Annotated in this window: 59 protein-coding genes, 1 tRNA gene and 1 pseudogene (2 of these 61 running past the window's edge); 16 read left to right on the top strand and 45 right to left on the bottom strand. The window is 69.8% G+C overall.

Going from position 1 to position 55,800, the window contains the following annotated elements:
* The 3 genes in view from argS to COA17_RS03655 are tightly spaced (at most 44 nt apart) and all read right to left on the bottom strand, a layout consistent with a single transcriptional unit that may run on beyond the window.
* Nucleotides 1-500: the 5' portion of an arginine--tRNA ligase gene (gene argS / locus COA17_RS03665; RefSeq protein ID WP_096610198.1), read on the bottom strand. It extends 1,228 nt beyond the left edge of the window; the window shows 500 of its 1,728 coding nt (coding positions 1-500); the start codon lies at nt 498-500; the stop codon falls past the left edge of the window.
* A gap of 44 nt (nt 501-544) precedes the next feature.
* Complete coding sequence (locus tag COA17_RS03660; protein ID WP_245857390.1) at nt 545-1,699, bottom strand: DUF1501 domain-containing protein; 1,155 nt, start codon at nt 1,697-1,699, stop codon at nt 545-547.
* A 4-nt stretch (nt 1,700-1,703) separates the two neighbouring features.
* Complete coding sequence (locus COA17_RS03655; protein WP_096610194.1) at nt 1,704-3,134, bottom strand: DUF1800 domain-containing protein; 1,431 nt, start codon at nt 3,132-3,134, stop codon at nt 1,704-1,706.
* 179 nt (nt 3,135-3,313) lie between these two features.
* Between COA17_RS03655 and COA17_RS03650 the strand changes: the two genes are divergently transcribed.
* On the top strand, nt 3,314-3,598 hold the full coding sequence (locus COA17_RS03650; protein WP_066489635.1) for a hypothetical protein: 285 nt from the start codon (nt 3,314-3,316) through the stop codon (nt 3,596-3,598).
* Between the two features lie 64 nt (nt 3,599-3,662).
* Here the strand turns inward: COA17_RS03650 and COA17_RS03645 are convergent, their stop codons facing one another.
* From COA17_RS03645 to COA17_RS03545, 21 genes are all read right to left on the bottom strand, one after another.
* A complete protein-coding gene (locus COA17_RS03645) occupies nt 3,663-4,826 on the bottom strand; it encodes a deoxyguanosinetriphosphate triphosphohydrolase (protein ID WP_096610192.1) in 1,164 nt (387 codons plus the stop codon).
* 4 nt (nt 4,827-4,830) lie between these two features.
* Nucleotides 4,831-6,975 carry an SPOR domain-containing protein gene (locus COA17_RS03640; RefSeq protein WP_096610190.1) on the bottom strand — a complete coding sequence of 715 codons (2,145 nt, stop codon included), beginning with the start codon at nt 6,973-6,975 and terminating at the stop codon, nt 4,831-4,833.
* A 292-nt stretch (nt 6,976-7,267) separates the two neighbouring features.
* Nucleotides 7,268-8,791 carry a cell division protein FtsZ gene (ftsZ, locus tag COA17_RS03635; RefSeq protein ID WP_066489625.1) on the bottom strand — a complete coding sequence of 508 codons (1,524 nt, stop codon included), beginning with the start codon at nt 8,789-8,791 and terminating at the stop codon, nt 7,268-7,270.
* A gap of 117 nt (nt 8,792-8,908) precedes the next feature.
* The gene (gene ftsA, locus COA17_RS03630) at nt 8,909-10,168 is read right to left on the bottom strand and encodes a cell division protein FtsA (protein WP_096610188.1); all 1,260 of its coding nucleotides are present in this window, start codon (nt 10,166-10,168) and stop codon (nt 8,909-8,911) included.
* A gap of 16 nt (nt 10,169-10,184) precedes the next feature.
* Nucleotides 10,185-11,174 (bottom strand): cell division protein FtsQ/DivIB, encoded by a 990-nt coding sequence (locus tag COA17_RS03625; protein WP_096610186.1) that lies wholly within the window; start codon nt 11,172-11,174, stop codon nt 10,185-10,187.
* Nucleotides 11,171-12,106: a D-alanine--D-alanine ligase gene (locus COA17_RS03620; protein ID WP_281253276.1), complete on the bottom strand. Its 936-nt coding sequence runs from the start codon at nt 12,104-12,106 to the stop codon at nt 11,171-11,173. The genes COA17_RS03625 and COA17_RS03620 overlap by 4 nt, the downstream gene beginning before the upstream one ends.
* 94 nt (nt 12,107-12,200) lie before the next feature.
* Nucleotides 12,201-13,115 (bottom strand): UDP-N-acetylmuramate dehydrogenase, encoded by a 915-nt coding sequence (murB, locus tag COA17_RS03615; protein WP_425442662.1) that lies wholly within the window; start codon nt 13,113-13,115, stop codon nt 12,201-12,203.
* The gene (locus COA17_RS19525) at nt 13,094-13,294 is read right to left on the bottom strand and encodes a hypothetical protein (protein ID WP_066492161.1); all 201 of its coding nucleotides are present in this window, start codon (nt 13,292-13,294) and stop codon (nt 13,094-13,096) included. The genes murB and COA17_RS19525 overlap by 22 nt, the downstream gene beginning before the upstream one ends.
* Entirely contained in the window at nt 13,294-14,727 is a 1,434-nt protein-coding gene (gene murC / locus COA17_RS03605) for a UDP-N-acetylmuramate--L-alanine ligase (RefSeq protein WP_066492159.1), read from the bottom strand. The genes COA17_RS19525 and murC overlap by 1 nt, the downstream gene beginning before the upstream one ends.
* Entirely contained in the window at nt 14,724-15,869 is a 1,146-nt protein-coding gene (gene murG, locus COA17_RS03600) for an undecaprenyldiphospho-muramoylpentapeptide beta-N-acetylglucosaminyltransferase (protein WP_066492158.1), read from the bottom strand. The genes murC and murG overlap by 4 nt, the downstream gene beginning before the upstream one ends.
* Nucleotides 15,866-17,092: an FtsW/RodA/SpoVE family cell cycle protein gene (locus COA17_RS03595; protein WP_096610184.1), complete on the bottom strand. Its 1,227-nt coding sequence runs from the start codon at nt 17,090-17,092 to the stop codon at nt 15,866-15,868. Before COA17_RS03595 ends, murG begins: the two co-directional genes overlap by 4 nt.
* Nucleotides 17,089-18,390 (bottom strand): UDP-N-acetylmuramoyl-L-alanine--D-glutamate ligase, encoded by a 1,302-nt coding sequence (gene murD / locus COA17_RS03590; RefSeq protein WP_096610182.1) that lies wholly within the window; start codon nt 18,388-18,390, stop codon nt 17,089-17,091. The genes COA17_RS03595 and murD overlap by 4 nt, the downstream gene beginning before the upstream one ends.
* Nucleotides 18,387-19,457 carry a phospho-N-acetylmuramoyl-pentapeptide-transferase gene (gene mraY / locus COA17_RS03585; RefSeq protein ID WP_066492154.1) on the bottom strand — a complete coding sequence of 357 codons (1,071 nt, stop codon included), beginning with the start codon at nt 19,455-19,457 and terminating at the stop codon, nt 18,387-18,389. The genes murD and mraY overlap by 4 nt, the downstream gene beginning before the upstream one ends.
* Entirely contained in the window at nt 19,458-20,831 is a 1,374-nt protein-coding gene (locus tag COA17_RS03580) for a UDP-N-acetylmuramoyl-tripeptide--D-alanyl-D-alanine ligase (RefSeq protein WP_066492153.1), read from the bottom strand.
* Nucleotides 20,828-22,249, bottom strand: coding sequence for a UDP-N-acetylmuramoyl-L-alanyl-D-glutamate--2,6-diaminopimelate ligase (locus COA17_RS03575; RefSeq protein WP_096610180.1), 1,422 nt, complete (start codon nt 22,247-22,249; stop codon nt 20,828-20,830). The genes COA17_RS03580 and COA17_RS03575 overlap by 4 nt, the downstream gene beginning before the upstream one ends.
* Entirely contained in the window at nt 22,246-23,955 is a 1,710-nt protein-coding gene (locus COA17_RS03570; protein ID WP_066492149.1) for a peptidoglycan D,D-transpeptidase FtsI family protein, read from the bottom strand. The genes COA17_RS03575 and COA17_RS03570 overlap by 4 nt, the downstream gene beginning before the upstream one ends.
* Nucleotides 23,952-24,626, bottom strand: a complete 675-nt coding sequence (locus tag COA17_RS03565; RefSeq protein ID WP_096610178.1) for a hypothetical protein — start codon at nt 24,624-24,626, stop codon at nt 23,952-23,954. Before COA17_RS03565 ends, COA17_RS03570 begins: the two co-directional genes overlap by 4 nt.
* A gap of 2 nt (nt 24,627-24,628) precedes the next feature.
* A complete protein-coding gene (rsmH, locus tag COA17_RS03560; protein WP_096610176.1) occupies nt 24,629-25,579 on the bottom strand; it encodes a 16S rRNA (cytosine(1402)-N(4))-methyltransferase RsmH in 951 nt (316 codons plus the stop codon).
* Nucleotides 25,576-26,079 carry a division/cell wall cluster transcriptional repressor MraZ gene (locus COA17_RS03555; RefSeq protein ID WP_066490392.1) on the bottom strand — a complete coding sequence of 168 codons (504 nt, stop codon included), beginning with the start codon at nt 26,077-26,079 and terminating at the stop codon, nt 25,576-25,578. The genes rsmH and COA17_RS03555 overlap by 4 nt, the downstream gene beginning before the upstream one ends.
* Nucleotides 26,080-26,478: 399 nt before the next feature.
* Entirely contained in the window at nt 26,479-26,832 is a 354-nt protein-coding gene (locus COA17_RS03550) for a hypothetical protein (protein WP_245857388.1), read from the bottom strand.
* A gap of 16 nt (nt 26,833-26,848) precedes the next feature.
* A complete protein-coding gene (locus COA17_RS03545; RefSeq protein WP_066491981.1) occupies nt 26,849-27,829 on the bottom strand; it encodes a cysteine synthase A in 981 nt (326 codons plus the stop codon).
* 169 nt (nt 27,830-27,998) lie between these two features.
* On the opposite strand from COA17_RS03545, the gene COA17_RS03540 reads away from it, so the two are divergent.
* The 3 genes from COA17_RS03540 (at nt 27,999) to aat (ending at nt 29,976) form a co-directional block, all read left to right on the top strand.
* A complete protein-coding gene (locus COA17_RS03540) occupies nt 27,999-28,385 on the top strand; it encodes a hypothetical protein (protein ID WP_066491984.1) in 387 nt (128 codons plus the stop codon).
* A gap of 137 nt (nt 28,386-28,522) precedes the next feature.
* Nucleotides 28,523-29,230 carry a ParA family protein gene (locus COA17_RS03535; RefSeq protein ID WP_066490554.1) on the top strand — a complete coding sequence of 236 codons (708 nt, stop codon included), beginning with the start codon at nt 28,523-28,525 and terminating at the stop codon, nt 29,228-29,230.
* 71 nt (nt 29,231-29,301) lie between these two features.
* Nucleotides 29,302-29,976 carry a leucyl/phenylalanyl-tRNA--protein transferase gene (aat, locus tag COA17_RS03530; RefSeq protein WP_217990986.1) on the top strand — a complete coding sequence of 225 codons (675 nt, stop codon included), beginning with the start codon at nt 29,302-29,304 and terminating at the stop codon, nt 29,974-29,976.
* Between the two features lie 35 nt (nt 29,977-30,011).
* Here aat and COA17_RS19835 read toward each other — a convergent pair.
* The 4 genes and pseudogenes from COA17_RS19835 to COA17_RS03510 form a co-directional block, all read right to left on the bottom strand.
* Nucleotides 30,012-30,179, bottom strand: a pseudogene (locus COA17_RS19835) (DUF2155 domain-containing protein); the annotation flags it as partial.
* 284 nt (nt 30,180-30,463) lie between these two features.
* Entirely contained in the window at nt 30,464-30,859 is a 396-nt protein-coding gene (locus COA17_RS03520) for an NADH:ubiquinone oxidoreductase subunit NDUFA12 (RefSeq protein WP_066490561.1), read from the bottom strand.
* 72 nt (nt 30,860-30,931) lie between these two features.
* Complete coding sequence (locus COA17_RS03515; protein WP_231738960.1) at nt 30,932-31,429, bottom strand: cold-shock protein; 498 nt, start codon at nt 31,427-31,429, stop codon at nt 30,932-30,934.
* Between the two features lie 147 nt (nt 31,430-31,576).
* Nucleotides 31,577-32,107, bottom strand: coding sequence for a regulatory protein RecX (locus tag COA17_RS03510; protein ID WP_245857386.1), 531 nt, complete (start codon nt 32,105-32,107; stop codon nt 31,577-31,579).
* A gap of 102 nt (nt 32,108-32,209) precedes the next feature.
* On the opposite strand from COA17_RS03510, the gene COA17_RS03505 reads away from it, so the two are divergent.
* From COA17_RS03505 to nusG, 6 genes are all read left to right on the top strand, one after another.
* Nucleotides 32,210-33,967: a fatty acyl-AMP ligase gene (locus COA17_RS03505; RefSeq protein WP_066490558.1), complete on the top strand. Its 1,758-nt coding sequence runs from the start codon at nt 32,210-32,212 to the stop codon at nt 33,965-33,967.
* A 130-nt stretch (nt 33,968-34,097) separates the two neighbouring features.
* Nucleotides 34,098-36,428, top strand: coding sequence for a putative bifunctional diguanylate cyclase/phosphodiesterase (locus COA17_RS03500; RefSeq protein WP_245857384.1), 2,331 nt, complete (start codon nt 34,098-34,100; stop codon nt 36,426-36,428).
* A gap of 68 nt (nt 36,429-36,496) precedes the next feature.
* Nucleotides 36,497-36,572, top strand: a tRNA-Trp gene (locus COA17_RS03495).
* Nucleotides 36,573-36,734: 162 nt separating this feature from the next.
* Nucleotides 36,735-36,980: a hypothetical protein gene (locus tag COA17_RS03490; protein WP_245857382.1), complete on the top strand. Its 246-nt coding sequence runs from the start codon at nt 36,735-36,737 to the stop codon at nt 36,978-36,980.
* A 230-nt stretch (nt 36,981-37,210) separates the two neighbouring features.
* Complete coding sequence (secE, locus tag COA17_RS03485; protein ID WP_066484356.1) at nt 37,211-37,408, top strand: preprotein translocase subunit SecE; 198 nt, start codon at nt 37,211-37,213, stop codon at nt 37,406-37,408.
* A 19-nt stretch (nt 37,409-37,427) separates the two neighbouring features.
* Complete coding sequence (gene nusG, locus COA17_RS03480; RefSeq protein WP_066484352.1) at nt 37,428-37,964, top strand: transcription termination/antitermination protein NusG; 537 nt, start codon at nt 37,428-37,430, stop codon at nt 37,962-37,964.
* Between the two features lie 87 nt (nt 37,965-38,051).
* On the opposite strand, the gene COA17_RS03475 is transcribed toward nusG, so the two are convergent.
* Nucleotides 38,052-39,134, bottom strand: a complete 1,083-nt coding sequence (locus COA17_RS03475) for a fatty acid desaturase family protein (RefSeq protein WP_096610773.1) — start codon at nt 39,132-39,134, stop codon at nt 38,052-38,054.
* A 119-nt stretch (nt 39,135-39,253) separates the two neighbouring features.
* Between COA17_RS03475 and COA17_RS03470 the strand changes: the two genes are divergently transcribed.
* Nucleotides 39,254-40,405, top strand: a complete 1,152-nt coding sequence (locus tag COA17_RS03470) for an N-acetyltransferase (RefSeq protein ID WP_096610170.1) — start codon at nt 39,254-39,256, stop codon at nt 40,403-40,405.
* A 113-nt stretch (nt 40,406-40,518) separates the two neighbouring features.
* Here the strand turns inward: COA17_RS03470 and COA17_RS03465 are convergent, their stop codons facing one another.
* The 7 genes from COA17_RS03465 to COA17_RS03435 form a co-directional block, all read right to left on the bottom strand.
* Nucleotides 40,519-40,800, bottom strand: a complete 282-nt coding sequence (locus COA17_RS03465) for a hypothetical protein (RefSeq protein ID WP_096610168.1) — start codon at nt 40,798-40,800, stop codon at nt 40,519-40,521.
* Between the two features lie 155 nt (nt 40,801-40,955).
* Nucleotides 40,956-41,771: a transporter gene (locus COA17_RS03460; RefSeq protein ID WP_096610167.1), complete on the bottom strand. Its 816-nt coding sequence runs from the start codon at nt 41,769-41,771 to the stop codon at nt 40,956-40,958.
* Complete coding sequence (gene xth, locus COA17_RS03455; RefSeq protein ID WP_096610165.1) at nt 41,768-42,538, bottom strand: exodeoxyribonuclease III; 771 nt, start codon at nt 42,536-42,538, stop codon at nt 41,768-41,770. Before xth ends, COA17_RS03460 begins: the two co-directional genes overlap by 4 nt.
* 42 nt (nt 42,539-42,580) lie before the next feature.
* Entirely contained in the window at nt 42,581-42,925 is a 345-nt protein-coding gene (gene erpA / locus COA17_RS03450) for an iron-sulfur cluster insertion protein ErpA (RefSeq protein ID WP_096610163.1), read from the bottom strand.
* A 93-nt stretch (nt 42,926-43,018) separates the two neighbouring features.
* Complete coding sequence (locus COA17_RS03445; protein ID WP_245857380.1) at nt 43,019-43,741, bottom strand: M23 family metallopeptidase; 723 nt, start codon at nt 43,739-43,741, stop codon at nt 43,019-43,021.
* Nucleotides 43,742-43,982: 241 nt separating this feature from the next.
* Entirely contained in the window at nt 43,983-44,432 is a 450-nt protein-coding gene (locus COA17_RS03440; protein ID WP_066484338.1) for a peroxiredoxin, read from the bottom strand.
* Nucleotides 44,411-47,059 carry a bifunctional [glutamine synthetase] adenylyltransferase/[glutamine synthetase]-adenylyl-L-tyrosine phosphorylase gene (locus COA17_RS03435; RefSeq protein WP_096610159.1) on the bottom strand — a complete coding sequence of 883 codons (2,649 nt, stop codon included), beginning with the start codon at nt 47,057-47,059 and terminating at the stop codon, nt 44,411-44,413. The genes COA17_RS03440 and COA17_RS03435 overlap by 22 nt, the downstream gene beginning before the upstream one ends.
* Nucleotides 47,060-47,148: 89 nt before the next feature.
* On the opposite strand from COA17_RS03435, the gene COA17_RS20025 reads away from it, so the two are divergent.
* Complete coding sequence (locus tag COA17_RS20025; RefSeq protein ID WP_273337096.1) at nt 47,149-47,280, top strand: hypothetical protein; 132 nt, start codon at nt 47,149-47,151, stop codon at nt 47,278-47,280.
* Between the two features lie 66 nt (nt 47,281-47,346).
* On the opposite strand, the gene COA17_RS03425 is transcribed toward COA17_RS20025, so the two are convergent.
* From COA17_RS03425 to COA17_RS03420, 3 genes are all read right to left on the bottom strand, one after another.
* The gene (locus COA17_RS03425) at nt 47,347-47,988 is read right to left on the bottom strand and encodes a sigma-70 family RNA polymerase sigma factor (RefSeq protein WP_066491867.1); all 642 of its coding nucleotides are present in this window, start codon (nt 47,986-47,988) and stop codon (nt 47,347-47,349) included.
* 105 nt (nt 47,989-48,093) lie between these two features.
* Nucleotides 48,094-48,231, bottom strand: coding sequence for a hypothetical protein (locus COA17_RS19260; protein WP_176484783.1), 138 nt, complete (start codon nt 48,229-48,231; stop codon nt 48,094-48,096).
* A gap of 73 nt (nt 48,232-48,304) precedes the next feature.
* Complete coding sequence (locus COA17_RS03420) at nt 48,305-49,099, bottom strand: response regulator (RefSeq protein WP_066491870.1); 795 nt, start codon at nt 49,097-49,099, stop codon at nt 48,305-48,307.
* A 251-nt stretch (nt 49,100-49,350) separates the two neighbouring features.
* Here COA17_RS03420 and COA17_RS19255 point away from each other — a divergent pair, with 251 nt between their 5' ends.
* The 3 genes from COA17_RS19255 (at nt 49,351) to COA17_RS03410 (ending at nt 51,533) form a co-directional block, all read left to right on the top strand.
* Nucleotides 49,351-49,509 (top strand): NepR family anti-sigma factor, encoded by a 159-nt coding sequence (locus COA17_RS19255; RefSeq protein ID WP_176484782.1) that lies wholly within the window; start codon nt 49,351-49,353, stop codon nt 49,507-49,509.
* 24 nt (nt 49,510-49,533) lie between these two features.
* On the top strand, nt 49,534-51,111 hold the full coding sequence (locus COA17_RS03415) for a sensor histidine kinase (RefSeq protein ID WP_176484813.1): 1,578 nt from the start codon (nt 49,534-49,536) through the stop codon (nt 51,109-51,111).
* Between the two features lie 284 nt (nt 51,112-51,395).
* Complete coding sequence (locus COA17_RS03410) at nt 51,396-51,533, top strand: entericidin A/B family lipoprotein (RefSeq protein ID WP_066491030.1); 138 nt, start codon at nt 51,396-51,398, stop codon at nt 51,531-51,533.
* A gap of 57 nt (nt 51,534-51,590) precedes the next feature.
* Here COA17_RS03410 and tatC read toward each other — a convergent pair whose 3' ends face one another.
* The 6 genes from tatC to COA17_RS03380 are packed head-to-tail and all read right to left on the bottom strand — an operon-like array spanning nt 51,591 to nt 55,085.
* Nucleotides 51,591-52,370 carry a twin-arginine translocase subunit TatC gene (gene tatC / locus COA17_RS03405; protein ID WP_066491032.1) on the bottom strand — a complete coding sequence of 260 codons (780 nt, stop codon included), beginning with the start codon at nt 52,368-52,370 and terminating at the stop codon, nt 51,591-51,593.
* Entirely contained in the window at nt 52,367-52,816 is a 450-nt protein-coding gene (gene tatB / locus COA17_RS19830; RefSeq protein ID WP_066491034.1) for a Sec-independent protein translocase protein TatB, read from the bottom strand. The genes tatC and tatB overlap by 4 nt, the downstream gene beginning before the upstream one ends.
* Before the next feature lie 29 nt (nt 52,817-52,845).
* Entirely contained in the window at nt 52,846-53,094 is a 249-nt protein-coding gene (locus COA17_RS03395) for a twin-arginine translocase TatA/TatE family subunit (RefSeq protein WP_066491038.1), read from the bottom strand.
* Between the two features lie 29 nt (nt 53,095-53,123).
* Nucleotides 53,124-53,696, bottom strand: coding sequence for an SMC-Scp complex subunit ScpB (gene scpB / locus COA17_RS03390; protein ID WP_066491040.1), 573 nt, complete (start codon nt 53,694-53,696; stop codon nt 53,124-53,126).
* Nucleotides 53,693-54,427 (bottom strand): segregation and condensation protein A, encoded by a 735-nt coding sequence (locus COA17_RS03385; RefSeq protein WP_245857379.1) that lies wholly within the window; start codon nt 54,425-54,427, stop codon nt 53,693-53,695. Before COA17_RS03385 ends, scpB begins: the two co-directional genes overlap by 4 nt.
* Nucleotide 54,428: 1 nt before the next feature.
* Entirely contained in the window at nt 54,429-55,085 is a 657-nt protein-coding gene (locus COA17_RS03380; RefSeq protein WP_066491044.1) for an epoxyqueuosine reductase QueH, read from the bottom strand.
* 100 nt (nt 55,086-55,185) lie between these two features.
* Between COA17_RS03380 and dinB the strand changes: the two genes are divergently transcribed.
* Nucleotides 55,186-55,800: the 5' portion of a DNA polymerase IV gene (gene dinB, locus COA17_RS03375; RefSeq protein ID WP_425442670.1), read on the top strand. The gene runs 423 nt beyond the window's last position; only the first 615 of its 1,038 coding nucleotides appear in the window; its start codon is at nt 55,186-55,188; the stop codon falls past the right edge of the window.

The raw sequence follows: 55,800 nt of genomic DNA, 5'->3' as shown, positions 1-55,800 counted from the left end.
TAATATTCGCGGATCACCGTATTGCCCGCGAATTGCAGCAGGCTGGCCAGCGCATCGCCCACCACCGCGCCGCGGCAATGCCCCATGTGCATCGGCCCGGTCGGGTTGGCGGAGACATATTCGATGTTCACGCGCACGCCCGCGCCCGCATCCGACCGGCCGTAATCCGCGCCCGCGGCGTGGATCGCATCGATCTCGCGCCGCCACACGTCGTCGTGCAGCGTCATGTTGATGAAGCCCGGCCCGGCGACCGTCACCGCCGCCACCTCGTCCAGCGTGCGCAGCTCGCCGGCCAGCGCCTCGGCCAGCTGGCGCGGGTTGGTGCCCGCCGGCTTGGCCAGCACCATCGCGGCATTGGTCGCCAGATCGCCATGCGTCGCATCGCGCGGCGGCTCGACCGTCACATTGCGGCGGTCCAGCCCGGCAGGCAGGGTTCCGGCGGCGGTCAGCGCGTCAAGCGCGGCATCGACATGAGCGGTATAGCGGGTGAAGAGCGTCATAGCGGCGGCGCCTTAGCCGATGCGTGCCGCGGGTGCAAAATCCGTCAGGCGCGCACCAGTCCGCTCATCGCCCGCCCCGACAGCGCCTTCGGAAACAGCGTCGCACCGACCCGCGCGGGATCGAGCGCGAACTGTTCCGCCAACGCGCCGGCGATGAAGGCGTCGAGCGCCGCGGTCGGCTTCAGGTCGCGGCCCTCGTACAGCGCGGCGGGCGCCAGCCCCGGCCAGTCGGCGATGATCCGCCCGCCCTTCACCCCGCCGCCCAGCAGCAGCGCGGCGCTCGCCTGCCCGTGATCGGTGCCGCCGGTGCCGTTGACCGCCACCGTCCGCCCGAATTCGGTCGCGACCAGCACGACCGTGCGGTCCCACAGCGGCCCCAGCCCGCTGCGCAGCGACGCGACCAGCGCATCCAGCCCCTTCAGCTGCGCCGCCGATCGCTGCCGCTGGCCGGTGTGCGTGTCCCATCCGCCGGTTTCGATCATCGCGATCCGCGCGCCGTCGGCGGGCGCCAGCAGCTTCGCGGCCAGCGCGCCGGTATCGGCGCCCGCCCGCCCGCCGCCGCCCGACAGGTCGCCCGCCAGCATCCGCGTCTGCATCGCCTCGGACCAGATCGCATGCAGCTGCCGGTCGCCCTCGTACAAAGCGGTGACACGGCGCAGCAGGTCGTCCGAGGCGTCGGGCAGCGACGACGGGGCGTAGGACGCGACCTCCCGGTCGCCGCGCAGCGCCATCGGGATCGTCGCGGATACCGCGATCGCCTGCGCCTCCTGCGCGGGCAGCAGCGCCAGCAGCCGGTTCATCCATCCGCTGCGCTGCTGATAGGCGGCGGTCCCACCGGTCTCCAGCACGTTCTGCCCGTCGAAATGCGACCGGTCGCGATAGGGCGAGGCGATGGCGTGCGCGAACAGCGCCTGCCCCCCGGCGTACAGCCGCGCCACCTCCGGCATCGCGGGGTGCAGCGCGAACATCGCGTCCAGCTTCGTCGCCGTCGCGGCATCCTCCGCCAGCGCGCCGCGCGCCGCGGCGAACGCCGGGTCACCGACCGGCATCAGCATCTGCAACCCATCGGCGGCGCCGCGCTGGATCACGAACACGAAGCGGCGGTCGGTGGCGGCAGCGGCGAAGGCGATACGCGGCGCGAACGCCAGCGCGCCCGCCCCCATCAACAATCCACGCCGGTCGACCAAGAAAGGCGCCATCACATTATCTCCGCAAGGTTTCGGGGGCGACCAGCAACAGCGCCAGCGCCTGTGCCGGGCTGTCGGCACGCGCGATCGCCTGCGCGGTCGCGGCGGACAGCGCGCCGGGGTACAATTGCGCCGCCAGCGCGCGCGCATCGACCGGCGGGGTGCGCGCCGCGATCCGCTGCGCCGCCTCCACGCGGCGCATCACCGCATCGGGCCCGGCCCAGGTCGCCGCCAGATCGTCGAAGCCGTTGGGCTGACCCGGACGCCACATCGGCTGGCCCAGCTGATCGAGCAGCCCCAATGTGCTGCCGGGCGGCACCCGCCGCTGACCGGTGGCGCGTCCGGCGGCGACGGTCCATTCCCACGGGGTCAGGAACTTCACCGGCCCCGGCACCCATGCCTCCGGCGAGGCGACCAGCGCGCAATAGACGGTCGGCAGGTCGCCGCCCGACGACAGGAACGCCGCCGCGACGCGATCGACCATCGCCGCGGGCGGCTGGTCGCCGGCCAGATGCCGGACCAGCTTGGTCGCGACATGCCGCGCGGTCGCGCGATGCACCGCCAGATCGTTCAGGATCGCCTGCCCCTGCGCCAGCCCGTCTTCGGCATAGCGCCGCCCCAGCAGCGTGCGCGCGCCCGGTTCGTGCAGGCCGGGGACGAACAGGAACGTGCCGGGCGGCAGATCGGCATTGCCGCCCCCGCCCAGCCCCGCCACCGTCCAGCCGGTCAGCGCGCGCGCGAATTCGGTCACGTCGCCTTGCGTATAGCCGCTGCCGACGCCCAGCGTGTGCAGTTCCAGTATCTCGCGCGCCAGATTCTCGTTCAGGCCGCGGCGCCGGCCCTGCATCGCGGCGCGTTGCGCGCGCAGGCTTTCGGGGCCGACCGACACCGCCTGGTCGAGGTACAGCAGCATCGCCGGATGCCGCGCCACCGCCGACAGCATGTCGCCGAACCGCCCCAGCACGTGCGGGCGGATCGCCTCGAACTCGAACGCGCCAGCCAGCGGGGTGACGGCCTGCTTGTCGGCCGACACGGCGAAGTGATTGGACCAGAAGAACACCATCCGCTCGACGAACGGCGTGTCGCTGGCCAGCGCCGCCGCCAGCCGTGCGTCGGCGGTCGCGGCATAATGATCCTGCCGCAACGCGCGGCGCTGCGCCTTCAGCTCCGGGTCGTCGCCCGGCTTCGTCGGCGGCACCATGGCGGCGCCGTTCGCGGCGGCAGCGGCTACGGCGGGGGCAGCGGCCCGCACCTCGCGCCGCTGCTTCTGGAAGGCGACCAGATCGGCCGCCGCCTGCAACGCCGTCCGTGTCGCCGCGATCGGCGCGGGGCGCGCATCGAAGCGCGCGAACTGCGCGGTCACCCATGCGTGCGGGTCGTCGGGCGGCCGGTCTTCCGGGGTCGCTCCCATTCCGAAGCGGTGAAGCGCGATCGTCTGCGGCGTCATGGCATTTTCGTCCCTCAGCGGATGCCGCGATACGCCGGGTGTGTCGCAGAATTATGCCGGCCGCGCGTTCGGATGATTGCAAAAGCCGCAATCCAGATCGCGATCGATTCAATTGCACGCCGCAACGCAGCATTTATGTTGCATCGCATCATTCACTGTGACCTGAGGGGGTTATCACGATGCGCACCGTTTCGATCCTCACCGCCGCCGCCGCCGCGCTGATCTCCACGATGGGCATGGCCGCGGAGCCGGCGCAGCAGACCTTTACCCGCGACGGCCATACCTATGTGTACAGCACCAGCGCGCGTGAAGGCGGCCGTACCCTGATCGAGGGTCGCGAAGTCGGCTCCGCCAGCCGCTTCCGCCTGCTGGTCGACGGCAACCGCGTCACCGGCCATGCCAACGGCTATCCGGTGTCGTTCCGGACGCAGACGCCGCTGACTGCGCTCGCGTCGGCCAACTGATCCGCCGGTTCTTCCGGACAGCAAGGACGGGGCGTGCCGCCGGGCGCGCCCCGTTTTTCGTGCCTCAGAACCCTTCGGGCAGGTCGATCGCGCCCACAACCTCGCGATAGCGCGCCACGGCATAGCGGTCGGTCATGCCCGCGATGAAATCCGCAATATGGCGGCTGATGCCCGGCTCCCCCTCCGGCAACCGGGCGCGCCATTCCTCCGGCAGCAGCGACGGATCGCCGCGATAGGCGGCGAACAGCCCCGCGACGACATGATGCGCTGCATCCGCAGCCTCCAGCTGGCGCGGATGATGGTACAGATTGGCGTACATGAACCGCTTCAGCTCGCGCTCCGCCGCCGCCATCGCGGGGGAAAAGGCGATCAGCGGGCGCCCGGCGGCGCGTACTTCTTCCACGCTTTCCACCCCCGCCTCCGCAATGCGGCGCTGCGATTCGGCGATCAGGTCGTTGACCATCGCGCCGATCTGGCTGCGGATCAGTTCCCCCGCCAGCCGTTCACGCGGCAGGTCCGGAAACGTGGTGTCCAGCCGCGCCCAGCCCTCCGCCACCAGAGGCACCGCCTCGATCTGGCCCAGCGTCAGCAACCCCGCGCGCAAGCCGTCGTCGATGTCATGATTGTCATAGGCGATGTCGTCCGCCAGTGCCGCGACCTGCGCCTCCAGCGAGGCATGGCTGGTCAGCTCCAGCGCCGCCTGTGCATCCGCCTCCGCCAGCGCCCAGCTCGGCGCGTAGATCGGGCCGTTGTGCTTCGCCAGACCTTCCAGCGTCTCCCATGTCAGGTTCAGCCCGCGCCAACGCGGATAGGAACGCTCGATCCACATCAGCGTGCGCAGCGTATGGCCGTTATGGTCGAACCCGCCCGCCGCCAGCATCGCCTTTTGCAGCGCATTCTCGCCCGCATGGCCGAACGGCGGGTGGCCGATGTCATGCGCCAGGCACAGCGCCTCGGTCAGATCCTCGTTCAGCCCCAGCGTGCGCGCGATCGTGCGGCCGATCTGCGCCACCTCCAGGCTGTGGGTCAGCCGGACGCGGAAGTGATCGCCGTCCGGGGCTAGGAACACCTGCGTCTTGTGGCGCAGGCGGCGGAAGCTGATCGAATGGATGATCCGGTCGCGGTCGCGCTGGAACGCATCGCGCGGGCCACGGTCGCCCGCTTCCTCCGCATGGCAGCGCCCGCGACTGCGCGCGGGGTGGGATGCCCAGGGGGCAAGATCGGCCATGATGCTATTTCGTGTCCAGCCGCGTCATCTTCTGTCCGGGCGCGCTGGTGAAGCTGAACGCCGACACCCCCTGCTTCGCCAGCGTGTTGACGAAGGCGCGTGCCTCCGCCTCGGTCTTGAACGGGCCGGTGACGACGCGGTTCGTGGCGCGCAACGGCGTCGCATAGGCGCGCCGCCCGGCCAGCGCCGACGCCTTGGCCTGCACCGCCTTCCACGCCTTGGGCAGGTCGCCCTCGTTCGCGCCGCCCGCCACCTGCACCCAGATGCGCTCCGGCTCGGCGCGTGCCGCCTTCTTCTCCGCGGCCAGCTTCTCGGCCGCTTCCTTCTTGGCGGCCAGTTCCTTGGCCTTCTTGTCCGCGGCGGCCTTGGCGGCGGCGGCGGCGCGCTCGGCCTGCCGCTTGGCAATCAGGCGCTCGCGCTTTTCCTCGTCCGCCGCGGCGTTGCGCTCGGCAACGCGCGCGGCCTCCTCCAGCGACGCGGCCGAGCCAGGCGCGGGCGGCGGCGCCACCACCGGGACCGCACCCGGCATCGGCGGCACATCGAGTTCGGACGCCGGGATGGTGATGCCCGCCACGATCCGCGCCAGGATCGAATCCTCGCCCCGCCCAATCGCGGTCGGCCGAGCCGGCGTCGTGCTCGCGACCTGGGCGGGTGCCGCCGCAGGCGCAGGCGTCGGAGCCTGTCCGATCGTGGTGGAGAAGCCCGGCGTGGCGGTCGCCGCCGCGACCGCGGCATTGGCCGCTTGCTCGGGGCGCGGCGCGACACCGGGCGACGACACCGGCGTGCCGGCGGCGGCGGGCGGAGCCGGCGTCGGGACAGCGGCGGCCGGGGGAGTCGCGGTGGCGGTCTGCACCGACGGCGCCGGACGCGTGCCGCCGGTCGAGGGTGCAGCGGTGGCCGGCGCAGCAGAGGCATAGCCTGGCGCCGGCGATGGTGAAACACCGGGAGCGACGCGTGCGCCGGCGACGGTCGATCCGGCCGGCGGGATCGCGGCCGGCGGGCGTTGTGCCCCGGCGATCGACGCGACCTGCGCCGCGGGCGTGGGCGACGCGCTGCTGGTCGCGGCCGGCGCGCGCTGTGCCGGAGCCGGAGTCGGCGTCGCAGGGGCCGGGGCAGCGCCCGGAACGGAACTGGCCGCTGCGGAACGGGCGGCATAAGCGACCGGCGGCACGGACACGGGCGCAGCGGCACCGCGCGAGGCCTGGCGCGCCGCCAGTTGCGCTGCGCGCTGCTGTTGCCGCTGTTCGGCGCGCGACAGCGGCCGCGCGACCGACGGCGCCACCGCGGCGATTTGCTGGCGCGGCGCGGTCGGGTCGATCCCCAACGGCGGCAGCGCGGGGGTCAGCCGCGCGTCGGCCAGCCGCGCGGGCGTCGCCGCGACCTCACCGAAATGCACCGCGAAGGCGCGATCGGTCGCGCTCAGCGTCGGCAGCCGCTGGAAGAACGCCGCCAACCCCTGCGCCATCCCCGCCGGCATCATCCCCGATGCGATGCGATTGGCCCCCGCCACGTCGCCGTTCATCGCCATCACGAACGCGCGCGCGCGCCATGCGCCGCGATCCGACCGCCGCAGCAGCGTGTCGATCTGCGCCAGCGCCTCTTCCTGCCGCCCCGAAATGCCCAGCGACAGCGCATAGCGGCGGCGCACCTCGTCCAGATCGGCGTCGGCCCCGCCCCGCGCCAGCGCCGCGCGATAGTCGCGCTGTGCCCGCTCCTGTTCGCCGACCAGGTCATAGGCAAGGCCGCGATCGCCGGCATATTCGGCCATCGGCGCGCCGTATCGCTGCGCCAGTTCGAAGTAGCGCAGCGCCTCGCCCGGCCGCTCGCCATTCACCAGGATGCGGCCGATCCCCGCATGAACCCGGCCGTTATGCGGGTCGACCGCCTCGGCACGCTTGTAGAAAGCGGCGGCGGCGGTGACGTCGCCCAGCCGGAACGACAGGTCGCCCGCCTCGATCAGCGCGGACAGATCGCGCGGGCTGGCGCCCAGCCGCCGCATCGTGTCGGCCAGCCGGTCCGCATCGGGGTTCAGCGCCTGAACCATCTGCAGCTGCTGCGCGGCCACCGCGGCGGGACAGGCCGCCAGCAGCAGGGCGGCGATGCCGGCGGCAGCGATGCGTCCCGCGCGCGGCGGAGGGACGTCGGACATGCGTATCAAGCTCCCCGCGCGGCCGGCGCGTATGCGGCGGGCCGGGCGGCATAGGAAGGGTCGGTCGGGCGGGAGCCTACACGCCGATCGCGATGAACCGCCAATGGCGATCGTGGGTCAGTGCGGCGAAGCGACCCGGCAGGGCGACGAATGCGTGGCCCGCCCGCCGGCACCGGCGTGAACGGACAACCGCGCGTCGCGCGCCACCACCCACCGGGGCGCCGTCGCCGTGCCGACGCGCACCGGCGCCACGGCGGCGGCGGCGCGCGACCGGGCACCGGCGGCGTGTCGGTTACTGGTTGTTCTGCCGGTGCAGGAAGCGCGGCAGGTCGGACGGATCGCGCGGCTCCTCGTCGCCGCGCCCGGCGTTGCGGGTGGCGTTCTGCATCCGCTCGAACAGGGTCCCCCCCAGCTTCACGCGCGGCTGCGGCGGGGCATCGTCCGCATCGGCACCGGACGACAGGAAGCGGCGGCGGCCGGCATCGCCTTGGTCGACCGGGGCGCCCGGCGCGGCCGGTTCCGGTGCGGGCGCCGGCATCATCGCATCGGCGCCGAGCAGCAATTCGTCTTCCACTGCCTCGCTGGCCGGTGAGATCGCCTGCGGCGACGGGACATGGCCGGCGGCGGGCACGCCCGCCTCCATCGCCTGCGCCGCGGCGCCGCTGGGCTGCTGCGGCGGCACGGCAGCCTCGGGTGCCGGCTGGTAGGCGGCCGGCGCAGGCGCCGTGGCGGGTGCGGCGGCCTGCGGCGCCGCGGCGGGCGGCGTATCGGCCGCGCGGCGCGGCGCGTTGAAGCTGAACGTGCGCGGCGGCTCGGCCGGCGCGGTCGCCGCCGGGACGGCGGTCTGCGCCTGGCTTTCGATGCCGGTGGCGACCACCGACACGCGGATCTTGCCCTCCAGCTCCGGGTTGAACGCCGAACCCCAGATGATGTTGGCGTCGGGATCGACCAGCTCGCGGATATGGTTCGCGGCTTCGTCCACCTCCAGCAGGCGCATGTCGTCACCGCCGGTGATCGACACGATCACGCCCTTGGCCCCCTGCATCGACACGCCGTCCAGCAGCGGATTGGCGATCGCCTTCTGCGCGGCCACCAATGCGCGATCGTCGCCGTCCGCCTCGCCGGTGCCCATCATCGCCTTGCCCATTTCCTGCATCACCGACCGCACGTCGGCGAAATCCAGGTTGATGAGGCCGGGCATGACCATCAGGTCGGTGATGCCGCGCACACCCTGCTGCAGCACCTCGTCCGCCATTTCGAACGCCTGCTTGAACGTGGTGTTCGCATTGGCGACCAGGAACAGATTCTGGTTCGGGATCACGATCAGCGTGTCGACGAACTTCTGCAGCTCCTCGATCCCCGCCTCTGCCGACTTCGACCGGCGACTGCCCTCGAAGCTGAACGGCTTGGTCACGACGCCCACGGTCAGGATGCCCATGTCGCGCGCGGCCTTGGCGATCACGGGCGCGGCGCCGGTGCCGGTGCCGCCGCCCATCCCGGCGGCGATGAAGCACATGTGGCTCCCCTCCAGCAGGCGCGACAGCTCCTCGATCGTCTCCTCGGCGGCGGCGCGGCCGATTTCCGGCCGGCTGCCCGCGCCCAGGCCCTGGGTGATCTTCGCGCCCAGCTGGATCTTCTGTTCCGCGTCGGACTGTTTCAGCGCCTGTGCATCGGTGTTGGCCACCAGGAAGTTCACGCCCTGCACGTCGGCGCGCATCATGTTCGCGATCGCGTTGCCCCCGGCACCGCCGACGCCCACCACGGTGATGCGGGGGGTCAGATCGTCCAGGTCGGGCGTGATGAATTCGATGCTCATCGACAAGTTACTCCGTCCGCCCGCGAATATGTCGCCTGTCGCGGGCCATTCACACCGATGTGCAACAATGGGGCGCGTGGTGAAAGAGAAATTACCGCGAAGCGCCCGATTGTCGCGTCAATAATTGGCCTTGGCGGCCTGAACCAGCTTCCAGAACCCGCGCAAGCCGCGCTGGCGATGCACCATCTGCGGCGTCGGGGTCAGCCCGCGCAGGTCGATCGGATCGCTCGCGGCGAAGAACGCCAGCCCCGCCAGCGTCGCGAAACCGGGGCCGGAATGCGCCTCCGGCAGGCCGGTCAGCCCGCGCGGGCGCCCGATCCGTACCGACCGGCCCAGCGCCTGCTGCGCATAATCGGCGATCCCCTTCAGCTCCGCACCGCCGCCGGTCAGCACCACCTGCCGGCCGACCGGCCCTTCGAAGCGCAATTCCTTCAGCGCGGCCTGCACCTCGCCCATCAGGTGCTCCAGCCGCTGGCGGATGACATGGATCAGCGCCGCCTTGGTGATCTGCAACGCCTCCGAGTCCTCGTCGTCGGTACGCTCGCGGATCGTCACCATCTCGTGATTGTCGCGCGGGCTGGCGTTGGCGCTGCCGTGGAAGCATTTGATCCGCTCGGCCTGCAACCGCGTCGTGCCGAAGGCGGAGGCGATGTCGTCGGTGACGTCGGCGGCGCCGAACGGGATCGATTTCAGCCCGACCAGCATCGCGCCCGCGAACAGCGACACGTTGGTGATCCCGGCGCCCACCTCCACCAGCGCGACGCCCAGGTCGCGCTCCTCCTCGGTCAGGCAGGCGAGGCCCGTGGCGACCGGGCTGGCGATGATCGACTTCACCTCCAGATGCGCCGATCGCACGCACAGGTCCAGGTTGCGCACCGGCGATCCGTCCGCCGCGATGACGTGGATGTGCACGCCCAGCCGGTCGGCATGCAGCCCCAGCGGCTTCTTGACGCCGGTCAGTCCGTCCAGCGTGTAGAGCGCGGGCTGCGCGTGGAGGACCATCCGCCCCTGCGGGTCGATCGCCTGCCGCCCTTCGTGGAGCAGCGCGTCGATATCCGCCTGTTCGATGCGCATCCCACCCAGTTCGGCCTCGATGAACGCTTCGTCGCTGACCAGCCCGCCGGCCGAAAAGCCCGCCCAGACGTTCTCGATGTTCAGGCCGGCGATCCGCTCGGCCTGTTCCACCGCCTCGCGCACCGCCACTTCGGTGGCGTCCATGTCGGCGATATAGCCGCGCTTGACGCCGCGGCTCTCGCGCTGGCCGGTGCCCAGCACCACCAGTTCGCCGCCGTCGCCCTTCTGCGCGATCATCGCCGATACCTTGGACGATCCGATGTCCAGCGCGGTAATCAGCCCGTCGGGTGCCGCCTTCGCCATGTGTCTCTCGTCCCTGTTATGCCTCTTGTCCGCGCGCCGCGTCCCTTGCGCGCGCTTCCGAGGTCTTGTTGCCCGTGCCGTCGTCGCCGGTCGTTCCCGCGCCCCCGCCTGCGCCTTCGTCGGCGCGGCCGTCGTCGGCCAGCGCGCTGGCGCGGTCCTGCCCGGGACGCCGCGCGACCAGCTTGGCCGGATCGCGCATGTCGAAGCGCAGCCAGCCCTTGCCCAGCAGCGATCGCGCGCCGTCCAGCTGCGCGAACTTCACCAGCGCCTGCGCCGCGTTATCCTGCGGCAGCGCCAGCGTCTCGCCGCTGTCGAAGGTCAGGTCCCAGCGGCGGTTGCCGATCCATGTCGCGGCGCGGATGCGCGGTTTCAGCGCGGGCGCGGCGGCCAGCAGCGCCTGATACCCCGCCTCCTGCCGGTCCGCGCCGGGGCCGATCACCAGCGGCAGGTTCGGCATGTGCGCGGCATCCACCGGCGCCAGCAACCGCCCCTCCGCATCGATCAGCGTCAGCTGGCCGTTGTCCTGCCATACCGCCGCCGGCTCCCGCTCGGTGATGTGGATCAGCAGCCGGTCGGGCAGCCGCCGCGCGACATAGGCGTCAGCGATCCAGCCATAGGCCAGCAACCGTTCGCGCACCCGCGCCAGATCGACGCGCAGCATCGCGCGGCTCGGCTGGTCCTCCAGCGCGATCGCATAGACCGTCTCGCGGTCCATCCGCTTCAGCCCGGTGATATCGACCTGCTCGATCCGCAATCCGGCGCGCGCGCCCGCCTCCGCGATGCCGACGCCGATCGCCTGCGGCACCCCCAGCAGCGACGCGACGAACAGCGCGGCGGCGCCCACCCCGCCCAGCACGGTCCACGTCACCACGCGGCGCAGCCCGTCCTCGCTCAGCGGCAGCTTCGCGATCATCCGGTCGCCGAACGACTGTTTCGCGACGCGCCGGCGGTTGGCGACCGGCGCGCGGCGCTGCGGCGGTCCGCCGCGGCGGATCGTGCGGCTCACCGCGGCGGCTCCCGCATCGCCTCGTCGACGATCGCCTGGACCAGCTCGGCATAGCTCATGCCGGTATGGCGCGCCTGTTCGGGCACCAGGCTGAGCGGGGTCATGCCCGGCTGGGTGTTGACCTCCAGCAGGAACAGTCCGTCGACGCCGCGCTCGTCGTCCCAGCGGAAGTCCGACCGGCTGCATCCCCGGCACCCCAGCACGCGATGCGCCTGCACTGCCAGCGACAGGCACGCCTGCGCGACGTCGTCGGGGATGGGCGCGGGAAAGATGTGGTCGGTCATCCCGTCGGTATATTTGGCATCGTAATCGTACCAGCCCGACTTGGGCCGCAGCTCGGTCACACCCAGCGCCCGGTCGCCCAGCACCGCGGTGGTCAGTTCGCGCCCGCGGACATAGGGTTCGGCCAGCAGCGTGTCGAATTCCTGCCACGGCCCGCGCACGTCGCGCCCGATCGGCTGGCCGTAATTGCCGTCCGCGGTAACGATCGCGACGCCGACCGACGATCCTTCGTTGACGGGTTTCAGGACATAGGGGCGCGGCAGCGGATCGGCGGCGAACACCTCCTCGCTGGTGACGATCCGCCCGCCCGGCATCGGGATGCCCGCGGGAACCAGCACCTGCTTGGTCAGCACCTTGTCGATCGCGATCACCGACGTCGCCAGGCCCGAATGGGTGTAGCGCAGCCCCATCAGGTCCAGCAGCCCCTGCACGCTGCCGTCCTCGCCGGGCGTGCCGTGCAGCGCGTTGAACACCAGATCGGGCGCCGCCGCCGCCAGCCGCGCCGCGACGTCGCGCGCCATGTCGATGCGCGTCACGCGATGGCCGAGCGATTCCAGCGCATCCGCGACGCCGGCACCCGACATCAGCGACACCTCGCGCTCCGCCGACCATCCGCCCATCAGCACTGCGATGTAGAGGGAACCGGTCACCAGCGACCTCCGTCACCCCAGCGCAGGCTGGGGTCTCGTCCGGCAAGCGCGGCATCGGCGGAAGATACCAGCCTGCGCTGGCATGACGTCCTCATCATGCCGGCACCCCCACGCGCTGGATTTCCCATTCCAGTTCGATCCCGCTCGCCGCCTTCACCCGTTTCCGCACCGTCTCGCCCAACGCCTCGATCTCGCCGCTGGTCGCGGTGCCGGTGTTGAGCAGGAAGTTGGTGTGCTTCTCGCTCACCTGCGCGCCGCCCAGCGTCATGCCGCGGCACCCGGCGGCATCGACGAGCTGCCACGCCTTGTGCCCGTCGGGGTTCTTGAACGTCGAACCGCCGGTCTTCGACCGCAGCGGCTGCGACGCCTCGCGCGCGGCGGCGATCCGGTCCATCTCGGCCTGGATCGCGTCCGGCGCGCCGGGCGTGCCGCGGAACGTCGCGCCGATCACCACGGCACCCGCGGGAAGGTCCGAATGACGATAGGTATAGCGAAGGTTTGCGACCGGCAGCGTCCGCCGCGCGCCGTCACGCATCACCACCTCGGCCTCGACCAGCACGTCGGCGGTCTCGCGGCCATAGGCGCCGCCGTTCATCCGCACGAACCCGCCGACCGTGCCGGGGATCGAGCGCAGGAATTCCAGCCCCGCCACCCCGGCATCGCGCGCGGTGGAGGATACCAGGATACCGCTCGCCCCGCCGCCACAGCGCAGCGTGCTCGAATCCAGCGCCGCCGCGGTCGCGAAGGGCTTGCCCAGCCGCACCACCACGCCCGGCACCCCGCCGTCGCGCACGATCAGGTTCGATCCCAGCCCCAGCGCCATCACCGGCACCGCCGGGTCCAGATCGCGAAGGAACGCCGACAGGTCATCGGCGTCGGCCGGCTCGAACAGCCATTGCGCCGCCCCGCCCGACTTGAACCACACCAGCGGCGCCAGCGGCGCGTGCGCGGTCAGGCGGCCCCGCACCGCCGGCAGCGTCGCGGCCGTCACCACGGCCCGGCGCCCCACAGGCGAGTCCACGCCTGCCACGCGGCCAGATTCGCCTCGGCGGCGCGCCTGGTCGCTTCCTGCGCGTCGAGCATCGCAGCGCCCGCATCCTTGGCGTGCTGGCCCGCGTCCAGCATCCGGCGCTGCGCGTCGATCATCTGCTGCTGCCATTGCGACACTGCGTCGAACCAGCCGGGCATCACCGGCGCGCCTCGATCGCGGCGGCCAGCCCGGCAGCCCATTTGGTGATGTCGCCCGCGCCCAGGCAGATCACCTGGTCGCCGCTGCGCACCTCACCCGCCAGCGCGTCGGCCAGCGCCTCGGCATCCGCGATCGCCTCGGCATGGCGATGCCCGCGATCGCGCAGGCCCGCGACCAGCGCCTCGGCATCGACGCCCGCCACCGGCGCCTCGCCCGCGGCATAGACCGGCGCGACATAGACCAGGTCGGCGTCGTTGAACGCGCCGCGGAAATCCTCCATCAGATTGCCGAGCCGCGAATAACGGTGCGGCTGCACCACCGCGATCACCCTGCCCCCTTCCTTGACGGCCTGCGCACTCTCCCGCGCCGCCGCCAACACCGCGCGAATCTCCACCGGATGGTGCCCGTAATCGTCGATCACCGTCGCGACGCCGCCGTCCGCGAACGGCACCTCGCCCACCTTGGTGAAGCGCCGCTTGACGCCGGAGAAGCGCTCGAACCCCTTCTGGATGGTCGCGTCGCTGATCCCCAGTTCCAGCGCGACGCCGATCGCGGCCAGCGCGTTCTGGACGTTGTGGCGCCCGGGCATCGGCAGGTCGATCCCCTCGATCGACCGGACGCTGCCGTCGCGATGGCGGATCAGCGCCTCGAACCGGTTGCCGCCTGGATAGGGGGTGACGTTGACCCCGCGCACGTCCGCCGACGCGGCAAAGCCATAGGTGACGATCCGCCGGTCGCGCACGCGCGGGATCAGCGCCTGCACCTCCGGATGGTCCAGGCACAGCAGCGCCGCGCCATAGAAGGGCACGTTCTCGACGAATTCGACATAGGCGCGCTTGGCCGCATCGAAATCGCCGTAATGGTCGAGATGTTCGGGATCGATGTTGGTGACGACCGCGATCGTCCCGTCCAGCCGCAGGAAGCTGCCGTCGCTCTCGTCGGCTTCCACCACCATCCAGTCGCTGGCGCCCAGCCGCGCGTTGCTGCCGTAGCTGTTGATGATCCCGCCGTTGATGACCGTCGGATCGACCCCGCCCGCGTCCAACAGCGCCGCGACCATCGACGTGGTGGTCGTCTTGCCGTGCGTCCCTGCCACCGCGACGGTGGATTTGAGGCGCATCAGCTCGGCCAGCATCTCCGCGCGTCGCACCACGGGGATACGGTTCTTCAGCGCGGCCTCGACTTCCGGGTTGCCGCGCTTGACCGCGGTGGAGGTGACCACCACCGCGACGCCGTCGACATTGGCGGCGTCATGCCCGATCGTCACCGGGATGCCGCGGCTGCGCAGCCCCTCGACCACGTAGCCCTCCGCGACGTCCGATCCCTGCACCTTGTAGCCCAGGTTGTGCATCACCTCGGCGATGCCGGACATGCCGATCCCGCCGATCCCGACGAAGTGGATCGTGCCGATGTCGGTGCCCACCCCCTTCATGCGAACACCTCGCGCGGCTTGCCCGAACCGACCGGTAACGCGATGCGCGGCGCATCCAGGCTTTCGACCAGATCGGCCAGGTCGCTGGCAGCCTCCGGCGTGCCGCAAGCGCGGGCGCGGGCGGCGGCGTTCTGGAGCGCTTCGGGGTCGAGGCCCAATTTCTGCATCTGCTTGGCGAGTTCCGATGGCGTGAAGGCGGATTGCGGGATCGTGCGCGCGCCGCCCGCGCGCGTGATCTCGCGTGCATTGGCGGTCTGGTGATCGTCGGTCGCGCTGGGCAGCGGCACCAGGATCGCCGGGCGCCCCGCCGCGGTCAGCTCCGCGATGGTGGAGGCGCCCGCGCGCGCGATCACCAGATGCGCCCAGCCGAGATGCTCGGGCAGGTCGGGGAGGTAGGTCGCCAGATCGGCCGCGATATCCAGGCTGGCGTACTTCTCGCGCACGGCGTCAATATCCTCGATCCGCGCCTGGTGCGTCACCTGCAGGCGGCGGCGGAACGCCACCGGCAGCATCGCCAGACCATCGGGCACCACCTCGCTCAGAATCGACGCGCCCTGACTGCCGCCGGTCACCAGCACGCGGAAAATGCCTTCCTCGTCCAGCAGCGGATAGGGCTTGGCGCGCAGCGCCAGCACGCTGTCGCGCACCGGATTGCCGATCAGGTGCACCTTGTCGCGAAGCCGCGGCTTGACCCGCTCGGTCTCCTGATAGCTGGTGGCGATCGCGTCCACCTTGCCCGCGACCAGCCGGTTGACGCGCCCCAGCACGGCATTCTGTTCGTGCACGGCGGTGCGGATTCCGCCCGCGAACGCCGCCGATAGCGCCGGAAACGCCGGATAGCCGCCGAAGCCGACCACCGCCGCCGGCTTGAACGTGCGATACAGTTCCGCCGCCATCGCGCGGCCCTGCCACATCTCGCGCGCCGCCCTGGCCCAGCCGACCGGCCCGCCGGTGAAGCGACCGGCGGGGATGACGTGCGTCTGCACGCCCTCGAACAGACCGGGAAAGCGCACCCCGCGCGCGTCGCTGACCAACGCGACACGGTGGCCGCGGCGCATCAGCTCCTCCGCCAGCGCGGCGGCGGGGACCATATGGCCGCCGGTTCCCCCGGCGGCGAGGACGAAATGGCGCGAACGGGTCATTCGGCGTTCCAGCGGGTGATATAGGGACTGCGCATCAGGAACGGGTTGCGCCGGGTGAACGCCAGTAGCAACCCCATCCCGATCGACAGCGCGACCATCGACGATCCGCCATAGCTGATGAACGGCAGCGTCATCCCCTTCGACGGGGCCAGCCCGGTGTTGACCGCCATCGACACCAAAGCCTGCGCACCGAATTGCACCGCCAGCCCCGACGCCGCCAGCAGCTTGAACGGATCCTGTTCGTCCAGCAGCTTGACGAACACGCGCACCACCAGCGCCAGGAACACCAGCGCGACGATCATGCACGCCAGCAGGCCGAATTCCTCGCCGATCACCGAATAGATATAGTCGGTGTGCGCCTCCGGCAGGCCGAACTTCACCGTGCCGCCGCCCGGCCCGGTCCCGAACCAGCCGCCCGCGGTCAGCGTGGCGTGCGCGGCGTTGGTCTGGAAATGGTCGGCCGCGCCCTCCCCCTCGACACCGGGGAACAGGAAGGCGTCGATCCGCGACCGCGCGGTGCCGTAGAACAGATAGGCCGCGACCAGCCCCGCGGGCACCAGCGCGACGAACCCCATGATCGTCTTCGTCGGCGTCCCCGCGATCGTCACCAGCGCCAGCCAGATCAGGCAGAAGATCACCGTCTGCCCGAAATCGGGCTGCAGCATCAGCAGCAGCGCGATCACCCCGGTCAGTCCGGCGGTGATGATCGTCACCGGCAATTCCTGGTCACGCGACTTGAGCGACAGCAGCCACGCCACCGTCACCACGAAGAACGGCTTCAGGAACTCGGACGGCTGGAATTGCGCGAAGCCGAAGCCGATCCAGCGCTTCGCGCCGTTCACGGTCATGCCGATGAACGGCATCAGCACCAGGCAGGCGATACACACCGCCGCGCCCAGCAACGCCATCCGCCGCGCCAGCTGCACCGGCAGCATCGACACGCCGAACAGCACCGGCAACGACACCGCCACCCAGATCGTCTGGCGCCAGAAATAGTGCAGCGGCTCGAACTTCAGATGCTCGCCCGAATAGCGCATCGCGCTGGCGGGGGAGCCGGCCGCGACCGCCAGCAGGCCGATCGCGATCAGGAACAGCGCCAGCAGCAGCAGCACGCGGTCGATGTCCCAGAACCACGTCCCCAGCGGGGAGGGATCGCCGCGCCCGCCGCGGCCCTTCAGCCGCCCGCGATCGATCGCGCCGCCCGCCGGCTTGCCCTCGGTCATGCCATCTGCTCCACCAGCGCGCGAAACACCTGCCCGCGATGCTCGAAATCGGTGAACTGGTCGAACGAGGCCGCCGCTGGCGACAGCAACACGACATCGCCGCGTTCCGCCTCCTGCGCGGCCAGCTTCACCGCGCGGTCCAGCGTTTCCACCTCCGCGACCGGCATGTGCCCGCGCAGCACCGCGGCGAAGCGCGCGCCGGAATCGCCGATCGTATAGGCGCGAACGACATGGTCGAAATAGGGCGCGCACGCGTCCAGGTCGGCCCCCTTCGCCTTGCCGCCAACGATCCAGTGGATGCGCGGGAAGGCCGCCAGCGCGGGCGCGGCGCTTTCCGGGTTGGTCGCCTTGCTGTCGTTGATCCACGCCACGCCGTTCAGCGTCGCGATCCGCTCCATGCGGTGTGGCAGGCCGGTGAAGCTTTCTAGCGCGCGCTCGATTGCGTCGGCGGGGACATTCAGCGCCTCGGCCACCGCGACGGCGGCCTTGGCATTCTGCTCGTTGTGCGGTCCCTGCAACGACGGCCAGCGCGCCTGCTCGCCGGGCAGCGGCACGCCGTCGATGAAGCGCACGTTCAGCCCGGCCGGCGCACCGTCCAGCACCCCAAGTTCTGCCTCCGCTTCGTAATCGACCACCGCCAGATGCGCGGGCGACTGCATCGCGAACAACCGGGCCTTGCTGGCGGCATAGCCTTCGAACCCGTCATAACGGTCGAGATGGTCGGGCGTGACGTTCAGCAGGACCGCCACGTCGCAGTCGAGCGTCTGCGTCAGGTCGATCTGGTAGCTCGACAGTTCCAGCACATAGACACCGCCCTCCGGCAGCGGCTCCTGCGCCAGGATCGGCAGGCCGATGTTGCCGCCCATCCGCGCGGGGATGCCGGCGGTGTCGAGGATATGGTGGACCAGCGCGGTGGTCGTCGACTTGCCGTTGGTGCCGGTGATCCCGACAACCTTGTGCGCGGGCAAGTCGGCGCGTCCTTCCGCGAACAATTCGATATCACCGATGATCGGCACGCCCGCCGCCCGCGCCTTCGCCGCCAGCGGATGGCGGTTGAGCGGCACGCCGGGGGAGACGACCAGCGCATCGACGTCGCCAAGGTCGATCACCTCCAGATCGGTGATCGCCAGCGCCTCGCGCCCCACCTCGTCCAGCAGCACCTCGCACTTGACCACGTCATTGTCCCACGCGGTCACGCGCGCGCCGCCCGCCAGCAGCGCCCGAACGGCCGCGGCGCCGGAGCGTGCCAGCCCCAGCACCGCATAATGTTTCCCGGCGAAGGCGCGCGCGACGATCATCGCAGCTTCAGCGTCGACAACCCGGCCAGCGCCAGCACCAGGCTGATGATCCAGAAGCGGATCACCACGGTCGGCTCGCTCCACCCCAATTGCTCGAAATGGTGGTGGATCGGCGCCATGCGGAAAATGCGCTTGCCGGTGCGCTTGTACCAGAACACCTGGATGATGACGCTCATCGCCTCGACGACGAACAGCCCTCCGATGATCCCCAGCACGATTTCATGGTGCGCGACGACCGCGATCGTGCCCAGCGCGCCGCCCAGCGCCAGCGACCCGGTGTCACCCATGAACACCGCCGCCGGGGGCGCATTGTACCACAGGAAGGCAAGGCCCGCGCCGATCACCGCGCCGCAGAAGATGGTGAGGTCGCCAGCGCGGGGCACGTGCGGGATGCCCAGGTAATCGGCGAACTTCACGTTGCCCGCCAGATACACGATCACCATGAACGCGACGCTGGCGATGATGACCGGCATCGTCGCCAGCCCGTCCAGCCCGTCGGTCAGGTTCACGGCATTGCCGAACGCCACGATCGTGAACGCGGCAAACAGCGGGTAGAAATAGCCCAGGTCGATGAAATAGCGGTTGGTGAACGGGAAGAACACGCCCGACCCGTTTTCCTGCATGATGATCCACGCCGCGACGCCCGCGATCGCGAATTCCAGCAGCAGCCGCACCTTGCCGGAAACGCCAGCGGTGCTCGCCTTGCGCACCTTGTCGTAATCGTCGAGGAAACCGATCGCGCCGAACCCCAGGGTCACAAACATGCACGCCCAGACGAACGGGTTGCGCAGGTCCATCCAGATCAGGATCGACAGCGACAGGCTGGTCAGGATCATCAACCCGCCCATCGTCGGGGTGCCGCGCTTGGCCAGATGGGTCTGCGGCCCGTCGGCGCGGATCGGCTGCCCCTTGCCCTGCCGCACGCGCAGCCAGCCGATGAAGCGCGGCCCGATGATGAGGCCGATGAACAGCGCCGTCGCCACCGACGCCCCCGCCCGGAACGACAGGTAGCGGATGAGGTTCAACGCGCCCGGGAACCCGAGTTGTTCAGCGATCCAATACAGCACTTATGTCTTCCCGCCCGCCAGTCCGGCCACCAGCCGCGCCAGCCCTACCCCGTTGGAACCCTTGACGAGTACCGCGTCGCCGGGCCGGATCACGGCCCGGGCCTTGTCCAGTGCCGCGGCGGCGTCGGGCACATGGACGAATTCGATCCGCCCCTCAAGCGCCCGTGCAAGATCGCGCATCGCTTCGCCGACCAGCACGGCCGTTTCGACGCGCGCGTCGATCACCGGCACCGCCAGATCGGCATGATAGGCCGGGCTCGCCTCGCCCAGCTCGCGCATCTCGCCCAGGATTGCGACATGCCGGCCGGGCATCTGCGCCAGCACCGCCAGCGTCGCGCGCATCGATGCCGGATTAGCGTTATAGCTTTCGTCAATCAGCGTCGCGGCGCCGCCGCCCGCGGGCGTGATCGCGATCTGCGCGCCGCGGCCGGGCAAGCCACCCAGCTCCGCCAGCGCCAGACCCGCGAGCGCCAGGTCGGCGTCGACCGCATCGGCCACCGCCAGCACCGCCAGCGCATTGGATACCCAGTGTGCGCCCGGCTGCGCCACCGTCACGCTCACTTCGCGCGTGCCGACGCGCGCAGTGACGAAGGTGCCGCCGGACGGCGCCGCCGCCATCTCGATCGGGTGGACGTCCGCCCCCTCCCTGATGCCGAACGTCACGATCCGCGCGGCATAGGGCCGCGCCGCCGCGATCAGCCGGTCGCGATGCGGGCTGTCGAACGGGACGATCGCCACCCCGCCCGGCTCCAGCCCCTGGAAAATCTCGCCCTTGGCATCCGCGATCGCGCCTTCGTCGGGGAAGAACTCGGTATGTGCCGGCGCGATCGCGGTGATAAGCGCGACATGCGGGCGGACCAGCGTGGTCAGATGCGCCAGCTCGCCGGCGTGGTTCATCCCCATCTCCAGCACCGCATAGTCGCTGTCAGCGGGCATCCGCGACAGGCTGAGCGGCACGCCGGTATGGTTGTTATAGCTTTTGACCGAACGATGCGCGCGCTTCGCGGGCGATCGGTCCAGCGCGGCGAACAACGCTTCCTTGGTCGATGTCTTGCCGACCGATCCGGTGACGCCGATCACCCGGCCCGCCACCCGCGCCCGCGCGGCCCGCGCCAGATCCTCCAGCGCGGCGAACGTGTCGGCGACGCGCACATGCGGATGGGTCGTGTCCTGCGACACGATCGCCCCTGCCGCACCTTGCGCGAACGCCTGGTCCAGGAAGCGGTGCCCGTCGGTCGTCTCGCCGGTCAGCGCGACGAACAGGTCGTCCGGCCCGACCTCGCGCGAATCGAACGCGACGCCGGTGACCGCGAAATCCTGCGACGCGGTGCCGCCGGTGGCCGCGGCGATCGCGGCGGCGGTCCACAAGGTCATGCCGCGACCTCGCGCGCGACAGCGACATCGTCGAACGGCAGCACCAGGTCGCCGACGATCTGGCCTTGTTCATGCCCCTTGCCGGCGATCAGGACGATATCTCCCGCCTGCGCCTCCCCCACTGCCGCCGCGATCGCGCTGCGGCGGTCACCGATCTCGCGCGCATCGGGCGCGCCTTCCAGCACCATCGCGCGGATCGCCGCCGGATCCTCGGAACGCGGATTGTCGTCGGTCACGATCACGACATCGGCATGGCTCGCGGCGGCAGCGCCCATCGGCGCGCGCTTGCCGGTGTCGCGGTCGCCGCCGGCCCCGAACACCAGGATCAACCGACCCGCGACATGCGGGCGCAGCGCGGCGCACGCGGCCTCCAGCGCATCGGGGGTATGCGCGTAATCGACATAGACGGGCGCACCGTGCGCGCTGATCGCCGCGCGTTCCAGCCGCCCGCGCACCGGCTGCAACCGCGCCAGCGCCGCGATCGTCGCGGCCGTATCCCCGCCGGTCGCGATCACCAGCCCGGCCGCGATCAGCGCATTGGCCGCCTGATAGGCGCCGATCAGCGGCAGCGTGACGCGATGGTCCGCCCCGTCGGCGCGGATCGTCAACCCCTGTCCCAGCAGCGTCGGCTCGCGCGTGATCAGCCGCAGGTCGTCGCCATGTTCCCCCACGGTGAACACGCGGTTGCCGCGTTCGCGCGCGATGTCGATCACCCGTTCCGACTGCGGATCGTCGGCCCACACCACCGCCGCGCCGTCATCCGACAGCACCTGCGCGAACAGGCGCAGCTTGGCGGTGAAATAGGCCGCCATGTCGCCATGATAGTCCAGGTGATCGCGGCTCAGGTTGGTGAACGCCGCCGCGCGCACCGGCAGCCCCTCGGTTCGATACTGGCTCAGCCCGTGGCTCGATGCCTCGAACGCGACATGCGTCACCCCCTCGCGCGCCAGCCCGGCGACGTTCGACAGGAAGGTGACGACGTCGGGCGTGGTCAGCCCGGTGGTGACCCGATCGTCGGCGGTGGTGACGCCCAGCGTCCCGATCGACGCGGCATGGTGCCCCGCCAGCCGCCACAATTGCCGCGTCATCTCCACGCTGGAGGTCTTGCCGTTGGTGCCGGTGACGGCGACCGCAGTTTCAGGGAACGGCGCGAAGAAGCGCGCCGCCAGCCGGGCGAAGCATTCGCGCGGATTGGCATCGGCGATGTGCAGCGCACCGTCGACCCGCGCCTCCGGCCGCGCGACGACCGCGATCGCGCCCGCCTCGATCGCGGCGGGGATGAAATCCTCGCCGTTGACGCGCGCGCCCTCGAACGCGCCGAATATCGTGCCCGGCGCGACCTTGCGATGGTCGATCGCGAAGCCCGTGACGGTCGCCCCGTGGTCGCCCCCGCCGGGCACCAGTTGCGCCAGCTTCATTCCGGATCCGCCATATTCTCGCCCGGCGCATGCCACAGCAGCCCGGACAGTTCGGACACGTCGATGTCGCGCCGGTCGTCAGGGATCACGCCCAGCATCGCGCCGGTACGGCTGATGACCCGGCTGACGACGGGCGCCGCGGTATAGGCGGCAGTGGTCTGGAAGGAGTTTTCCGCCACGCGCTTGGGGGAATCGAGCATCGCGATGACAACATAGCGCGGTGCGTCCATCGGGAAAGCTGCCGCGAACGTCGACACGTTCGCGTTCTTGGCATAGCCGCCGGCGCGCGGCACCTCCGCGGTGCCGGTCTTGCCGCCGACGCGGTAGCCCGGCGCCTCCGCCTTGCGCCCCGTGCCGTCCTCCACGATCAGCCGCAGCAGCTGGCGGATGCGATAGCTGGTTTCCGGCTTGATGACCCGCCGGCCCTGCACCGCATGGCCCGGCTGCACCTTCAGCAGCGTCGCCGGCCGCCAGATGCCGCCGTTGACCAGCGCGGCATAGGCGCTGGCCAGGTGCAGCGGCGTCACCGCGATGCCGTGGCCGTAGGCGGTGGTCATCGTCGTGGTGCGCGCCCAATAGGTCGGCCACAGCGGGCGGCCCTTCTCGCGCAGTTCGATGTCGGGCTTGGTGTCGAACCCCAGCTTGCGGAACATCTGCTGCATCCGCGCAGCGCCGATCTCGTCCGCGATGCGCGCGGTGGCGATGTTGCTGGAATGGACCAGCGTTTCGGGGATGTTCAGCCAGCGGTTCTGCGCGTGGTCGTCCTTGATCTTGAACCGGCCGACCTGCAGCGGCTGGGTCGCGTCGAACCGGCGCGACATGCTGGTGACGATCCCCGAATCGATCGCGATCGCCATGGTGATCGGCTTGAACGCGCTGCCCAGTTCGTACACCGACTGGATGGTGTTGTTGCGCAGTTCCTCGGTCCCGGCCATCCCGACGCGATTGGGGTTGAACAGCGGCATCGACACCATCGACACGATCTCGCCGGTATTGACGTCAAGGACGATCCCCGCCCCGCCCTTCGCCTGATAGGCCCCGACCGCGCGGCCCAGCTCGCTTTCCATCGCCGCCTGCACCCGGCTGTCGATCGACAGTGCGACCGGCGTGCCCGACAGCGAGGGGTTGGTTAGCCGCTCGTCCAGCGCGCGCTCGATCCCGCTCATCCCGCGCCCGCCGCTGATGAAGCCCAGCGCATGGGCCGCCAGCGTGCTTTGCGGATACAGACGCTGCGTCTCGCGCTCGAACACGATCCCCGGCTCGCCGATCGCGTTCACCGCCTCGACCAGCGCGGGGCTGGCGCGGCGGTTCAGATAGGTGAAAGAAACGGGCCGCGTGATCTGCGCGTAGAACCACGACTGGTCGCCCTTGTCCGGCATCAGGTCGGCCAGCTTCTGCGCGATATCGGCCGGGTCGCCGATCAGCTTCTTGGGGTGGACCCCGATCGTCCAGGCGTCGATCGTGCGCGCCAGCGGGGCGCCGTTGCGATCGACGATATCGCCGCGCGGCGCCATCGCCGCTGCCGCCGCGCCGCGATCGCCGCCTTCCATGACGCCCAGGATCGCCAGCCGCCCGACCACGATCAGGATCGCGCCCGCGAACAGCAGCATCAGCACCATCAGGCGTAGATGCTGGGTCGCCAGCACCTGCTGGCGCTGTTCCCCGGTGCGGGCGTGACGGATCGGCCGGGCCACCAGCGCGGTCAACGCAGGCGGCTCCGCTCCGTACGGGCGCCGCTCAGCAGATCGCCGATCGTCGAATCGCTCAGCAGCGACTTGTCGAGCATCGCCACCGCCTTCATCGCGTGCGCCGGCTGCGTCGCCGCGGCGGTCGCCACCGCCGGGGCCAGCCGCGCCGAGCGCGCCGGCGTGGCGGGCGCGACCACCTTCACCATGCCGCCGACCGCGATCGGCGCGCGGCGCGTCGTGGCAAGCGCGGCGGTGCGCACCACCGGCGCGGGCGACGGGGTGATCGGGGTGGCGGCGGTCTGGATCGCGCCGGCATTGGCGATGGCGGGCGTGGCCGGAACGATCAGCTGCGCGGTGCGCACCGCACCCTCGCCGCCCGGCAGCGTCAGGCCCTGATCCGGCGACAGCGATGCCAGCGCGGCCTCGTCCGCGACGAACTGCTGCGCGGTCGGCACCGTCAGCGCCAGCGTGTCGCCGTTCCAGCGTTCCAGCTGCGCCAGGTTCGCGCGCACGTCGAACTCGGTTTCCAGCGCGCGGATGTCGCGCTGCGCCGACACAATCTTGCGGTCGATCTGCTCCAGTTTCTTGCGCTCGGCCGCCACCTGCGAGGACACCAGGTAGAAACCGATCGCCACCATCGCGCAGCTGGCCAGCCAGCCCAGCCCCTTCAACCGATACATCGCCGCCATCGTTACGCCTCCAGAACCCAAGAAGCCGCCCCGGTACGCCGGGCGGTACGAAGTGTGGCGGAGCGGGCGCGCGGGTTGGCGGCCAGCTCCTGCTCGCCCGCGCGCACGGCGCGGGACGTGATCTCGAACGTCGGTGCGCGCGTCGGCGCGGCAACCGGCATATGGCGCGATCCGGCGGGCGCACCGCCCGACCGGTCGCGGAGGAACCGCTTGACGATGCGGTCCTCCAGCGAATGGAACGTCACCACCGCCAGCCGCCCGCCGGGCTTCAGCGCGCGCTCGGCCGCCTCCAGCCCGCGCTCCAGCTGGTCCAGCTCGCCGTTGACGTGGATGCGCACCGCCTGGAACGCGCGGGTTGCCGGATCCTTCTTGTCGTGCGGGCGATGGCCCAGCGCCTTGCGCACCACCGCGGCGAATTGCGCGGTGGTGGCCAGCGGGCGCGCCGCGACGACCGCGCGTGCGATCCGCCGCGACTTCGGCTCCTCGCCATAGCGGTACAGGACGTCGGCGATCGCCTCCTCGTCCGCCTCGTTCAGGAAATCGGCCGCGGACATGCCCGCCTGACTCATCCGCATGTCGAGCGGGCCGTCCGCCTGGAACGAGAAACCGCGCGCCGACTGGTCGAGCTGCATCGACGACACGCCGATATCCATCGTCACCCCGTCGACCGGCGACAGCTCGCGCGCCGCCAGTTCCTCGGCCATCGCCGAGAAGGTCGCAGGGACCAGCACCAGCGCGCCGGCCGCCTCCTCCACCAGCGCGCCGCCGGCGTCGATCGCATCGGGATCGCGATCGAACGCGATCACCTGCGCGCCGCGTGCCAGGATGCCGCGGGTATAGCCGCCGGCGCCGAACGTGGCATCGACGTGACGCTCGCCGGGGGCGGGGGCAAGCGCGTCGATCACCTCGTCCAGCAGGACCGGGATGTGCGGCATGGCGAGATCGCCGCTCATGACAGGGAAATCCCCTTGTCCTCGCAGGTGAACTCCACGAATTCCTTCAGGAACGGGTCGATGCCCGGCGTCTCGATCAGGATCTGCGGCGCCCAGATGGTGATCCAGTTGAACGACCCAAGGAACACCGCGGCCGCGCCGATCCGCGCATAGCGGCGCTCGAACGTCGGCATGATGAAGCGGCCCGATCCGTCGAACGGCAGCGGCTCGGCCCCGCCGGCGCGATCCAGGATGTTATAGTCGACACGCCCGCTCTTCTCGAACTGTGCGGCGTCCAGCGCCTCCAGCTTCGCCTTCCAATAGGGCACGAATCCGGGATCGTAGGCGATCAGGCAGCGATGTTCGGGGTGCGGCGCGATGATGACGGTGCCGCCGTCCTTGCCGTCCTCGCGCGGGGCGTTCTTCGCCAGCATCGCGCGCAGGGTATTGGGAATGGCTACCCGACCCTTGTCATCGACAAGGCCCAGTCCCTTTCCCTGATAGTCCACCCTTTCTGCCACGCCCACCTCGCACGCGGGGCGCAAAACCGACCTGCCCGGCGCACGGCCATCGCCGCCCGCCGACGATCTGCGTCGGTCACCAACAGTGGTTCTGCCCCCAATGTCGTGGTGGAGGATGTATCAGGGTTAATCGGGGATGAGAAGGGATTTTCGGGGAAGATCGGGGATCAACCGCAAAATCCTTTGTCGTCCGGCGGATCCGCGGGGAACGGCCGCGGCGTCCGGCCGATCGAAGGGTGAAGACCGGGCGCCACGGGCAGTTTAGGGGCGCGATTCCCCGCCCCTCCCCGCGCCGTCCCCGCTTCTCCCCGAACCGGCGCGACGCAGCGCGCTGCGGCGACGCGCGAATCCGGGGCGGGGCGCGGGAAACGGGCGATCGTCATGGCCGGATCGTCGCGCTCAGTGCGCGGCGGAGGGGGATGCGGCGGGCACGGGGGTGTTCGCCGCCGCCGGGGCGACGCCCAGTTCGGCAAGCGGCTCGTTGCTGGCCGACGGTGCCGGCTCGGGCACGGCTTCGTTGGCGACGACACCCGCCGGGTCGCTCGCACCGGTGGCGGCCTTTGTCGCGCTGTTGTGATCGACGCTGGAGAAGACCGCGCTGGCAAGCCCGATCAGCAGGACGATCGCGGCCAGCCCGCTCATCCCGACGCGCACGCGCTGTCGCACCTGATCGGCCTGTGCGCGCTCGGCGCTGTCCTTGTCGCGATGCGGAACCTTCATTTCGTCGCGCGACTCTATCTCATCGTCGCGCATGTGTCGATTCCCGCGCTCACGCGGTACGCCGCACCAGCCCCTTCGCGGTTAGCCATGCCGGATCGTAGAGGGTCGAAAGATAGCGGAAACCGGTGTCGCACAGGATCGTCGCGATCCGCTTGCCCGGTCCCAGCTCGCGCGCCAGCCGTACCGCGCCCGCCACGTTGATGCCCGACGACAGCCCCAGGCACAGCCCTTCCTCGCGCAGCAGCCGGTCGACCCAGTCGAGCGCCTCCTGGTCGGGGATACGGAATTGCGTGTCGACCGGCGCGCCCTCCAGATTGGCGGTGATCCGCCCCTGCCCGATCCCTTCGGCGACCGACGACCCTTCGGACCTCAGTTCGCCATGTGCGTAATAATCGTACAGCGCCGCGCCGTGCGGATCGCTCAGCGCGATGCACACGGCCTCGTCCTTCGCCTTCAGCCCCAGGCCGACGCCCGCGAAGGTGCCGCCCGTGCCGACCGCGCAGGTGAAGCCGTCGACCCGCCCGTCCATCTGCGCCCAGATCTCCTCGGCGGTGCCGGTGATATGCGCGCGGCGGTTGGCGATATTGTCGAACTGGTTGGCCCAGATCGCGCCCGGCGTCTCCTCCGCGATCCGGCGCGAGGTGTGGACGAAATGGCAGGGCGAGGAATAGGGCGCGGCCGGTACCGTCACCAGCTCCGCCCCCAGCGCGCGCAGCGTGTCCATCTTCTCCTTGGACTGGGTGTCGGGCATGACGATGATCGTCCGATATCCCTTGGCGTTGGCGACCAGCGCCAGGCCGATCCCGGTATTGCCCGCCGTCCCCTCGACGATCGTGCCGCCGGGGGTCAGCAGCCCGCGCTCCTCGGCATCCTCGACGATCGACAGCGCCGCGCGATCCTTCACGCTGGCGCCGGGGTTCGCGAACTCGCACTTGCCGAAGATGTCGCAGCCGGTCGCCTCGCTCGGCCCCTTCAGCCGGACGAGCGGGGTATTGCCGATCAGGGCCAGCGTATCGGGGGTCGTATGCATGGCGCCTAGATGCTTGCGCAGCCCGCGCGGCGCAAGCGATCGAAAAACTTTCGCGCCCGATGGCCCGCCTTTGAGTCGCGGGACAGCGACCGTTCGCGCCTGCGGAAAAGCCGGTCGTTTGCATCCCGCCCTTGACGTATTTTTCCGCATAAGCGAAGCGATATGGGCTATGAAGACGCTCCCCCTTCTTCCCGTCGCCGCCGCGATCTTCGCGCTCGCAGCATGCAACTCCGAACCGTCCAAGCCGCAGGTGCTGGATTCCAACCCCGATCCGATGGCGTCGACGCTGGCCAATGCCGCGCCGGTCGAGCTGCCGCCCGCGATCAAGGCGGACAAGACGATGCGCTGCAAGGACGGCAGCCTCGTCTACGTCACCTTCTTCCAGGGCGACAAGCAGGTGGTCGTGCGCACCGAAAAGGGCGGCACCCCCACCATGCTGAAGGGCGCGGAAGCCGGCAAGCCGCTGACCGCGGACGGCGGCTGGTCGCTGACCGGTTCGACCAGCGAGGTCACGTTGACGCGCCCGGGCAAGTCGGCGATCGCCTGCCACTCCTGATCGCATATCCCATCGTTCAACGCCCTTCCCGCGCCATCGCGGGAAGGGCTTTTTTATGCGTATCGCACCGGCACCGCGCCCCGCCACGCCCTACCATGCCTTGCCCGCCCGGCACCGCCCCCCTAACATCCGTCAACATGACCACCATCGCGATCTACAGTCTGAAGGGCGGCGTCGGGAAATCGACTCTTGCGGTCAATCTGGCGTGGTGCGCCTCGGCACTGTCGGCCCGGCGGACATTGCTGTGGGATCTCGACCCGCAGGCGGCGTCCAGCTGGATCCTGGGCGACAGCGGGCAGCACGACCGCGCGCAGGCGCTGTTCTCCCGCGATGTCGCCCCCGCCAAGATGATCGAGCGCACGCGCTTCGACCGGCTGGAACTGCTGCCCGCCGACAGCTCGCTGCGCGATCTCAACCACCTGTTCCGCGAACTCGACAAGAAGCGCCGGCTGCGCAAGCTGATCGCCGATCTGGGCGACCATGACGTGGTGATCCTCGATTGCCCGCCGGGCCTGACCGAAACCGCCGATCAGGTCGCGCGCGCCGCCGACCTGATCGTCGTGCCGGTCATCCCCTCCCCGCTGTCGCAGCGCGCCTTCGCCACGGTGGAGGCGCAGTTCGGCGGGCAGGTGCCAATGCTGCCGGTGCATGTGATGGTCGACCGCCGCCGCGCACTGCATGTCGAGGCGATGCAGCGGCATCCCGACTGGCCGGCGATCCCGATGGCCAGCGCGGTGGAAAACGCCACCGCGCGCCGGCTGCCGGTCGGGGTCGCCGCGCCGCGCAGCCCGGTCGCCGCCGCCTTCACGCATCTGTGGCGGAGGATTGAACGACGACCCGCCTGATCCCCGATCCGGCCCCCGCCCCGCTCGATCCGTCGCTGCTGCTGGGCGCCTATTCGGTCGGCGTATTTCCGATGGCGGACAGCCGCGACGCCGCCGACGTCTATTGGGTCGAACCGCGCCGCCGCGCGATCCTGCCGATCGACGGCTTCCACCTCTCCCGTTCGCTGCGCAAGGTGATCGTCGCGGATCGTTTCCGCGTCACCGCCGATCGCGCCTTCGAACGGATCATCGCGCTGTGCGCGCAGGCGGCCGACGACCGGCCGGAAACGTGGATCAACGCCGCGATCGAACAGGCGTTCGTCCGGCTGCATGCGCTGGGCCTGGCCCATTCGGTCGAATGCTGGGACGGCGACGCGCTGGTCGGCGGGCTCTACGGCCTGGCGATGGGCCGCGCCTTCTTCGGCGAAAGCATGGTCAGCCGCGCACCCAATGCATCGAAGGTCGCGATCGCCACGCTGGTCGCGCGGCTGAAGGCGGGCAGTTTCACGCTGCTGGATTGCCAGTTCATGACCGATCACCTCGCCTCGCTGGGCGCGGTGGAGATCGACCGCAGCCGCTACATGGCGTTGCTGGGCGATGCGCTTTCGGCGACCGGTTCGTCCGCAGGCGCCGCTTCCTCCGCCTCCGTCGAAGCCGCATCAGCGGCGGCGGGGGCCGGCGATTTCTTTGCGCTGGAGGGGCTCGCCGGTGCCGGAGCCGCGCCCTCCGGAAAGCTGACAGTACAGCTCTTGGCCCAGACGTCATAGACCGGGTGCAGCACGACGTTCAGCTGCGGGCGTTCCTTGTACAGCCAGCCCGAAAAGACCCGGCGCCACTGCCCGTCGATATTGCGCACCGCCAGCTGGACGAATGCGCCGGTCAGCTGCTCGGCCTCCCACGGCGCGGTCTTCTCGCACGCGCGCAGCCGGATGACGACGTCGCCGACGCGCAGTGCCTGGCCCGGGCGCATCGTCACGTCGCGGCTGACGCCGTTGCGCTTGTTGAGCAGGCCGAGCACCGCCACCCGCTCCGCCATCGGCGTCTTGCCGTAGTCGACGGGGGCGTCCTGCGCATCCAGCTGCACGGTGTCGCCCGCACCGGGCGCATCGGCGCCCGCGGTCGCGGGGACCGCATCGGGCACCGCCTTGCTGACCTGCGGCGCGTCGCGCCGCCGATCCCCCAGCACGTTCACGCCGGTCCAGGCCGCGCCCGCCACCGCCACCACGACCAGCCCGCCGATCGCGAGCCGGCGGATCATGCGTCGGGGTTCCACGCCTCATAATCGCCGGTCGCGGCGGCACGGGTGCCGCCCTTCTCCAGCGCGCCCATCGGGCGATAGGCGAGCGCAGTGCCGGTCATGTTGGGCACCGCCGGCTTCTGCCACGCGCGGGGGGGGGGCAGCACCTCGTCGGGAACGCCGTCCACCTGCCGGTGCAGCCAGCTGTACCATTCCGGCGGAATGCGGCTGACGTCGTTGGCGCCGGCGTAGATCACCCAGCGGCGCGGCTCGCCCGCGGTGTCGCGGCCGCCCTGCCAATAGGTGTTGCCCAGCGAATCCTCGCCGACCTGCTTCATGCCGCGCAGGCCGTACAGGATGGTGCCCCAGGACGCGCCGGTCCACCAGGTGAACGGATTGAGATTGATGCCCATCGTGAGACGCCGCTTACCCGCGCCGGCGCGGCGCTTCAATGGCGAATGGGCCGATCATCGTCGCGCGCGCGATCATTCGTGCAGCGCCACGCCGATCGCCAGCGGCCCCTTGCGCCCCTCCACGATCCGCGCGCGCAGCCGCTGGTCGGGATCGACCTCCGCGATGCCGGCGCGACGCAGCGTCTCCATATGCACGAACACATCGCCGGGGCGGACGTCGGCGGTCAGGAAACCATAGCCCTTCAGGCGGTTGAACCACTTGACCGTCACGTCTTCCCACTCGCCCGCCTGATCGACCAGCGTCGCGGGATCGATGCGTTCGCGGTCGCGCTCGCGCAGCGCCTCCACCGCGACGCTGGTGTCGATCGCGATGATCTCGGTCGCCTGCCAGCCCTTGACGCTGCGGACCGCCCAGCCGTCGACCCGCGCGCCTTCGGGCAGGGTGCGGCGGCCGAACGCCTGCAGCACGCTGAAATGGATCAGCACATCGCCGATCTGCGCATCATCGGCGACGAGGAAGCCGAAGCCGCGCGTCGCGTCGAACCATTTGAGCACGCCGGACACCGCCACGGCGGCTGGTGCCGCTGGCGCGTCGTCCCTTTCGTCCCCGCCCCCCCCGGCGGGTGCGTGTACCTGTTCTCCCACTTACGTCGGTCCCCTGTTGGGAGGAGCGCTAACGGTTGCACTGCACACGGCGCCAGCGCAAGCGCCGATACGTCATTCGGGGTCGGGAATATGTCCCGGCGGGCTCGCCAGGATACGGCGGGCAATGTCCATCCCGTGTCCGGCACGCAGCAGCGCCGCCATCTGCCGCTCGCGGGTGCGCGGATCGGGCACGGCGTCGGCGAACGGGCCGATACGGCGGCGGCGCGCCAGTTTCAGCGCGCTGTCCCACGCCGCGGCGCGCGCCTCCGCCAGTGCCGTCGCGGCGTCCGGCTCCGCCACGCCCGCGGCGCGCAGCGCGTCGGCGACGCGCCGCACGCCATAGCCTGAGCGAGTCAGCGCAGCGCCCTTCATTGCCGCGAAACCGCGATCGTCGACATAGCCCCTCTCCGCGAACCGTTGCGTCAGCGCGGCGATGTCGGCCGGCTCCCCGTCCCAGCCGCGCTCGCGGATCTTGCGCGCCAGATAGTGCGCCAGCTTGCCACGCGTGGTCGCGAACCGCTCGACATAGCGCAGCGCCAGCTGCTCCAGCGCACAGGCATCCAGCGGCGGCGGCGGACGGGAGGAGCGCGATCGGGGCGGCACGCCATGTTTGTGCCACACTGGTCACCGATTTTGAACGCTTCAGTAATGCATCTTTTACCGATCGAGATTGCGCGACGGCCATCGTTGCGACAGGGACAGACGATGACGACGACCGAGATTGCCATCACCACCGCGGGGCCGCAGCCCACGCCCACTGCCGATCCGCTGCCGCGCCGCTTCGCGGATTTCGCGACGCTGGCCGAGGCGCTGGACTATGCCGCGCAGACCGCACGCGGGCTGAACTTCCACGATGCCCGCGGCACGCTGCAGCGCGCCTACCCCTTCGCCGAGCTGCGCGACGATGCGCGGCTCGCCGCGCTGCGCCTGATCGCCGCCGGGATCGCACCGGGCGACCGGGTCGCGCTGGTCGCGGAAACCAGTGCGGAATTCGCCGCGCTGTTCTTCGGCACCGTGCTGGCGGGTGCCTGGCCGGTGCCGCTGCCGCTGCCGACCTCGTTCGGCGGGCGCGATTCCTACATCGACCAGCTGCGCGTCCAGCTGGCGAGCTGCGATCCGAAGATGCTGATCTATCCGGCGGAGCTGACGCAGATGGCCGGCGCTGCGGCGGAGGCTTCGGGCGTCGAGGGCGTCGACTGGACCGAATTCGCCACCCGCCCCGCGCCCGCCGCGGATCTGCCGGCACTGGCCAGCGACGACGTCTGCTACCTGCAATATTCCAGCGGCTCGACGCGCTTCCCGCATGGCGTGGCGGTGACGCATCGCGCGCTGCTCAGCAACCTGGCCGCGCATGCGCACGGGATGCAGATCGCCGCGACCGACCGCTGCATCTCGTGGCTGCCCTGGTATCACGACATGGGTCTGGTCGGCTGCTTCCTGTCGCCGGTCGCCAACCAGGTGTCGACCGATTACCTGAAGACCGAGGATTTCGCCCGCCGCCCGCTGTCGTGGCTGGACCTCATCAGCCGCAACGCCGGCACCTCGCTCAGCTATTCGCCGACCTTCGGCTATGACATCTGCGCCCGCCGCATCTCCAGCCAGACGAAGGCGTCGGACCGCTTCGACCTGTCGCGCTGGCGCGTTGCGGGCAATGGCGCGGACATGATCCGCCCCGACGTGATGCAGGCATTCGTCGATGCCTTTGCCGATGCCGGCTTCCAGGCGACCGCCTTCCTGCCCTCCTATGGCCTGGCGGAAGCAACGCTGGCGGTGTCGCTGATGCCGGTGGGCGAGGGCATCCGCGTCGAGCTGGTCGAGGAAACCGAGCTGTCCGGCGGCGAGCGCGGCGGCGCGGATCGCCCGCAACGCTATCGCGCGATCGTGAACTGCGGGAAGCCGGTGCGCGACATGGAGATCCAGGTCCGCGAGGAAGACGGCACCCCCCTGCCCGACGGTGCGATCGGCAAGGTATGGTGCCGTGGCCCGTCGGTGATGGTCGGCTATTTCCGCGATCCCGATGCGACCGCTGCGTGCATGGACGGCGACTGGCTGGACACCGGCGACATGGGCTACATGTCGGACGGCTACATCTTCATCGTCGGCCGCGCCAAGGACATGATCATCATCAACGGCCGCAACCACTGGCCGCAGGATATCGAATGGGCGGTCGAACAGCTGCCGGGGTTCAAGGCCGGCGACATCGCGGCCTTCGCGATCACCACGCCGGGCGGTGAGGAAACCCCCGCCGTACTGGTCCAGTGCCGCAGCTCGGACGAGGCCGAACGCCGCCGCCTGCGCGACGATATCCGCGATCGCGTCCGCTCGGTGACGGGCATGAACTGCGTCGTCGAGCTGATCCCGCCGCGCACGCTGCCGCGCACCAGCTCGGGCAAGCTGAGCCGCGCGAAGGCGCGCAACCTCTATCTGGCGGGCGAGATCAAGCCCTACGATCTCGCCGCCTGACCGGGCCGCATCGCGCCGGCGATCGATGCCGGCGCGGCGCGCCTTTCACCGCCATTCCGGCGAATTCGGCACGCCCGCCTACATCGCGCGGTCAACGGTTCGTCAACCTGCGCGGTGATAGCAGGATGGGGTGACCGCTCCCCCGCTCCCCTCCGCGCTCGATGCCTGGCTCGCGCCGCTCGCGCTGAGCGGGTACACGGATGTCGAACGGGCGGTACGGCGTGCGCAGCTGCGCGCCGCCGCGCAGGGTGCCCCGCTGCTGTTCGCGGCGCAGATCGCCGCGATATGCGGGGTGCTGGCGATGCTGCCGTCACCCGCCGCGGACATAAGGTGGAGCGGCTGGGCCGCGGTGGGCGTGCTTGTCGCGCTGATCCTCTTCATCCGCCGGCGGCGCGCCGTGCACGCCGACAATGCGGCGGCAGTTGGCGGCAGCGCGATCGACGGCATCGCGCTGGGCGCGATGTGGGGCGGCGCGATGTGGCTGGCGGCGCCGCTCGGCGGGGGCACGACGGTTCCCATGCTGTGGACGTTCGTCTGCGCGCTGGCGCTCGCCATCGCCGCGGTGCGGCTGCTGGCGCTGACGCTCGGCTTCGTTGCGGCGGCCGTCGCCTGCGCGGCGGTGCCGCTGTGGGCCGCGGCGGGGCCGGTCGCGGGCCTGGCCGCGCTGTCGATCCCGCTGCTGGCCGCCGCGATCGCGGTCGCGCGCGCGCAGGCGCTGTTCGCCGCTGAACGGAGCGCACAGCAGCTGGCGGAATGCGACGCCACCGTCCGGCTGGCGCTGCACGAATTCGATCCCGATCATGCCGACTGGCTGTGGGAAACCGATGCCGCGCGCCGCATCGTCCGGGTCAATGCGCGCTTTGCGGAAGCCTGCGCGCGCGATCCGGCGGAGATCGAGGGCGTGCCGCTGCTTCAGCTGCTTGCCGGTCCGTCCTGGGACAGCGGCGCCTTTCACGCCGGACTGCGCCAGCTAGCCGACCGGTTGAAGAACCGCGACAGCTTCCATGGCATCGCCGTCCCGGTGCTGGCCGGCGGGCAGCAACGCTGGTGGACGATCGCGGCCACCCCGCGCCACGACGCCGACGGGCATTTCGCGGGCTTCCGCGGCATCGCCTCCGACGTCACCGAACAGCAGGTGTCGACCGAAAAGGTCCATCGCATGGCGCGGTTCGATACGCTGACCGGCCTGCCCAACCGCCTGTTCGTCAACGAGTCGCTGGGCCACGCGCTGGTCGATGCAGAACGGCGCGGCATCCGCTGCGCGTTCATGATGATCGACCTTGACCGGTTCAAGGCGGTCAACGACACGCTCGGCCATCCGGTCGGCGATCGGCTGCTGGAGCGCGTCTCGCGCCGGCTGACCGGGTTGATGAGCGAGAATGAGTTCATCGGGCGGCTGGGCGGTGACGAATTTGCGGTGGTCGTGCGCGACGCCAGCGATCCGCAGCGCGTCGAGCAGCTGGCCCATGCGATCATCGACACGCTGTCGCGTCCCTATGAGGTCGATCAGCACACGCTGTTCATCGGCGCCTCGGTGGGCGTCGCCACCCATCCGCGCGACGGCCGCGCTGCCGAAACGCTGATCCGGTCCGCCGATCTCGCGCTCTACCGGTCGAAGGATCGCGGCGGCGGGGTGTTCCACGCCTACGAACCGCAGCTTCATGCCGAGGCGGAGGAGCGCCGCATCCTGGAACTGGCGCTGCGCAAGGCGCTGGAACGCGACGAATTTCACCTCAACTACCAGCCAGTCGTCGACGCGCGCACCGGCAACCTGCGCGGGTTCGAGGCGCTGCTGCGCTGGCAGCATCCCGAACTGGGGCTGATCCCGCCCAATCGCTTCATCGGAATTGCTGAGGAAACCCGCCTGATCGGTGCGATCGGCGAATGGGTGGTCCGCACCGCCTGTATGGAGGCGGCGCGCTGGCCCGCGCCGATGCGCATCGCGGTGAACGTGTCGCCCGAACAGCTGCACCAGCCGCAGTTCCTGAACATCGTCGCCACGGCGCTGGCGGACAGCGGCCTGATGCCGTCGCGGCTGGAGCTGGAGGTGACCGAAAGCGTGTTCCTGCGCGAAGGGCTGGGCGCGACCAAGGTGCTGGAGAAGATCCAGGCACTGGGCGTCGGCCTCAGTCTCGACGATTTCGGCACCGGCTATTCCTCGCTCGGCTATCTCGGCCGCACGCGCTTCACCTCGATCAAGATCGACCGCAGCTTCGTGCGCAACGCGGCGAGCGGAACCGCCGAGGCGGTCGCGATCATCCGCGCCGTCGTGGCGATGGCCGACAGCCTGGGCATGGCCACCACCGCCGAGGGCGTGGAGACAGCGCGCGAGCTGGAGATGGTGCAGCAACTGGGCTGCACCTGTATCCAGGGCTTCTACTTCGGGCGCCCGCTGGCGGTGGCCGATGCACGTGCGCTGGCGCTGCGCAGCGGCCAGGCCACAACCAGCGCGGTCGCCTGATCGCACGCGGCCGTGCGCGACGCCGCGCTTGACTCGCGTCCGGCGTGCGGCCATGTGCCCGCCCACACAGGAGTGTAGCTCAGTTGGTAGAGCATCGGTCTCCAAAACCGAGGGCCGTGGGTTCGAGTCCCTCCACTCCTGCCACTATATCCTGACCCGGACGCGACATGGCGGCGGCGCCCTGGCCGGGCGGCCCCTTTGCGCCTCGATGAAAATTCCGTCCATCCCGGAACATTTTGGGATAGGCGATGTTACCGAATGGCGTTGCCGCGTGTTGGGGCGCTAGTTTCTAAGGGAGCCACTTTTATGCGTAACATCCTGGCCGGCGTGGCCGCGCTCAGCCTGATCGCCGCCCCGACCATGGCGTCGGCAGCCCCTGCCGCTTCGAACCCGGCTGCCAGCCTGTCGGTCGCCAAGTCGCGCGCCGCGACCCCCTCGGCGAAGAAGAGCGAGCTGGGTGGCGCGGGCATCTTCGGCGCGATCATCCTGGCGGGCGTCGCCGCGATCGGCGTCATCGCGGTCGTCAACGACGACGATTCCGACAGCAACTGATCCGACGGGACGCGCGCCAACGCGTGCTGATGGACGGGGCCGGGCGGCGACGCCCGGCCCTTTGTTGTTGCGGCGGACCTGGCGGATAGCGAGCGGGGCGCGCTTGCCTTTTCCGCGCGACGATCCTATGTCCGCCGACACATCCGACAGCGCGGACGGTTCATCACCTTTTCCCTTCCGGGGACAAGGTGGCGGACCTATGCCGGGTCACCATTGCAAGGCTCCACCACGTGGCGAAGACTTCACCGCTGGAATTCATCAATCAGGTTCGCGCCGAAACCGCGAAGGTCGTGTGGCCGACCGGTCGCGAAACCGTGATGACGGGCGTGATGGTCGTCATCATGACGACGATCCTGGCGCTCTTCTTCCTGGGCGTTGATTCGATGTTCAACGCGGTGGTCAAGCTGCTGCTCAGCCTGGCGCAGTAAGGACGGGAATTTCAGTACGATGGCGCGCTGGTACATCATCCACGCCTATTCCGGGTTCGAGGGCAAGGTCCGCGATTCGATCATGTCCGAGGCCGCCCGCATGGGTCTGGAGCAGCTGGTCGAGCAGATCGAGGTTCCGACCGAAACCGTGACCGAGGCCCGCCGCGGCAAGAAGGTGTCGGTCGAACGCAAGTTCATGCCCGGCTACGTCCTGGCCAAGCTGAACATGAACGACGACGTCTATCACCTCGTCAAGAACACGCCGAAGGTGACCGGTTTCCTGGGTTCGTCGGGCAAGCCGCAGGCGATTTCCGAGGCGGAAGCCGCGCGGATGCTCCAGTCGAAGGAGGAAACCGCCGCCGCGCCGAAGACCAAGGTCAAGGTCGATTACGAGATCGGCGACGCGGTCAAGGTGCTGGAAGGCCCCTTCGCCAGCTTCAACGGCACGGTCGAGGAACTCGATTTCGACAAGAGCAAGGTCAAGGTGTCGGTCAGCATCTTCGGCCGCGCCACCCCGGTCGAGCTGGACTTCGAACAGGTCGAACGCAGCAAGTAACCGCCACCGTCCCTGGACGGCGCAGGACAGCAAAAGGCCCGCGGATCGGCATGATCCGCGGGCCTTTTTGTCGTCGACGACGGGCGATCAGCGCGGCCGCAGCGTCGCGATCGTCAGCTTGCTCACCAGCCCCGGCAGCCCGGCATAGTTCGCCTTGTAATAGGGCGAGCCCGGCTCCAGCACTGCGGACAGGCGGCGGTGCGCCTCGCCCAGCGCGTGGTAGGGCACGCCCGGCAGCAGATGATGCAGCGCGTGGTAGCGCAGCCCGATCGGCGCCCACAGCGCCGGCAGCAGCGCCGGCGGCGGTACGTTGACCGAATCGAGATACTGCGCGGTCACCGTCATCACCTCGCCCTCATTCTCCCACAGATGCGCCACCAGCGTGCGCACCTGGTTGATGAGCGCGACACCCGACCCGACCAGCACGAACGCCACGAACGCCTTCAGCGGCAGCACGCCCGTCGCCGCCGCGCCGATCAGCGCGATCGCCCATACGCTCGTCACCGCTTCCCACAGCGTCCAGCGCGTGCGCTCCTCGCCCGTCGGCATCCGGCGCCGGAACGACGGGTTGATCGACAGCGCCGAGTAACGCGCCACCACCGCCTCGCGCAGCGGCCGGATCAGCGCCGACAGCGGCGCCAGGATCGCGAAGCGGATCAGCAGGCCGATCGGCGCCAGCAGCGACACGATCACGAACACCGGCAGCGTCCACGGCTTCATCAGCGCCAGCGGCAGATATTCGGGATCTTCCGACGTGCCGTAGCGGGTCCGCGCGTGATGCAGGTTGTGCACCCCTTCGTACATGAACGACGGGATCATCATCGGCACGCCGATCAGCAGGTTCCAGCCGGTGCGGAACCCCGGCAGCGCGCTGTGCTTCACGTGCGTCAGTTCGTGGATCATGCTCATGCCGCGATACAGCGCCAGCATCGAGACCAGCCCGGCCAGGATCGCCCAGCCGGTGGACGAGGTCATCACCGCCGCCGCCAGCGCGCCATAGCCGACCAGCGCCGACACGATCAGGTCGGCCCAGTATATACGCGGATCGGGGCGGACCAGATCGCGGGTCAGATCGGCGGCAGCCTTCAGCATCGCCCGGTCGTCGGCGATCGCGACGCGCGCGGGCGATGCCCCGGCCGACGTGCGATCCATGGTAAGCGAGGTCGTCATGACATTGTCCATTGCCCGAACATAGTGGCGACACGGTGGCCATCACAGGGGGGCGGCGCTCCGCGCCGGTGCAAATGCTCACTCGCCATGATCGACACAGGCGTTTATCCAGCGGCGCCATGAGCCAGCTGACCATCACCCCCGTCACCACCAAGGCGCAGCGCAAGACCTTCGTCGATCTGCCATTTCGGCTGTATCGCGACGATCCCAACTGGGTGCCGCCGCTCAAGGGCGAGTCGCTGGGGCTGATCACGCCGGAGAAGAACGGCTGGTACAGCCATGCCGAGGCGCAGCTGTTCCTGGCGTATCGCGACGGTGCGGTGGTCGGGCGCATCTCCGCGCATATCGACACGCTGGCGGCGACGATGGACCCGGCGCAGGGCTTCGGTCCCGACGTCGGCCAATGGGGCCTGATGGAGGCGGAGGACGAAACCGTCTTCACCGCGCTGATGGCGGCGGCGGCCGACTGGCTGCGCGCCAAGGGGAAGGTGCGGGCGCTCGGCCCGATCTCGCAGTCGATCTGGGAAGAACCCGGGCTGCTGATCGAGGGGTACGATCACCCCCCCACGGTGATGATGGGCCATGCCAGGCCCGAATATCGCGGCTGGATCGAGCGCGCCGGGCACCGCCCGGTCAAGCAGCTCAAGACCTACGAACTCGATATCACGCAGGAATTCCCGCCGATCGTGAAGCGAATCATCCGTTCGGGCGAGAACAATCCGAAGATCGTCGTGCGCCAGGTCGACAAGCGCCGGTTCGAGGAGGAAGCCGCGATCATCCTCGATATCCTGAACGATGCCTGGTCGGACAATTGGGGCTTCATCCCGCTCACCCCGCCGGAGATCAAGGACGTCGGCGTCAAGCTGAAGCCGATCGTGTTCAACGACCTGATCCGCATCGCGGAGATCGAGGGCAAGCCGGTCGCGTTCATGATCACCCTGCCCGACCTGAACGAGGCGATCGCGCCGCTGAACGGCAATCTCCTGCCCTTCGGCTGGGCAAAGCTGCTGCTGTGGCTGCGCAAGCCGCGCGTGCGGACGATGCGCGTGCCGTTGATGGGGGTGCGCAAGGAATTGCAGTCCTCGCGCATCGCCAGCCAGCTGGCCTTCATGATGATCGAGGCGATCCGCAAGGCGTCGGTCGAACATTACGGCGCGTCGCGCGGCGAGATTGGCTGGATTCTCGACGACAACCAGGGGATGAATTCGATCGCCACCGCGATCGAAAGTCACGTCAACAAGGTCTATCAGATCTACGAATGCGATCTGTAAGCGGCGCCGACGCGGCCGTCACCGGGAACAGCATCGCCAGCGCGACGCCGATCACCGGGTGACGCCGGCCGGCAGCGCGGCCGGCGTCACAATGTGACCCTCTGTCCATCGCGTTACAGGTTGCTGGGCACGGTGACGCCCACCAGCTTCCAGTCGGCGCGGGTACGGCAGCTGCGCGTCGCGATCCGGCTGCCGGTCGATTCCATATCGTAGCAATAGAGCGTGTTCTTCGCGCGCTTCTTCGGCGCGGCAGTGGCGACCGGCGCGCTGTCGCTGGTGGTGGAGGCGGCGGTCGCAGCGACATCGGCGGGCTTCTCGACGCCCGGCTCCGCCTGGGCAGCCGGCGCGATCGCGACCAGCGACGCGAGGATGGCGGCGGTAAACATGGTCTTCATGGCGTGTCTCCCTTATCCCGTCGGCGGGACACCGGAGGCATTGCACGCCGCGTGCCAGTTCAAATAACGGAGCAATTACAGAAGCTTCGTTGAAATATGGCAGGTGTATTACCGCCTTATACCACCAACTATCGGCGCGATCCGCCGATGGTTGGTCAGAACGCCACCGCACCGCCCAGCACCACCCGTGCATCCGGCGCGGCATCGTTCAGTCCACCGACCAGCAGCAGGTCGATCTGCGTCCGCTTGGTCGGCTGCCACGCCAGCGACACCGCCGCCAGCGTCTGCGTCGTCGCGCCCGTCGGATCGTCGTCACGCTCGGCGGACAGCTCCGCCACCGCCGTCACCGCATCGCTCAACGCATAGCCCAGGCCCACCACGCCGCTGACGTCGACATGCCGCCCGTGGCGATCCTGGTCGGCCTTTGCCGCCGCCTGCCCAGTGAAGTCGATGCTCCAGCGATCGTCGATCTCGTAATAGACCGGCAGCACCATCCCCGCCGACCAGTCCCCCGCGCCGATCGCCTGCCCGCCGACCGGCAGCGTGACATAAGGCTGCACCGCCGCCGACAGCCCCTTGCCGTCGGGGTGGCTCAGCGCGCGGCGGAACCCCAGCGTCACGTCGCCAGTGCCGCCGATCCGCGATGCCGCGCCGGTCGCCAAGTCGCGCGTGCGCACCGCGCCATAGGGCGTCCAGCCGACCTGCACCTCCGCGTTGCGGCTGACGCCGATGCGCGCCACGACGTCGCCGTACAACAGCGTATCGGATTGCGCGCCGTCCTTCCGGTCGCGGGTCCAGTCCACGCCCGACATCTCGACCTGCACCTGCCCCGGCAGCGTGGTGCACCCGCTCGCGCCCAGCGACGGGCGGTTGGGGCAGAAACGCACGTCGCCGTCGTCGCCCCCGCTCTGCGCCGCCGCGGGCAGCGCCACCACCAGCGCCAGCGGCGACAGGATCGCCAGCCGTCTCATCGCAGCCGCACCCAGGTGGGGGCATGATCGCTGGCCTTCTCGCGCCCGCGATACGCCTTGTCGACTCCCGCCTCGACCAGCCGGTCGGCGACCGCGGGGCTGAGCAGCAGGTGGTCGATGCGGAAGCCCGCATCACGCTGCCACGCGCCCGCCTGATAATCCCAGAACGTCCAGATGCCGCCGTTGGGGTGCCGCGCGCGCAGCGCGTCGGTCCACCCCTGCGCCACCAGCCGGCGGTATCCCGCACGGCTTTCGGGCTGCATCAGCGCGTCGCTGGCCATCGCCTTCACCGAAAAGACGTCGTCGTCATTGGGGATGACATTATAGTCGCCTGCCAGGATCGTCGGCCGCTCCTCGGCCAGCAGCACCGCGGCGCGCTGCGTCAGCCGCTCGATCCAGCGCAGCTTATAGTCGAACTTCGGCCCCGGCTGCGGATTGCCGTTGGGCAGATAGATCGACGCGATCGTCAGCCCGAACACCTCGCATTCCAGATAGCGGCTGTGCTCATCCTCCGGCTCTCCCTCCAGCCCGCGCTGCCGTTCGACCGGATCGACTCCGCGCGCCAGCACGGCGACGCCGTTGAACCCCTTCTGCCCATGCCAGACGGCGCCATAGCCGGCGGCGCGGACGTCGGCGTCGGGAAAGGTCTCGTCGCTGGATTTCAGCTCCTGGAGACACACCACATCGGGCTGTTCTTCCTGGAGATACTCGATCAGCCGCGGCAGCCGCGCCTTGATCCCGTTGACGTTGTAGCTGACGATCTTCACCCGCCTGTCCTACCAAGCCGGACGGCGGCGTCGAGCCTCAAATCATACCGAGAAGCTGGTGCCGCATCCGCACCCGCTGGCGGCATTGGGGTTGTCGACCTTGAACGACGCGCCGCCCAGCGATTCGATGTAGTCGACGCTCGCCCCGCGAACCAGGTCGAGACTGATATCGTCCACCACCAGCCGCACCCCGTCGGTTTCGACCACGACGTCCGCCGCCTCCGGCGCGTCCGCGAAACCGAACTTGTACTGGAAACCCGAACATCCCCCGCCCTCCACCGACAGGCGCAGGATCGCGGGCTTGTTCTGTCGCGCGGCGATGGCGGCGACGCGCGCCGCGGCGGCGGGGGTCAGGGCGATATCGGAAACGGGAGCAAGCGTGGCCATGCGCGAAAGATAGGCGCGCGCGTGCCAAACGGAAAGGGCCGACGGACCCGTCAGGGTGCCGCCGGCCCTTCCCCGTAGAACCGAGTAAGAGCGTCAGTCCTGCGGCGCAGGGCCGGTGGTGGACACCGGGATCTGCCCGACCGCGCGATCCTGCGCCGCCAGCAGATAGTCGGCGGTGGTCAGGAACGGCGCCGGGTTCACCGCATGGCCGTCGATCCGCACTTCGTAATGGAGGTGCGATCCGGTCGAACGGCCGGTCGAACCCATCAGGCCGATCAGCTGCCCGCGGGTCACGCGGGTGTTATCCGCGACCAGGATCTTCGACAGATGGCCATAACGGGTCGCGATGCCGCGGCCGTGGTTCACCTCGATCATGTTGCCGTAACCGCCCTGGCGCCCGGCGTGTGAGATGACGCCATCGGCGGTCGCGTAGATCGGCGTGCCGACCGGACCGGGAATATCGACCCCGGAATGCATCGCCGCGGTGCCGCGGAACGGATCGGTGCGTATGCCGAAATTGCTGGTGAACTGGAGCTTCTGGACCGGCTGGACCGAGGGGATCGCGATGCCGCCCTGCTGCATCCCGCCGTCCAGCTTCTTCCAGCTCATGAACAGCGACCGGAACTGCTGGTCCGCCGCCATGTCGCGCCGCGCCTCGATGCTGCCGGTTTCGACCAGCGGCCCACCGACCGCGGCGGGCGCCGCGCCGGTCGGTTCGGCCTGCGCCGGCAGGATGGCGATCGCGGTGGCGGCAACGGCGGCCATGCCACCCAGGCGGGCGAGCAGGCGAGCAGGCAGGCGAGAAGAAGCGGTCATCGAACCCCAGCGAAGATCATGATGCCGTCGGAGCCACTGCCCGCCGGCTTCCCCTTTTGTCGTCCGTGTCCGGAAGAACGTCCCCCGCTCTTCGGATGACGCTGTCTGGCCGGGAAAGGGTTAACGGGGCAATAGGATGACGCCCGCCGCGCGGCCAACCGCCGTGGCCGCGCGGCGAGCCGTTGAATCGCGAAGCTGAACGCAGCCTTTCCGACGCAAACGATCGCCGAGGGCGCGCAACTCAGCTGCGTTCGGTCGCCGCCGCCAACACCGCCTCGGCATGACCGGGCACCTTCACCTTGCGCCATTCGCGCACCAGCCGGCCGTCGTCGCCGAACAGGAAGGTCGCGCGCTCGATCCCCATATAGGTCTTGCCGTACAGCTGCTTCTCGCCCCACACGCCGAACGCCTCGGTGACGCTGCCGTCCAGATCGGCGCCCAGCGCCACGGTCAGCCCGTGCTTGGCGGTGAAGCGCGCGTGCTTGTCCACCGTGTCGCGCGAAACGCCGATCACGGTCACGCCCGCCGCCGCGAAGCGATCCGCCAGCGCGGAGAAATCCTGCGCCTCGCGCGTGCAGCCCGGCGTGTCGTCCTTGGGATAGAAATACACCACCAGCGGGCGCGGCAGATCGGCCAGCCGCAGCGGCTGCCCGCCCGCATCGGTGACGGTCACGTCGGGGAGGATGTCCATTCCACGCTCTCCTGCCATTGCGCGGCGACGCTCTCGCGCACCTGCGCCAGCGTGGCAAGCACCGTATCCCAGTCGGGCAGCGTCAGCGCGCGCGCGATCAGCGCCCGCGTCGCCGCCGCCGCGGGTTCCTGCGCATCGGGTGCGACCAGCCGCACCGTCACCAGCAACCGCGTCAGCAGGTCGTGCGCCGCGCGCATCGTCGCGGGCATCGCGTCCTCCCCGATCAACGCATCGATCGCGCGCGCCAGATGCGGGTCGAACCCGGTCCGCCGCGTCAACTGCGGGACGTGCACCGCGAATTCCAGGTCGACCAGCCCACCGGGCAGCAGCTTGGCATCCAGCGGCCCGTGCGGTGGCTTGTGCCGCGCCATTTCCGCGCGCATCGCATGGGCATCGGCGGCGATGTCGCGATCGGGCCGCGCGCCACGCAGCACCGCGGCGACGATCGCATCGAGCGCATCCCGCGCCGCAGGCGATCCGAACACCGGGCGCGCGCGGGTCAGCGCCATATGCTCCCACGTCCACGCATCCTCGCGCTGGTAGCGCGCGAAACTGTCGAGCGTGACGACCAGCGGCCCCTGCGCGCCCGACGGCCGCAACCGCGTGTCGACCGAATAGAGCGGCCCGGCGGCGGTCGGCACCGACAGCGCCGCCGTCACCCGCTGCGCCAGCCGGCTGAAGTACAGCGTCGCGCCCAGCGGCTTGGCGCCGTCGGATTCGGCGGTGAAATCGCCGGTGAACAGATAGATGAGATCGAGGTCGGACGCATGGGTCAGCGCCGCGCCGCCCATCCGCCCCAGCGCCAGGATGACCAGCTCGCCGCCCGGCACGCGACCGTGAACGCGCGCGAACTCCTCGGTCGCGGCGCCCGCCAGCGTCTCGATCGCCGCCTGCGCCACGCGGGCATAGCCGGCCGCCACGTCCAGTGGATCGGCCGCGCCCGCGACGATCTGCACCCCCAGCGCGAACCTCTTGTCCCCGACGACGCGGCGCACATGGTCCAGCAGCGCCTGATAATCCGCCCCCGCCTCCGCCGCGCGCATCTCCGCGGCCAGGTCCGCGACCGTCCCCACCGGCGCCAGCGCGCTCGCGTCGATCAACCCGTCCAGCAGGTCGGGGCGCCGCGCCAGTTCGTCGGCCAGCGTCGGCGCATGGCTCAGCACCTCGGCGAGCAGCGCGCCCAGCGCCGGCCGCGCCTCCAGCAGGCGGAAGATGTTGATCGCGCTGGGCAGGCGTTCCAGCAACCGGTCGAGCCGGTTGAGCGCCAGCGGCGGCACCGGCGCCAGCGCCAGCGCATCGACCAGCCCCGGCAGCACCGCCTCCAGCGCCGCCTGCGCCGCCGGGCTGCGCAGCGCGGGATAGCGCGCCTCGCGCCATGCCGCGATCCGGCGCACCGGCTCCTCGGTCTCGGCGAATCCCGCCTCCGCCAGCCGCTCCGCGAGCCGGTCGGCATCGTGCGGCAACGCGCGCGGCCCGTGCGGCGCCAGCCGGTCGAAGATCGCCGCCACCCGCTCGACATGCGGCGCCAGCAGCTCGAGCAGCGCCGCACCGTCCGCCAGTCCGTGCAGCCGCGCCACCCGGTCCAGCGGCTCGCCGGCGGCGGGCAGCGCGTGGGTCTGCCGGTCGTCGATCATCTGCACGCGATGTTCGATCGTGCGCAGCAGCGTATAGGCCTCGGTCAGCGCCGCCGCCTCGCCCGCGTCGATCCGTCCGGCCGCCGCCAGCGCGGCCAGCGCATCGCGCGTCGCGGAGGTGCGCAGCGCCGGTTCGCGCCCGCCGTGGATCAGCTGGTGGATCTGCGCGAAGAACTCCACCTCGCGGATGCCGCCGCGACCCCGCTTCAGGTCGAAGCCGGCACCGAACGCCTGCCCCTGCGCATGATGGTCGCGGATACGGCGGGTGATATCCAGTATCTCCCCCACCGCGCCGAAATCCAGGCTGCGGCGCCACACGAACGGGCGGATCGCGTCCAGGAAGCGCCGGCCCAGCGCCATGTCGCCCGCCGCGGCGCGCGCGCGGATGAACGCCGCTCGTTCCCATGCCAGTGCCTGCGATTCGTAATAGGAGATCGCCGCATCCACGGGGATCGCGATCGGCGTCACTTCCGGCGACGGGCGCAGCCGCAAGTCGACGCGCAGCACATAGCCGTCGGCATCGCGCCCCTGCAGCAGTTCCAGCACCCGCCGCGCGATCCGCACCGCCGCGTCCGCCACATCCTCACGCGGGCGATGCGGCAGCGTGGCGGGATCGTAGATCAGGATCGGGTCGATATCCGACGAGTAATTCAGCTCGTGGCTGCCCTGCTTGCCCAGCGCGATCGCCGCGAACCCGCGCGGCACCTCGCCCGGCGTGCGCTCGGCGATGGCCGCCGCGATCGCGCGATCCAGCGCACCGTCGGCGAAATCGGACAGCCGCGCGGTCACCGCCGTCAAATCCAGCGCACCCGACAGGTCGCCCAGCGCCACCTCCAGCGCCAGCCGCCGCCGCTCCAGCCGCAACCGCCGCATCAACGGCATGTCGGCGTCGTCCGCCAGCGCCTGCGCGGTGCCCAGGTCGCGCGCGATCAGCCCCGACAGGAACGGCGACCAGCGATCGGCACGCTCGCGCGCATCCTCGATCCGGGTCACTGCACGAAACCTAATCTTTTCACCGACGTTACAACGCCATGGTCACGCATCATGCCTCGTCCGGATCGTCACGCGGCGGATCGTACACCGTGGAACAGCCGCGTGCGACCGACGATCTGTCGGGTCCGTTGCGCAAGGCCTTCGGCCGCGACGCAGGCGTCCCGACCGAGCTTCCCACCGACATGGCGCAATTGCTGGCGAAGCTGTCCTATCTGAAATGACCGGACAGGAAAAAGGCGCCGATGGCATGACCATCAACGCCCGATCCGTTACCCGCATGGTGCGCGTCAGCGTTCCCGGCTCAATTCGTCCACTTCGTGCATGATCGAATCGAGCGTCGAGCGCGTGCCGTCCGTCTCATGCTCGCGCCGCGACGACAGGTCGCTGCCGCTCATCAGCGCCTCCAACGCGACCCGGCCGCGCGCGACGCGGCTCTTGATCGTGCCGACCGCCACGCCGCAGATCTCGGCCGCTTCCTCGTAGGCGAAGCCACCCGCGCCGACCAGGATCAGCGCCTCGCGCTGCGGCTGCGGCAGGTGCAGCAGCGCGCGTTGCATGTCCGCGAGTTCGACATGCTTGTCCTGGCTGGCCGGCGCCGCCAGCACGCGGTCCGCGACCAGATCGTCCCACTCGCCCTTGAAGCGCGCACGACGCATCTGGCTGAGGAACAGGTTGCGCAGGATGATGAAGGTCCAGGCGCGCATGTTGGTGCCGGCCTGGAACCGCTTGCGCGCGGCCCATGCCTTCAACAGCGTTTCCTGCACTAGGTCGTCCGCGAGATCGCGATTGCCGGACAGCGACCGGCCGAACGCGCGAAGGTGCGGTATGACGAGCGCAAGCTGCTTCTTGAACTCGGGATCGGAAAGCGAGACGTGCTCGACCGGCGCGTCGGCCGGCGCATCGTCCACGCCGGGTGGATGTTCAGTCATGCCGCTCCGTCGCTCTGGCGCCGCACCGTCAGTGGCGACGGCGTCCGATGGCCCAAGATAGGGGCTGCCCGGCCGCTTGGCCAGTCCGCGGGTCAACATCGCGTGTCAGGACAATAGGATGGCGGCGAAGATCACGACCACCAGCACGAGCGAGGCGGCCAGGATATAGCGCGTCATCCCCGGGGTCGCCCCGGCCCGCGCGTCGGTGGCATCCATACGGATGCGATCGTTGTCGTCTGCCATGAGGCTATAACCCGCGAGCAATGTTTTGGGTCCGTATCGATCGTACGGACCCGTCGCATCGGTTGAACGAAGGTCAGGCGGGAACCGTACTTTCGTCGAAGAACAGCGCCTGGCTGATCGCCGCCTTCACCGTCGAGCGCTGGAACGGCTTGGTGATGAGGAACGTCGGCTCCGGCCGCTCGCCGGTCAGCAGCCGTTCGGGGAAGGCGGTGATGAAGATCACCGGCACGTTGAACTCGGCCAGGATATCCTTGACCGCGTCGATGCCCGAACTGTCGTCGGCCAGCTGGATATCGGCCAGCACCAGCCCCGGGCGATCCTCCATCGCCAGCGCCACGGCCTCGTCGCGGGTCACCGCCACGCCGGTCACTTCGTGGCCCAGGTCGCGGACGATCGATTCGATGTCCATCGCGATGATCGGCTCATCCTCGATCACCAGCACACGCGCGCGTGTCTGCTTCTCGATCTCGGCCAGGGCCTCAGCGACCAGCGCATCGACCTCCGCGGCGTCGACCTCGATCAGATAGGCCGCATCCTCGGGCGTGAAGCCTTCCATCGCGGTCAGCAGCAGCGCCTGCCGCGACAGCGGCGTCATCCGCGACAGCCGCGCGCGCGCCACCGCTTCCTGTTCCTCGGCGACGTCGTCCGCCGCGACCTCGTCGAAATTGGTCGAGTTCCAGATCGCCTGGAACGTACGGTACAGCCCCAGCCGCGGATCGACGTCGCGCGGGAATTCGCCCGGCGCCGCGACGATCGCTTCCAGCGTGGCGCGCACGTACCGGTCGCCCTGCGCCTGGCTGCCCGTCAGCGCGCGGCCGTACCGGCGCAGGAACGGAAGATGCGGCGCGAGTTGTTGTCCGAGCGACATGTGCAGTAAGCCCTCCCAGGCAGCGGACGCGCTACGCGGCGCCGCTGCGACATCATACAGAATGTGGACCAGAACGCGGCCGCGGCATATTCAACCCCCCGGTCGGCGATTTTCGTCGCACGCGGTGGGAACTAACGAGTAGCTGTTTGGTTTCATCGGCGAGTACGCATCTGCGTTACAGGAAAGAGGTACCATCTGTTCCGCTCGACCTGCCCGCCATCTGGCCGCAGTGTCGCTTTGGGGGGTAAGCGTTGACGTCGGAGAACAAGGCGCAGGAGAAGCCCAAAAAAGGCACTGCCGCGCAATCGAAGAACAGGGACATGGGATCGGCGCTTCGCTCCGTCTATCAGAAGACGGTGGAGGAAGCGGTGCCGGACGACCTGCTTTCGCTGCTCGGTAAGCTCGACTGACGGCCGATGGCCGTCGCCCCATCCATGCCCGAACAGGAAAGACCGGTGACCACGCGCGGCGACATGTTCGCCCGCTGGCCGACCGGCGCGAAGCTGTTCCTGATCCTCAGCATCGCGCTGCTGCCGCTGGCGCTGATCGCCACGTTCGCGACGCTGCGCGTCACCCAGATCGCCGATACCGAATTGCGCTCGCACCTGCGGGTCGCCGCCGCCGAATCGACCCGCGCGATCGCGATCGAGCTGGTCGGCGACATGACCGCGCTGCGTGTCGCGGTCGATGCGCTGCGCGCCGATTCGGGTGACGCGCCCAGCTGCGCGCGCGCGCAGGGCGTGTTCGCGCAGCAATCGGCGGAGGGCACCGGCTTCGTCATCCTCGACCGCCGCGGCCGACCGGTCTGCGGCGAGCCGTTCCCCGGTGCCGCCGCCTTCGCGCGGCAGAACAGCTCTTCCGTCGTCAGCGCGCGGATCGTCGACAATCGCGGGCTGATGCTGCGGCTGGCGGGGCGCGACAACGGGCTGACCGCCGCCGCCTATTTCCCCGCCAACTTCCTGGCGCAGATCAGCCAGCCGAGCGGCTTCGCCCCCGATTATGGCGCGGCACTGACGCTCGACGATGCGCGGCTCGATCTGGTCAGACTCGAACGCCAGACCGCGCTGGAACGGCGCGAAAGCATCCGCAACGATCTGGGCATCGGCGGGCTGGTGCTGGAAATGCAGGTGCGCAGCGCGCCGATCGGCTCGCCGCTGCTGATCGCGATGGCGCTGCCGGTGCTGATGTGGGCGGCGGCGGCGGCGATCAGCTGGTTCGTGGTCGATCGCCTGCTGATCGCGCCGCTCCGCGCGCTTCGCGGCTCGATCGCCGCTTACTCCCCCGGCGATCAGCCCGATCCGGCGATGCTCAGCGCGCTGCCCGCGCAGGAGATTCGCGAACTGGGCGACACCTTCCGCGCCCTCAGCCGCACGGTCGCGATCCACGAAGCCGGGCTGGCGGAGGGCTTGGTGCGGCAGACCAAGCTGACGCGCGAGGTCCACCACCGCGTCAAGAACAACCTCCAGGTCATCTCCAGCCTCATCAATTTCCACGCCCGCGGCGCGAAGAACCCGGAGGCGACGCGTGCCTATGCCTCGATCCAGCGGCGGGTCGACGCGCTCGCGGTCGTGCACCGCTATCATTATGCCGAGATGGAGGAGAATCGCGGCGTCGGGCTGCGCTCGGTGCTGGGCGAACTCGCCTCGTCGATCCGCGCCACCGCGCCGGAGGGCAGCCGCATCAGCATCGTGCTGGACGTCGATCCCTTCTATGTGACGCAGGACGTGGCGGTCGCGGTGTCGTTCCTGGTGACCGAACTGGTCGAACTGGCGATGACCTGCGCGCCCGAGATGCAGCTGCGCCTCTCGCTCAAGCCGGCGGCCGATCCGGCGAAGGCGATCCTCAGACTGTCGTCGCGCGCGCTGATCGACACCGATCACCTGCGCGGCGAGCTTCGCGATCGCTACGGCCGCGTGATCGAGGGGCTGTCGCGCCAGCTGCGCGCGCAGCTCCAGCACGATCCGCTGGCCGGCGCCTATGAAATCACGGTCGCGGTGACCGGCCGCGAGTGAGCGCGCCGGCGCGCGCGAAAGCCGCTGCGATCCGACGTAAAAAATCGTGGCTCGGGCGGAACCTGCGTCGTCCCGCGACGTTTTCCACCTCGGATAGCGACCTTATGCCCCCCCGCTCTCGCTATCCACGACATAGGCCCGGAAGCGTCCACCTCCCCCCCCCCGGTGACGCTTCCGGGCCTTATCTTTTTCCCCGATCCTCACATCAGCAAGTGATTGCAGCCGCGGAACGTTTCGCGCGGCCGGGGATTACCTTCGCGCTATTGGCGAAGGAGTAGGTTTCGATGCGTAAGATCGTGACGATGGCGGCGCTGGCCGGTGCGGTGCTGGTATCCGCGTGCAATACCGTTGCGGGCGCGGGCAAGGACGTGTCGTCCGCCGGTCAGGCGGTGACGAAGACCGCGAACGACGTGAAGAACTGATCCGTCGCACATCTGCGATGACTGTGGACGGCCCGCGTTTCGCGGGCCGTTTTCGTATCAGCTTTCGGGGGACGCGGTTTCGGTTTCGCGGGCGCGGCGGCGTTCGGTGAACCAGATGCCGATGATCGCCATTTCGTACAGGATCGTCAGCGGGATCGCGAGCAGCAGCTGCGACCCGACGTCGGGCGGGGTCAGCACCGCCGCGATCGCGAAGGCGCCGACGATCGCATAGCGGCGCGCGCCGATCAGCTGCTTGCGGGTGACGATTCCCGCGCGCTCCAGCAGCATCAGCAGTACCGGCAGCAGGAACGCCGCGCCGAACCCGAACAGGAACTGCATCACGAACGACAGGTAATTGCCGATCGCCGGCAGCGCTTCCTGCTCCACCCCGCCAACGGTGCCCGAAAAGCTCAGCAGAAAATGCAGCGCCATCGGGATGGCGACGTAATAGGCCATCGCCGCACCGGTCAGGAACAAGACCGGCGTCGCCAGCAGGAACGGCAGCAGCGCGCGCTTTTCCTTGCGATACAGCCCCGGCGCGACGAACTGCCACAGCTGGTTGGCGATCACCGGGAAAGAGATCATCATCGCGGAGAAGAACGCGACCTTGATCTGGACGAAGAACGCCTCGAACAGCTGGGTATAGATCAGCTTCTTCTGCCCCGCCTGGATCAGCGGCTGCGCGAGGAAGGCGAAGATATTCTCCGCGAAGAACCAGCAAACGCCGAAAGCCAGGCCGATCGCCAGGATGCAATACAGCAGCCGGCGGCGCAGCTCGAGCAGATGATCGAGCAGCGGGGCGCGGCTTTCGTCCAGTTCGTCGGTGGCCACGCTCACGATACGGTCCTGTCGGGGGCGGGCGCGGCCGGCGGATGCGCGGGCGCGTCGGGGGCCGGCGGCGCGTCGGGCACGGTGCCCGCCCCGACCACCTGCGGCTTTTCGACCATCACCGGCGCCGGCAGGTCGCCCGTGGTGTCGGGTCCGTCGCGGTGGTCGACCAACGCGGCGGGCGCGTCAGCGGCGGAAGCGGGCGGCGGGGACGGAATGAACGGATGCTCGCGCATGATCCGCTCGTTCTCCGCCTTCCACTTCTTTTCCATTTCCTCCAGTTCGGCCTCGCGCACCATTTCGTCGAAGCCCGAGCGGAACTGCCGTCCCACCGCGCGCGCACGGCCCACCCAATAGCCCAGGACGCGCATCGCCTTGGGCAGGTCCTTCGGGCCGATCACCACCAGCGCGACGAACGCGACCAGCAGGAATTCGGACGGGGCGATATCGAACATTCAGCGCGCGCCAGTGGATCAGGCAGGGATCAGCGATGTTCCTCGCGCGTGCGGTCCGCGTCGCGGTCAAACGCCGGTTCGGCGGCCGACTGCGCCTCGATGCGCGGCTTGGGCCGACGGACGAGGTCGTCGTCGGAATCCTCCTCCGACATGCCCTTCTTGAAGTTCTTCACGCCCTTGGCGACGTCGCCCATCATGCTGGAAAAGCGACCGCCGCCCAGCAGGAGGATCGCGACGATCGCGAGGATGAGGATATGCGGAAGGCTGAAGCTGCCCATGACACGAAAACTCCTGAGGTGCAGCGTATCTAGTCGTCCTCGTCGGTCTTTTCCACCGCGAGTTGCTCGAACGCCAGATCGACGGGGTCGAGAAGCCCTGCGGCACGCAGATCCTCGATTCCCGGCAGGTCGCGTCGGCTCTTGAGCGCGAAATGTGACAGAAATTCGGGGGTGGTCGCAAACATCAGCGGGCGGCCGGGCACCTCGCGGCGGCCGGCCGGGCGAATCCACCCCGCTTCCATCAGCACGTCCAGCGTCCCCTTGGCGGTCTGCACCCCGCGGATCGCCTCGATCTCCGCGCGCGTCACCGGCTCGTGATAGGCGATGATCGCCAGCGTCTCGATCCCGGCGCGGCTCAGCCGGCGCACTTCCTCGCGGTCGCGGCGCAGCAGGTGCGCCAGGTCCGGCGCGGTCTCGAAATGCCAGCGCCCGCCACGCTCGACCAGCCGGATGCCGCGCCCCTCGTAATGGCCGACCAGCGCCGCCAGCGCGCCGCGCACGTCCAGTTCGCCGACATAGGCGCGGATCGAATCGGGGGTCAGCGGTTCGGCGGCGGCGAACAGCACCGCCTCCACCGCGCGCAGCGTCTGCGGGTCGGTCATGCCGCCGGCGCCCTGAGGTACAGCGGCGCGAACGCGTCCTCCTGCCACAATTCGACCCGCCCCTGCCGCGCCAGTTCCAGCGCCGCCAGGAAGCTGGACGCCAGCGCCGACCGGCGCAGCCCGGCGCTCGCCACCTCGGGCAGGAACGTCTCGATCGCGCGCCAGTCGATCGCGCTGCCGACCAGCGCGGACACGCGCGCGATCGCCGCCTCCAGCGTCATCACCTCGCGGTCCTGCACCACGTGCATCACCGGGCGCGACCGCGCGCTGATCCGGCCATAGGCGGCGATCAGGTCATAGAGGTTCGCCTCATATGGGCCGGTGCGCACCGTCCACAGCCCCTCCGGCGCGCCGCGCAGGAACACGTCGCGGCCCAGCCGGTCGCGCGCCATCAACCGCGCACCCGCCTCGCGCATCGCGTCGAGCCGCTCCAGCCGCAGGTGCAGCCGCATCGCCAGTTCCTCGGGGTCCGGCTCGACCTGCGGATCGCGCGGCAGCAGCAGCGCGGACTTGAGATACGCCAGCCACGCCGCCATCACCAGATAATCGGCGGCCAGTTCCAGCTGGAGCACCCGCGCGCGCTCGACATAGCGCAGATATTGCTCGACCAGCGCCAGGATCGAAATCTCGCGCAGGTCGACCTTCTGCGCGCGCGCCAGCGACAGCAGCAGGTCGAGCGGCCCTTCCCACCCGTCGAGGTCCAGCGTCAGCTGTTCGGGCGGGGCGTCCACCCTATTGCGCGTCCCCGTAATACAGCTCGCCGATGCGGATTTCCTCGCGTCCCTGCGACACGCGATGCGCATTGGTATCGCGCAGCGAATAGACGCAGCCGCAATATTCCTGCTGGTAGAAATGCTCGCGCTTGGAAATGTCGATCATCCGCGCCGCGCCGCCGCCCTTGCGCCAGTTGAACGTCCAATAGGCGATGCCCGGATAATGCGCCGCGGCGCGTTCCCCGCAATCGTTGATCTGCGTCATGTTCTTCCAGCGCGAGATCCCCAGCGACGAGGTGATGACCGGAAAGCCGTTTTCATGCGCGTACAGCGCGGTCCGCTCGAACCGCATGTCGAAGCACATCGTGCAGCGCGCGCCGCGTTCCGGTTCCCACTCCATGCCCTTGGCGCGCTTGAACCAGTTGGTCGTGTCGTAATCGGCGTCGACGAACGGCACGTCATGTTTCTCGGCGAAGCGGATATTCTCCTCCTTGCGGAGCAGATATTCCTCCTTGGGGTGGATATTCGGGTTGTAGAAGAAGATCGTATAATCGATCCCGCTGGCGGTCATCGCCTCCATCACCTCGCCCGAACACGGCGCGCAGCACGAATGGAGCAGCACTTTCTTCTGCCCATCGGGGGGCGTGAGCACGGGTCGCTGGAAGTCGTCGGTCATCGCGCCGATATAACGGGACCGCTCCCGAAAGTCACCGCCGCCGGCAACCCCCGTGTCCGACCCAGCACCCGATACCGTCCGCAAGATCATCCATGTCGACATGGACGCTTTCTATGCGTCGGTCGAACAGCGCGACGCGCCCGAGCTGCGCGGCCGCCCGGTGGCGGTCGGCGGGTCGCGCGCACGCGGCGTCGTGGCGGCGGCCAGTTACGAGGCGCGCGCCTTCGGGGTGCGCAGCGCGATGCCCTCCGTCACCGCGGCGCGGCGCTGCCCGGACCTGGTGTTCGTCCCGCCGCGGTTTGAGGTGTATCGCGCGGTCAGCCGGCAGATCCACGCGATCTTCGCCGACTACACCGACGCGATCGAGCCGCTGTCGCTGGACGAGGCGTATCTGGACGTCACCCACGACCGCCGCGGGCTGGGTTCGGCAAAGGCGATCGCGCAGGACATCCGCGCGCGGATCAAGGCGGAAACGCAGCTCACCGCGTCCGCCGGGGTCAGCTACAACAAGTTCATCGCCAAGCTGGCGTCGGACCAGAACAAGCCCGACGGCCTGTGCGTCATCCCCCCGGCAAAGGGCGCGGCGTTTGTCGCGATGCTGCCGGTCAAGCGCTTCCACGGCGTCGGCCCGGTCACCGCGGCGAAGATGGCGCGGCTGGGGATCGAGACGGGCGCGGACCTGCGCGACCGGCCGATCGACTTCCTGCGCGCGCAT

Source organism: Sphingomonas ginsenosidimutans (genome assembly GCF_002374835.1).
Lineage (GTDB): Bacteria > Pseudomonadota > Alphaproteobacteria > Sphingomonadales > Sphingomonadaceae > Sphingomonas > Sphingomonas ginsenosidimutans.
The sequence above is the reverse complement of the archived record's forward strand: the minus strand, read 5'-3'. Positions and strand labels throughout refer to the sequence as shown.

Coding starts and splice junctions, on each gene's coding strand:
- murC (WP_066492159.1), bottom strand. CDS start 14,727: ATGAAGGGGGTGGGCACCGACATCGGCACGATCCACTTCGTCGGGATC.
- COA17_RS03520 (WP_066490561.1), bottom strand. CDS start 30,859: ATGGGCATCAATCTCAATCCGTTCACCTGGTGGACCGGCGCGTCCTGG.
- tatB (WP_066491034.1), bottom strand. CDS start 52,816: ATGTTCGATATCGCCCCGTCCGAATTCCTGCTGGTCGCGTTCGTCGCG.
- COA17_RS03650 (WP_066489635.1), top strand. CDS start 3,314: ATGCGCACCGTTTCGATCCTCACCGCCGCCGCCGCCGCGCTGATCTCC.
- COA17_RS03655 (WP_096610194.1), bottom strand. CDS start 3,134: ATGACGCCGCAGACGATCGCGCTTCACCGCTTCGGAATGGGAGCGACC.
- COA17_RS03505 (WP_066490558.1), top strand. CDS start 32,210: ATGACGACGACCGAGATTGCCATCACCACCGCGGGGCCGCAGCCCACG.
- COA17_RS03640 (WP_096610190.1), bottom strand. CDS start 6,975: ATGTCCGACGTCCCTCCGCCGCGCGCGGGACGCATCGCTGCCGCCGGC.
- COA17_RS19525 (WP_066492161.1), bottom strand. CDS start 13,294: ATGCCCGGCTGGTTCGACGCAGTGTCGCAATGGCAGCAGCAGATGATC.
- COA17_RS03580 (WP_066492153.1), bottom strand. CDS start 20,831: ATGACCTTGTGGACCGCCGCCGCGATCGCCGCGGCCACCGGCGGCACC.
- COA17_RS03420 (WP_066491870.1), bottom strand. CDS start 49,099: ATGTCGCTCGGACAACAACTCGCGCCGCATCTTCCGTTCCTGCGCCGG.
- COA17_RS03575 (WP_096610180.1), bottom strand. CDS start 22,249: ATGAAGCTGGCGCAACTGGTGCCCGGCGGGGGCGACCACGGGGCGACC.
- ftsA (WP_096610188.1), bottom strand. CDS start 10,168: ATGGCGAAGGCGGCACCCGACGGGCTGATTACCGCGCTGGACATCGGA.
- murG (WP_066492158.1), bottom strand. CDS start 15,869: ATGACCCGTTCGCGCCATTTCGTCCTCGCCGCCGGGGGAACCGGCGGC.
- COA17_RS03550 (WP_245857388.1), bottom strand. CDS start 26,832: ATGCGCGACGATGAGATAGAGTCGCGCGACGAAATGAAGGTTCCGCAT.
- COA17_RS03415 (WP_176484813.1), top strand. CDS start 49,534: ATGCCCGAACAGGAAAGACCGGTGACCACGCGCGGCGACATGTTCGCC.
- COA17_RS03445 (WP_245857380.1), bottom strand. CDS start 43,741: ATGACCGCTTCTTCTCGCCTGCCTGCTCGCCTGCTCGCCCGCCTGGGT.
- COA17_RS03410 (WP_066491030.1), top strand. CDS start 51,396: ATGCGTAAGATCGTGACGATGGCGGCGCTGGCCGGTGCGGTGCTGGTA.
- scpB (WP_066491040.1), bottom strand. CDS start 53,696: ATGACCGACCCGCAGACGCTGCGCGCGGTGGAGGCGGTGCTGTTCGCC.
- COA17_RS03440 (WP_066484338.1), bottom strand. CDS start 44,432: ATGGACATCCTCCCCGACGTGACCGTCACCGATGCGGGCGGGCAGCCG.
- COA17_RS03535 (WP_066490554.1), top strand. CDS start 28,523: ATGACCACCATCGCGATCTACAGTCTGAAGGGCGGCGTCGGGAAATCG.
- COA17_RS03540 (WP_066491984.1), top strand. CDS start 27,999: ATGAAGACGCTCCCCCTTCTTCCCGTCGCCGCCGCGATCTTCGCGCTC.
- COA17_RS19260 (WP_176484783.1), bottom strand. CDS start 48,231: ATGGCAGACGACAACGATCGCATCCGTATGGATGCCACCGACGCGCGG.
- COA17_RS03565 (WP_096610178.1), bottom strand. CDS start 24,626: ATGGCGGCGATGTATCGGTTGAAGGGGCTGGGCTGGCTGGCCAGCTGC.
- COA17_RS03425 (WP_066491867.1), bottom strand. CDS start 47,988: ATGACTGAACATCCACCCGGCGTGGACGATGCGCCGGCCGACGCGCCG.
- COA17_RS03460 (WP_096610167.1), bottom strand. CDS start 41,771: ATGAGACGGCTGGCGATCCTGTCGCCGCTGGCGCTGGTGGTGGCGCTG.
- aat (WP_217990986.1), top strand. CDS start 29,302: ATGGCGGACAGCCGCGACGCCGCCGACGTCTATTGGGTCGAACCGCGC.
- COA17_RS03470 (WP_096610170.1), top strand. CDS start 39,254: ATGAGCCAGCTGACCATCACCCCCGTCACCACCAAGGCGCAGCGCAAG.
- ftsZ (WP_066489625.1), bottom strand. CDS start 8,791: ATGAGCATCGAATTCATCACGCCCGACCTGGACGATCTGACCCCCCGC.
- COA17_RS03475 (WP_096610773.1), bottom strand. CDS start 39,134: ATGACGACCTCGCTTACCATGGATCGCACGTCGGCCGGGGCATCGCCC.
- COA17_RS03545 (WP_066491981.1), bottom strand. CDS start 27,829: ATGCATACGACCCCCGATACGCTGGCCCTGATCGGCAATACCCCGCTC.
- COA17_RS03645 (WP_096610192.1), bottom strand. CDS start 4,826: ATGGCCGATCTTGCCCCCTGGGCATCCCACCCCGCGCGCAGTCGCGGG.
- rsmH (WP_096610176.1), bottom strand. CDS start 25,579: ATGAGCGGCGATCTCGCCATGCCGCACATCCCGGTCCTGCTGGACGAG.
- COA17_RS03380 (WP_066491044.1), bottom strand. CDS start 55,085: ATGACCGACGACTTCCAGCGACCCGTGCTCACGCCCCCCGATGGGCAG.
- COA17_RS03395 (WP_066491038.1), bottom strand. CDS start 53,094: ATGGGCAGCTTCAGCCTTCCGCATATCCTCATCCTCGCGATCGTCGCG.
- COA17_RS03465 (WP_096610168.1), bottom strand. CDS start 40,800: ATGAAGACCATGTTTACCGCCGCCATCCTCGCGTCGCTGGTCGCGATC.
- murD (WP_096610182.1), bottom strand. CDS start 18,390: ATGATCGTCGCGCGCGCCTTCGCCGGGAAACATTATGCGGTGCTGGGG.
- COA17_RS03490 (WP_245857382.1), top strand. CDS start 36,735: ATGCGTAACATCCTGGCCGGCGTGGCCGCGCTCAGCCTGATCGCCGCC.
- COA17_RS03595 (WP_096610184.1), bottom strand. CDS start 17,092: ATGACCGAGGGCAAGCCGGCGGGCGGCGCGATCGATCGCGGGCGGCTG.
- COA17_RS03660 (WP_245857390.1), bottom strand. CDS start 1,699: ATGGCGCCTTTCTTGGTCGACCGGCGTGGATTGTTGATGGGGGCGGGC.
- erpA (WP_096610163.1), bottom strand. CDS start 42,925: ATGGCCACGCTTGCTCCCGTTTCCGATATCGCCCTGACCCCCGCCGCC.
- nusG (WP_066484352.1), top strand. CDS start 37,428: ATGGCGCGCTGGTACATCATCCACGCCTATTCCGGGTTCGAGGGCAAG.